The 57,338-nt window shown below is 63.0% G+C and carries 50 protein-coding genes and 1 pseudogene (1 of these 51 only partly in view); 24 read left to right on the top strand and 27 right to left on the bottom strand.

The genetic code is table 11. The features are described from left to right. The first annotated feature begins 228 nt into the window (after positions 1–228). The 3 genes from OOZ51_RS13365 to OOZ51_RS13355 all read left to right on the top strand — a co-directional run bounded on the left by OOZ51_RS13365 (position 229) and on the right by OOZ51_RS13355 (position 3,296). The gene (locus OOZ51_RS13365) at positions 229–1,368 is read left to right on the top strand and encodes a PrpF domain-containing protein (protein ID WP_265980153.1); all 1,140 of its coding nucleotides are present in this window, start codon (positions 229–231) and stop codon (positions 1,366–1,368) included. Between the two features lie 57 nt (positions 1,369–1,425). Further along, a complete protein-coding gene (dctA, locus tag OOZ51_RS13360; RefSeq protein WP_265980151.1) occupies positions 1,426–2,736 on the top strand; it encodes a C4-dicarboxylate transporter DctA in 1,311 nt (436 codons plus the stop codon). 248 nt (positions 2,737–2,984) lie between these two features. Beyond that, the gene (locus OOZ51_RS13355; protein WP_265980149.1) at positions 2,985–3,296 is read left to right on the top strand and encodes a hypothetical protein; all 312 of its coding nucleotides are present in this window, start codon (positions 2,985–2,987) and stop codon (positions 3,294–3,296) included. Between the two features lie 373 nt (positions 3,297–3,669). Here the strand turns inward: OOZ51_RS13355 and OOZ51_RS13345 are convergent, their stop codons facing one another. The 8 genes from OOZ51_RS13345 to OOZ51_RS13310 all read right to left on the bottom strand — a co-directional run bounded on the left by OOZ51_RS13345 (position 3,670) and on the right by OOZ51_RS13310 (position 13,823). Beyond that, complete coding sequence (locus OOZ51_RS13345; RefSeq protein ID WP_265980148.1) at positions 3,670–5,163, bottom strand: glycoside hydrolase family 32 protein; 1,494 nt, start codon at positions 5,161–5,163, stop codon at positions 3,670–3,672. A gap of 219 nt (positions 5,164–5,382) precedes the next feature. Then, on the bottom strand, positions 5,383–6,942 hold the full coding sequence (locus OOZ51_RS13340; protein WP_265980147.1) for a glycoside hydrolase family 32 protein: 1,560 nt from the start codon (positions 6,940–6,942) through the stop codon (positions 5,383–5,385). Next, entirely contained in the window at positions 6,939–8,009 is a 1,071-nt protein-coding gene (locus tag OOZ51_RS13335) for an ATP-binding cassette domain-containing protein (protein ID WP_265980146.1), read from the bottom strand. Before OOZ51_RS13335 ends, OOZ51_RS13340 begins: the two co-directional genes overlap by 4 nt. Next, the gene (locus OOZ51_RS13330; protein WP_265980144.1) at positions 8,006–8,959 is read right to left on the bottom strand and encodes an ABC transporter ATP-binding protein; all 954 of its coding nucleotides are present in this window, start codon (positions 8,957–8,959) and stop codon (positions 8,006–8,008) included. Before OOZ51_RS13330 ends, OOZ51_RS13335 begins: the two co-directional genes overlap by 4 nt. After that, entirely contained in the window at positions 8,956–9,882 is a 927-nt protein-coding gene (locus OOZ51_RS13325; protein WP_265980143.1) for an ABC transporter permease, read from the bottom strand. The genes OOZ51_RS13330 and OOZ51_RS13325 overlap by 4 nt, the downstream gene beginning before the upstream one ends. Positions 9,883–9,892: 10 nt before the next feature. Then, positions 9,893–10,870 (bottom strand): ABC transporter permease, encoded by a 978-nt coding sequence (locus OOZ51_RS13320; RefSeq protein ID WP_265980141.1) that lies wholly within the window; start codon positions 10,868–10,870, stop codon positions 9,893–9,895. Between the two features lie 127 nt (positions 10,871–10,997). Continuing rightward, positions 10,998–12,674 carry an ABC transporter substrate-binding protein gene (locus OOZ51_RS13315; protein ID WP_265980140.1) on the bottom strand — a complete coding sequence of 559 codons (1,677 nt, stop codon included), beginning with the start codon at positions 12,672–12,674 and terminating at the stop codon, positions 10,998–11,000. Positions 12,675–12,752: 78 nt separating this feature from the next. Beyond that, a complete protein-coding gene (locus OOZ51_RS13310) occupies positions 12,753–13,823 on the bottom strand; it encodes a LacI family DNA-binding transcriptional regulator (protein WP_265980139.1) in 1,071 nt (356 codons plus the stop codon). A gap of 377 nt (positions 13,824–14,200) precedes the next feature. Between OOZ51_RS13310 and OOZ51_RS13305 the strand changes: the two genes are divergently transcribed. Continuing rightward, complete coding sequence (locus OOZ51_RS13305) at positions 14,201–16,828, top strand: glycoside hydrolase family 32 protein (protein WP_265980138.1); 2,628 nt, start codon at positions 14,201–14,203, stop codon at positions 16,826–16,828. 382 nt (positions 16,829–17,210) lie between these two features. On the opposite strand, the gene OOZ51_RS13300 is transcribed toward OOZ51_RS13305, so the two are convergent. Next, a complete protein-coding gene (locus tag OOZ51_RS13300) occupies positions 17,211–17,504 on the bottom strand; it encodes a putative quinol monooxygenase (protein WP_265980137.1) in 294 nt (97 codons plus the stop codon). Between the two features lie 47 nt (positions 17,505–17,551). Then, positions 17,552–18,550, bottom strand: coding sequence for a LacI family DNA-binding transcriptional regulator (locus OOZ51_RS13295; RefSeq protein ID WP_265980136.1), 999 nt, complete (start codon positions 18,548–18,550; stop codon positions 17,552–17,554). Between the two features lie 166 nt (positions 18,551–18,716). Here OOZ51_RS13295 and OOZ51_RS13290 point away from each other — a divergent pair, with 166 nt between their 5' ends. The 4 genes from OOZ51_RS13290 to OOZ51_RS13275 all read left to right on the top strand — a co-directional run bounded on the left by OOZ51_RS13290 (position 18,717) and on the right by OOZ51_RS13275 (position 22,838). Continuing rightward, positions 18,717–19,832 carry a substrate-binding domain-containing protein gene (locus tag OOZ51_RS13290; protein ID WP_265980135.1) on the top strand — a complete coding sequence of 372 codons (1,116 nt, stop codon included), beginning with the start codon at positions 18,717–18,719 and terminating at the stop codon, positions 19,830–19,832. Between the two features lie 97 nt (positions 19,833–19,929). Further along, positions 19,930–20,976 (top strand): ABC transporter permease, encoded by a 1,047-nt coding sequence (locus OOZ51_RS13285; RefSeq protein WP_265980134.1) that lies wholly within the window; start codon positions 19,930–19,932, stop codon positions 20,974–20,976. Then, a complete protein-coding gene (locus tag OOZ51_RS13280) occupies positions 20,973–21,767 on the top strand; it encodes an ATP-binding cassette domain-containing protein (protein WP_265980133.1) in 795 nt (264 codons plus the stop codon). The genes OOZ51_RS13285 and OOZ51_RS13280 overlap by 4 nt, the downstream gene beginning before the upstream one ends. 114 nt (positions 21,768–21,881) lie before the next feature. Next, a complete protein-coding gene (locus OOZ51_RS13275) occupies positions 21,882–22,838 on the top strand; it encodes a carbohydrate kinase family protein (RefSeq protein ID WP_265980132.1) in 957 nt (318 codons plus the stop codon). Positions 22,839–22,998: 160 nt separating this feature from the next. Here OOZ51_RS13275 and OOZ51_RS13270 read toward each other — a convergent pair. From OOZ51_RS13270 to OOZ51_RS13240, 7 genes and pseudogenes are all read right to left on the bottom strand, one after another. Next, positions 22,999–23,172 (bottom strand): annotated as a pseudogene (locus OOZ51_RS13270) (beta-xylosidase family glycoside hydrolase); the annotation flags it as partial. Positions 23,173–23,209: 37 nt separating this feature from the next. Further along, positions 23,210–23,338, bottom strand: a complete 129-nt coding sequence (locus tag OOZ51_RS13265) for a hypothetical protein (protein ID WP_265980130.1) — start codon at positions 23,336–23,338, stop codon at positions 23,210–23,212. A 644-nt stretch (positions 23,339–23,982) separates the two neighbouring features. Further along, a complete protein-coding gene (locus tag OOZ51_RS13260; protein ID WP_265980129.1) occupies positions 23,983–24,213 on the bottom strand; it encodes a hypothetical protein in 231 nt (76 codons plus the stop codon). Positions 24,214–24,955: 742 nt separating this feature from the next. Continuing rightward, entirely contained in the window at positions 24,956–25,264 is a 309-nt protein-coding gene (locus OOZ51_RS13255) for a hypothetical protein (RefSeq protein ID WP_265980128.1), read from the bottom strand. A gap of 53 nt (positions 25,265–25,317) precedes the next feature. Continuing rightward, a complete protein-coding gene (locus tag OOZ51_RS13250; protein WP_265980126.1) occupies positions 25,318–26,238 on the bottom strand; it encodes a carbohydrate kinase family protein in 921 nt (306 codons plus the stop codon). A gap of 42 nt (positions 26,239–26,280) precedes the next feature. Further along, the gene (locus OOZ51_RS13245; protein ID WP_265980125.1) at positions 26,281–27,645 is read right to left on the bottom strand and encodes a glycoside hydrolase family 32 protein; all 1,365 of its coding nucleotides are present in this window, start codon (positions 27,643–27,645) and stop codon (positions 26,281–26,283) included. Positions 27,646–27,761: 116 nt separating this feature from the next. Then, positions 27,762–28,805 (bottom strand): LacI family DNA-binding transcriptional regulator, encoded by a 1,044-nt coding sequence (locus tag OOZ51_RS13240; RefSeq protein WP_265980124.1) that lies wholly within the window; start codon positions 28,803–28,805, stop codon positions 27,762–27,764. 163 nt (positions 28,806–28,968) lie between these two features. On the opposite strand from OOZ51_RS13240, the gene OOZ51_RS13235 reads away from it, so the two are divergent. Next, positions 28,969–29,115: a hypothetical protein gene (locus tag OOZ51_RS13235; protein WP_265980123.1), complete on the top strand. Its 147-nt coding sequence runs from the start codon at positions 28,969–28,971 to the stop codon at positions 29,113–29,115. Between the two features lie 90 nt (positions 29,116–29,205). On the opposite strand, the gene OOZ51_RS13230 is transcribed toward OOZ51_RS13235, so the two are convergent. The 4 genes from OOZ51_RS13230 to OOZ51_RS13215 form a co-directional block, all read right to left on the bottom strand. Then, complete coding sequence (locus OOZ51_RS13230; RefSeq protein ID WP_265980121.1) at positions 29,206–30,573, bottom strand: right-handed parallel beta-helix repeat-containing protein; 1,368 nt, start codon at positions 30,571–30,573, stop codon at positions 29,206–29,208. A 27-nt stretch (positions 30,574–30,600) separates the two neighbouring features. After that, complete coding sequence (locus tag OOZ51_RS13225; RefSeq protein WP_416346382.1) at positions 30,601–31,524, bottom strand: carbohydrate ABC transporter permease; 924 nt, start codon at positions 31,522–31,524, stop codon at positions 30,601–30,603. Between the two features lie 119 nt (positions 31,525–31,643). Continuing rightward, entirely contained in the window at positions 31,644–32,531 is an 888-nt protein-coding gene (locus tag OOZ51_RS13220) for a carbohydrate ABC transporter permease (protein ID WP_265980119.1), read from the bottom strand. A 66-nt stretch (positions 32,532–32,597) separates the two neighbouring features. After that, the gene (locus tag OOZ51_RS13215) at positions 32,598–33,878 is read right to left on the bottom strand and encodes an ABC transporter substrate-binding protein (protein ID WP_265980118.1); all 1,281 of its coding nucleotides are present in this window, start codon (positions 33,876–33,878) and stop codon (positions 32,598–32,600) included. Between the two features lie 498 nt (positions 33,879–34,376). Between OOZ51_RS13215 and OOZ51_RS13210 the strand changes: the two genes are divergently transcribed. The 7 genes from OOZ51_RS13210 to OOZ51_RS13180 all read left to right on the top strand — a co-directional run bounded on the left by OOZ51_RS13210 (position 34,377) and on the right by OOZ51_RS13180 (position 42,335). Then, a complete protein-coding gene (locus OOZ51_RS13210) occupies positions 34,377–34,619 on the top strand; it encodes a hypothetical protein (protein ID WP_265980117.1) in 243 nt (80 codons plus the stop codon). 299 nt (positions 34,620–34,918) lie between these two features. After that, on the top strand, positions 34,919–35,929 hold the full coding sequence (locus OOZ51_RS13205; protein ID WP_265980116.1) for a LacI family DNA-binding transcriptional regulator: 1,011 nt from the start codon (positions 34,919–34,921) through the stop codon (positions 35,927–35,929). Continuing rightward, the gene (locus OOZ51_RS13200; protein WP_265980114.1) at positions 35,926–36,900 is read left to right on the top strand and encodes an ABC transporter permease; all 975 of its coding nucleotides are present in this window, start codon (positions 35,926–35,928) and stop codon (positions 36,898–36,900) included. The genes OOZ51_RS13205 and OOZ51_RS13200 overlap by 4 nt, the downstream gene beginning before the upstream one ends. A 7-nt stretch (positions 36,901–36,907) precedes the next feature. Continuing rightward, positions 36,908–37,867: a carbohydrate ABC transporter permease gene (locus OOZ51_RS13195; RefSeq protein ID WP_265980113.1), complete on the top strand. Its 960-nt coding sequence runs from the start codon at positions 36,908–36,910 to the stop codon at positions 37,865–37,867. A 72-nt stretch (positions 37,868–37,939) separates the two neighbouring features. After that, complete coding sequence (locus OOZ51_RS13190) at positions 37,940–39,556, top strand: ABC transporter substrate-binding protein (RefSeq protein ID WP_265980112.1); 1,617 nt, start codon at positions 37,940–37,942, stop codon at positions 39,554–39,556. A gap of 113 nt (positions 39,557–39,669) precedes the next feature. Beyond that, complete coding sequence (locus tag OOZ51_RS13185; RefSeq protein ID WP_265980111.1) at positions 39,670–41,178, top strand: glycoside hydrolase family 32 protein; 1,509 nt, start codon at positions 39,670–39,672, stop codon at positions 41,176–41,178. Between the two features lie 158 nt (positions 41,179–41,336). Beyond that, entirely contained in the window at positions 41,337–42,335 is a 999-nt protein-coding gene (locus tag OOZ51_RS13180) for an aldo/keto reductase family protein (protein ID WP_265980109.1), read from the top strand. Positions 42,336–42,410: 75 nt separating this feature from the next. Here OOZ51_RS13180 and OOZ51_RS13175 read toward each other — a convergent pair whose 3' ends face one another. Then, entirely contained in the window at positions 42,411–43,433 is a 1,023-nt protein-coding gene (locus OOZ51_RS13175; RefSeq protein WP_265980107.1) for a LacI family DNA-binding transcriptional regulator, read from the bottom strand. Positions 43,434–43,595: 162 nt separating this feature from the next. On the opposite strand from OOZ51_RS13175, the gene OOZ51_RS13170 reads away from it, so the two are divergent. Both OOZ51_RS13170 and OOZ51_RS13165 read left to right on the top strand, forming a co-directional pair. Then, positions 43,596–44,531, top strand: a complete 936-nt coding sequence (locus tag OOZ51_RS13170; RefSeq protein ID WP_265980106.1) for a dihydrodipicolinate synthase family protein — start codon at positions 43,596–43,598, stop codon at positions 44,529–44,531. A gap of 120 nt (positions 44,532–44,651) precedes the next feature. Continuing rightward, positions 44,652–46,019 (top strand): MFS transporter, encoded by a 1,368-nt coding sequence (locus OOZ51_RS13165; RefSeq protein ID WP_265980105.1) that lies wholly within the window; start codon positions 44,652–44,654, stop codon positions 46,017–46,019. 123 nt (positions 46,020–46,142) lie between these two features. Here OOZ51_RS13165 and mmsB read toward each other — a convergent pair whose 3' ends face one another. The 3 genes from mmsB to chvE form a co-directional block, all read right to left on the bottom strand. Further along, the gene (gene mmsB, locus OOZ51_RS13160) at positions 46,143–47,450 is read right to left on the bottom strand and encodes a multiple monosaccharide ABC transporter permease (RefSeq protein WP_265980104.1); all 1,308 of its coding nucleotides are present in this window, start codon (positions 47,448–47,450) and stop codon (positions 46,143–46,145) included. A 5-nt stretch (positions 47,451–47,455) separates the two neighbouring features. Then, positions 47,456–48,985, bottom strand: a complete 1,530-nt coding sequence (gene mmsA / locus OOZ51_RS13155; RefSeq protein ID WP_265980102.1) for a multiple monosaccharide ABC transporter ATP-binding protein — start codon at positions 48,983–48,985, stop codon at positions 47,456–47,458. A 106-nt stretch (positions 48,986–49,091) separates the two neighbouring features. Beyond that, positions 49,092–50,210, bottom strand: a complete 1,119-nt coding sequence (gene chvE, locus OOZ51_RS13150; protein ID WP_489667152.1) for a multiple monosaccharide ABC transporter substrate-binding protein — start codon at positions 50,208–50,210, stop codon at positions 49,092–49,094. A gap of 269 nt (positions 50,211–50,479) precedes the next feature. Here chvE and OOZ51_RS13145 point away from each other — a divergent pair, with 269 nt between their 5' ends. The 6 genes from OOZ51_RS13145 to OOZ51_RS13120 all read left to right on the top strand — a co-directional run bounded on the left by OOZ51_RS13145 (position 50,480) and on the right by OOZ51_RS13120 (position 56,878). Beyond that, a complete protein-coding gene (locus tag OOZ51_RS13145; protein ID WP_265980100.1) occupies positions 50,480–51,493 on the top strand; it encodes a LacI family DNA-binding transcriptional regulator in 1,014 nt (337 codons plus the stop codon). A 109-nt stretch (positions 51,494–51,602) separates the two neighbouring features. After that, on the top strand, positions 51,603–53,339 hold the full coding sequence (araB, locus tag OOZ51_RS13140) for a ribulokinase (protein ID WP_265980099.1): 1,737 nt from the start codon (positions 51,603–51,605) through the stop codon (positions 53,337–53,339). Next, positions 53,336–54,034, top strand: coding sequence for an L-ribulose-5-phosphate 4-epimerase (locus OOZ51_RS13135; RefSeq protein ID WP_265980098.1), 699 nt, complete (start codon positions 53,336–53,338; stop codon positions 54,032–54,034). Before araB ends, OOZ51_RS13135 begins: the two co-directional genes overlap by 4 nt. Positions 54,035–54,082: 48 nt before the next feature. Then, positions 54,083–55,603 carry an L-arabinose isomerase gene (gene araA / locus OOZ51_RS13130; RefSeq protein WP_265980096.1) on the top strand — a complete coding sequence of 507 codons (1,521 nt, stop codon included), beginning with the start codon at positions 54,083–54,085 and terminating at the stop codon, positions 55,601–55,603. Next, entirely contained in the window at positions 55,600–56,502 is a 903-nt protein-coding gene (locus tag OOZ51_RS13125; protein ID WP_265980094.1) for an aldose 1-epimerase family protein, read from the top strand. The genes araA and OOZ51_RS13125 overlap by 4 nt, the downstream gene beginning before the upstream one ends. Before the next feature lie 166 nt (positions 56,503–56,668). Continuing rightward, positions 56,669–56,878 (top strand): hypothetical protein, encoded by a 210-nt coding sequence (locus OOZ51_RS13120; protein WP_265980093.1) that lies wholly within the window; start codon positions 56,669–56,671, stop codon positions 56,876–56,878. Between the two features lie 6 nt (positions 56,879–56,884). Here OOZ51_RS13120 and OOZ51_RS13115 read toward each other — a convergent pair whose 3' ends face one another. Together OOZ51_RS13115 and OOZ51_RS13110 are read right to left on the bottom strand one after the other, a co-directional pair. Then, positions 56,885–57,013, bottom strand: coding sequence for a hypothetical protein (locus OOZ51_RS13115; protein ID WP_265980092.1), 129 nt, complete (start codon positions 57,011–57,013; stop codon positions 56,885–56,887). Between the two features lie 230 nt (positions 57,014–57,243). Continuing rightward, positions 57,244–57,338, bottom strand: partial view of a GntR family transcriptional regulator gene (locus OOZ51_RS13110; protein ID WP_265980090.1) — the 3' end only. The gene runs 376 nt beyond the window's last position; only the last 95 of its 471 coding nucleotides appear in the window; its start codon lies off the right edge, out of view; it ends in the stop codon at positions 57,244–57,246.

Genomic DNA, 57,338 nt, shown 5'->3' with positions numbered 1-57,338 from the left:
GCCGACGTCGTGAAGGAGAGGGCCGCCGCGGCGGACGTCAGGGAGCCGGAACGGCTGACTTCCCGGAGCAGATGGAGGCGGTGCAGATCGAGGTTGGCCATGATCTGAGTTTAGCAAAAGTAGAGGCCAGTGGAGAATCCTGTGATTGTGCTGAACTCTCGGGGCGTGGATCGTAGAAGGAGCAGACGCCGTAAGGCGCGACACTACGACACGTGAAGGAAGAAGACGATGCAACTGCGCGGTCACTGGTACCGGGGAGGCACGAGCAAGTGCTGGCTTTTCGACGCCGAAGACATGGCGCTCCACGCTGGGAGCCGCGAACAGATCCGCAACCTCCTGGCAGATGCCTTCGGCGCCGCAGATGCCCGCCAGCTCGACGGCGTCGGCGGCGGCACCTCAACGACGTCCAAAGCAGCCGTCGTCCAGGCCACCCCCGAGGGGCCGGCGGACCTCGACTACCTCTTCGCCCAAGTCGGGATCGGTGACCCTACGGTGGAACTTGGTTCCAATTGCGGCAACTGCGCCACCGCGATCGCCCTGTACGCCGTCCAATCAGGCATCGTCCCTCCCCAGGAGGGAACGACGCGGGTCAGCATGCGCAACCTCAACACCGGAGCCGTGCTGAGCGGCACGATCGCCACCCCGGGTGGCCGCATCCCGACGTCGGGCCTGGCCAGAGTTCCGGGCAGCAGCGCACTGGGCGTTCCCGTGAGCCTCTCGTTTCACGCCCCGTGGGGGCGGAGCACGGGCGCGGTTCTGCCGACGGGAACCGTGACTGACGAAATCGATGCCGGCGGGACCACTCTTACGGCGACTCTGGTTGACGCCGGGGCTCCGGCGGTGCTGATTCCGGCGGAGGAGGCAGGCATCGACCTGTCATCGATGACCGGCAACCTCTCCGGGCACCTGCCCTTGCTCGCGGCAGCCCGGGCGTCGGCCGGGCTGATGATGGGGCTGAGGAAGCCCGAAGATCCTCCGCAGAATGCCGTGCCGAAGGTCGGCGTCGTGGCAGCGCCCGGCAACTACATCGCAGCCGACGGAACAAGGATCGCAGCGGACACCCACGATCTGCGGGTGCGCATGCTCTCGATGCTCGCGCCGCACCCCGCCATCGGCCTAACCTCCGCGGTCGCAGTCTCCCTCGCAGCCGCCCTGCCGGGATCGGTAGTGGCCAAAGTGCTGTCCCCGGCAGACAGTGCTCACCTTGGGCGCCGGCTTCTGCGCATCGGCACACCGGCAGGTGTCATCACCACCGAGGTCGTCACGGACGGCCTCGGCCACGTCAGCGAGGTGGTCCTCCACAGGGCGGCCCGCCATCTAGCCGTCGCCGACATCGACGTCGCACAACCAGTGACACAGACGGCCTAGCCCCAACATTCCGCCCCTGCCATCATTAAGTGGGGCACTCACCCAGGAAGTTGTTCAATGAAGATCAAATCCATCCTCGGACACCTCTATGTCCAGGTACTCATCGGCGTCGCGCTCGGCATCCTCGTCGGCGCGCTGTGGCCTGACCTCGGTTCCTCCCTCAAGCCGCTCGGCGACGGCTTCGTGAAGCTCGTGAAATTCATGATCGCGCCGATCGTCTTCTGCACCATCGTCAGCGGCATCACCTCCCTGACCGACACCAAGAAGGTCGGCCCGACCCTGCTACGTTCGCTCGGCCTTTTCTACGTCCTCACAGGGGTGGCCCTGGCCATCGGCTTGGGCGCGGTCATGCTCTTCCAGCCGGGTGCCGGCATGCACATCAACCCAGCCCACCTCGATACCTCGGTCGCCTCGAAGTACACAAGCCAGCTGCCCAGCAGCAACCCTGTGGACTTCTTACTGAGCATCATCCCCACAAGCTTCGTCGGCGCCTTCGCCGACGGCGAGGTCCTGCCCGTTCTCGTCATCGCGCTGCTGTGCGGCTTCGCCTTCAGCAAGCTCGGCGCACCAGGCCAGATGGCCCTCAACGTGGTCAACAGCTTCAACAAACTACTGTTCGTCGTATTCGGCTTCCTCATGAAGGTCGCACCCATCGGTGCGTTCGGCGCCATGGCGTTCACGGTCGGCAAGTACGGAGCCCACTCGATCGGCAACCTCGGGATGCTGATCCTCGCCTTCTACACAGCATGCATCGTCTTCGTGGTCCTCGCCCTCGGCATCCTGGCGAAACTCACCGGGTTCAGCCTGTGGCGGATCCTGCGCTACTTCCGCGACGAGTTCCTCATCGTCCTCGCCACATCCTCAAGCGAACCCGTCCTTCCGCGCCTGCTCACCAAGCTCGAGCGCCTCGGCTGCGACCGGGGCGTCGTCGGCCTCGTAGTCCCGACCGGCTACTCCTTCAACCTCACCGGCACCGCGGTCTACCTGACACTCGCTTCGATGTTCATAGCCCAGGCCTGCGACATCCACCTCAGCTGGGACCAGATCCTCCTCATGCTCGGAATGATGCTCCTGACCTCCAAAGGCGCGGCGGGCGTGACAGGCAGCGGCTTCGTCGCACTCGTCGCGACCCTGACGGTCATGCCCACACTGCCCGTTGCCGGCGTGGCCCTCATCGTCGGCATCGACCGCTTCATGAGCGAAGCCCGCGCCCTCACCAGCACCGTCGCCAACATCGTCTCCTGCGTCGCCATAGCAAAGTGGCAGCACGCGCTAGACACCGAGAAGCTCCAATCCGAGCTCAAGACGGGCTTCATACCGACTGAAGCCGAAAAGCTCGAGCTCACGGAACCAGCACCGGCACACTGACGGTGCCCTTCACGAGTCAGGCTCCAGCCCTCGGCAATAACCTGACCCGCCCACCCGGCGCCCTCCGCCGGGTCCACACAAGGCCGCATCGGACACCCGGACCTGCATATCCATCGCAACAGGTAACCCGACAGTCGGGCGCAGGAACGGAGTCCGGTGCCAACGGGGCGGGGAGCAGACACGCTGCTCCCCGCCACGTCCCCACCCGGACCGGATCAAACGGAACCAAAAACCATCCAGGGAACCCCATGACACCCCCCTTGCAACAGACCACTCCGGACGAACTCACACAGGCACCGAGCGGCGCTCCGACGACAGAAATGGAGCGCATGCCGGACTGGAACAAACTCACCCGCGCAGACGAAGTCGCAATCCGCCGCCACGATGGATCACTTTCCTCGGGACGGATCGACATGCTCTCCATGGACCGAAAGGTCTTCTGGATCATCCAGAATGACGGCAAAGGGCGCACGATGATCGAGAAGGACGAAGACACCACCGTATTCCGTCGCGCATCCGGCCGCCGCAACGAAGGGCACACAGGGTCTTACCGGATATGAAGATTCATCAGTTCAGCTTGGCACGATGCAGCAGCAGTATCTCGTGCGGCATAACCTAAGCTGCCCGATGCGGCAGCACCTAGTTCCTGGAGATGACTTTCACACCGTCCGGCCGCATCTTCCCCGTGGGTGAGACATGCCGATACAAGGTCTGGCGTGTGATGCCGAGTTCTATGCAGAGCTCGCTGATTTTGGTGCATGGCTTACCCATGGATGCTGCGGCAAGCCGTCCTCGGCCTTGAGCCGAACCCATCGCGCGCCAGGGGACTCTCTATTTCAGGTGAGTCCCCTGGCAGGCAAGCTGGGCCGCCGTCGTCCACCCGTCGCGTTGATTGGGTGGGTCTGAAACCATCCGGCGGTTGGGTAGCCATGGTCAGGCGAGGGTGGTGAGCCTGAGCGAAGCGACCTTTGCGGTTCCTCCGGTGGTGTACAGCGACACACCGGTGCTGGAGGGGTCCGGGAAGATCAGTTCGGTGAGGGTGACTTCTCCGTCTTGGGCGAAGATTTCCACAGAGCAGTGATCAACGAAAATGCGCAGGTTATACGCCCCGTCCACGGCACGCAGGGGCGCGGTGTCGATCGATGCAAAGGCGCTGTGGAACGCCGTGTTGCCCGAGGCCGTTCGATCCACGAGCAGTTTGCCGTCACCCGGACGGATGCCGATCCTTGTACCTTCGTTGCCGTTGCCGCGGATCTCGAGGCCAAATTCATCTGCGGAACCGGGCACAAAGGTTACCTCGATGAGTTGCACTGCGCCCCCGCCTGCCACGGAACGGATGCCATCGACGTCGAGCTCTGTGTAGGCAACTGTGCGGGTAAGCGCTGCGGGGTCAATCACTGCCTGCTGGGTGAGGTGCGGTGCCCCTTCAGAAGTGACCAGCGAGACCTCGCGTACAAGCGACATCGGGCTTCGCCACGGGGAGGTTGGAATGTCGTTGCCGTACTGCCAGTTGTTCATCCAGGCCATCATGAGCCGGCGGCCGTCCGGAACGTTGCTGAAGGAAACGGCAGCGTAGTAGTCCCGGCCCCAGTCGAGCCAGTGATACTCGGTCAGGCGCGCCGGATCCTGGTCGCCTTCAGTGACCGTGGTTTCGGACCTGAACGTCACGCCGTCGAATTCGCCAACGAAGTACTGTCCCGCAGATCCTCCGTTTGGGCCGCCGGGATTGAGGTTAACGGTCAGGACCCATCGGATCAGGTCCTCGTTCCCGTCAAGTGGAAGCGGGAACAGGTCAGGACATTCCCAGACTCCGCCGGTGGCGTTGGCGGGCCCGAAACTGCTGAGGTAGTCCCAGCTCTTGAGGTCATCGGAGCGGTACATCACGACGGTGAAATCCAGTGCCTCGACAGCGACCATGACCCAGTAGGATCCGGAAGCGCCGTCGTACCAGAAGACCTTCGGGTCCCGGAACTCGGCCGAGTCCCTGGTCAAGACGGGGTTGCTGTGGTATTTGGACCAGGTGTAGCCGCCGTCGGTGCTCCAGGCCAGTGACTGGGCCTGGATCCCGGCGTGCTGTGAGTTCTCCTTGAAGGCACTTGTGTAGATGGCGACCAGGGGTGCAGCAGTTCCGTCACCGAGTCCGCTGGTGTTGTGCTGGTCGTAGACGACGCTGCCGGAGTAGATGTCCTCGTTTTCGTCGCAGGCAATGGCGACGGGTTGTTCTGTCCACGTGATGAGGTTCGTGGAGGTGGCGTGCCCCCAGGACATGTTTCCCCAGACATTCCCGAAGGGGTTGTTCTGGTAGTAGAGGTGGTAACTACCCTCGTAGTAGATGAGGCCGTTGGGGTCATTGAGCCAGGTGTTCTTGGTGGCGTAATGCACTGTCGGCCGGGACGCTTCACGTGTGGGCGCGGTTACCGCGGTCATGAATCAAAGTCTCGTTTCATTTCGTCTTCCTGAGGAAGGGTGGGGGCGGCCATCCAGCATCCGAACGGCGCGGGGCGCTGTTCGGATGCTGGTGTTAGCTGTTGCTCTTGTGTCGGTCGTACGTCGGCTTCGCGGCGGGATGCCCCGGCCATGAGCTGGATGTCTTAGGTGATAGAGCGATTTGGAAATGACTCCAAAGGCGGGAGAGGTCGGACTGAGTTAGGGGAAGAGGTTCCGAGCTCCTCCAGAGATCTCAGCCATGGTCCAGGCATCGAAGGAGAGCAGCCTTACGGTACCCTCGGCGGTCAGGCTCACGTGCTCACCGGCCAGGGTCGGGTAAACGCGGGCGGTGAGCGGTTTACCGTTGGCGAAAATTTCGACGGCGGATCGGTCCACCAGGACGCGGAGGTGCACCCGGCCGTCGGGCATCGGGAGCGGTCCGGACTTGTCGTCGACATCAACGGTTGGATCGAGGGTGCTCTGAGTACGGTCGAGGCGGAGTGTGCCTTGGCCGCAGCCTTCCATGTTCCGGCTCAGCTCGATCACTGTTTCCTCCTTGGATTTGCCGGAGACGGCACCGCCAGCCGATCCCAGCAAGCCCAGTCGCAGCACAGCACCAGGCTCGAGCTGCACATCCAGTTCGAGGTCTAATTGGCTGCCGGACACCCCGGTAGCCACAGGTGCCCCGGTACCCACCAGCTCCTGTCCGGGCAGGCCCACATGGTTCCGGCGCAGCTTCTCGATTTCGGGCACGGGCGCGAACGCCAGGGTTCCGTCGTCAGCCACGGTTGTGACGCGCGGAAGGCTCATGACGCCCGACCACCCGGCCTCGATCATCGCGGCGTCGCTGCGGCCCTCCTGAAGCCAACCAAACATGATGCGTCGGCCGGACTCATCCTGGAATGACTGCGGCGCATAGAAGAACCGTCCACCGTAGTCGAGCCGATGCAGCCCGGTGGGCTCGAAGGAGTTTTCCGCGTAGCGGCCGGTCCAGTACAGCGGGTGGCGGGTGTCGCCGTTGTCCCATGCGGAGAAGACCAGCACGTCGGGCGCGTCGCCAGAAGTAGGAACCGTACCCAGCGAGCCTTCGCCTGCCCGGAACAGGTCCACGCATTCCCACATGGTCCCGGTCCAGTCGGAATCGGCGGGATCGCCCTGGGAGGCGTCGCCGATGAACAGGGGCCCGACGTATTCCCAGGCCCGCAGATCCTCCGACTCGTACAGGAACGCCGTGCCGCCGCGCCCACGAATGCCCGAACCTACCAACTGCCGCCAGGTGGAACCCTCGCGCCACACGCAGTGATCGCGATACGCGGTGATGTCCACCCCGGCCGGCGGGGCCGCGATGATCGGGTTCTGAGGCAATTTGCTCCAGCTCAGCAGGTCTGCGGATCCTACGGCAACGCAGGGCAACTCCTTCTCGCCCAGCCGGCCCGAGTACACCAAGGTGGGCGTGCCACCGTCGTTCACCAACACCCCCGACCAGCAGCCGTCGGCGTCCGGACCTGCGGACGGTTCCAGTGCCACCGGCTGGTCCGTCCAGTGGACGAGGTCGGAGCTGGTGGCGTGGCCCCACTGGATGCGGTGGTGGAAGGCGCCTTCGGGGTTGTACTGGTAGAAGAGGTGATAGGTGCCGTTCCATTGGCTCACGCCGTTGGGGTCGTTCAGCCAACCGGCCGGGGACACGAAATGGAAGCGCGGACGAAGGGGGTCCGCATCGGCGCGGGCAATCAGTTCGTCCTTGGGGACGGTGGCGAGCGGGTGCGTCGATTCAGTCATGCGGAGGCCTTGTTGTCGGTAGGTTCAGTTGCCAGGGCGTGGCCGCCGGCTCCAGCCTGCGGGCGGTAGAGGTGGCAACGCACCCAGTGGCGGTTTTCGGGGTCGCCCACACGGTGGCGAGCGGGTTCCTCGGCCGAGCAGGTCTGGTTTGGGTCTCCGTCGAAAGCGCAGGTGGTCGAAGCCATCACAGCCTGTCTCAGCTCGGCACGGCGGACGGGATCGTAGGAGCCCGCCCGGGCTGGATCCGGGACGGCCGAAACCAGCAGTTGCGTGTAGGGGTGGGCCGGGTTGGCCAGGAGGTCCAAGGACTCGCCCTCTTCGACGAGCTCTCCGGCGAACATGACCGCCGTCCGGTCCGCGAGGTATCGGGCCGAGGCGAGGTCGTGTGTGATGTAGAGCATGGAGATTCCCTGCTCATCGCGGAGCTTCCGCATCAGGTTCAGCACGCCGATCCGGACCGAAACATCCAGCATGGAGGTGGGTTCGTCGGCGAGGATGACCCGTGGTTCCACGGCAAGGGCCCGGGCGATCGCGACTCGCTGGCGCTGCCCGCCGGAGAGCTCGTGCGGGTAGGAGTTCAACATGTCGGCCTGCAGGCCCACGGTGGTCATAAGCTCCTCGAGTCGCTGCTGTGTCTCTGTCTCGGAGCTGCCGCCCTTCCGGTGGATCGCTAGCGACCTCCGCAGGAAGTGCTCCACTCTGTGGGCAGGATTCAGCGAGCCGAAGGGATCCTGGAAGACCATCTGCAGTTGGGAGCGGAACGCTCTCGATGCCTGGAAGCGGTCACGCTTGAGGACGTCGACGCCGTCAAGCAGGATCTCCCCGGCGCTCGGCTTCTCGAGCCGGGCAACGCAGCGGGCCAGGGTGCTCTTACCCGACCCGGACTCCCCCACGAGCGCCACGATTTCGCCACGGCCAATGGTCAGGTCCACGCCGTGCAGAGCCCGGACAGACTCCCGGGAGAACAAACCACCTATAGGGAAAGACTTTCCTAGTCCGCGGACCTCGAGGGCCGTAGCTTCGGTGTCAGCGGAGGGGCGCTGGGATGACAGCACAGCGTGGCTCATCGTGCGGCTCCTTCCAGGACGGCTGCTTCAGCATCGGCACCAAACGGAGCCACGAAATGGCCGGGTGCTGCTTCGGTGAGGTCGGGGATATTCCGGAACTTCACGCCGTCGGGCAGTCCCGTCAGCGGAACCCGCGGACCGGTCAGCGGCGGGAACGCACCCATCAGCGCCTGAGTGTAGGGGTGACGGGGGTTGGCGTAGACGTCCTGGGCTTTTGCGGTCTCCACGATCCGGCCTCCGTACATCACCGCCATACGATGCGAAAGTTCCACCATGAGGGACATGTCGTGGGTGATGAAGAGGACGGAGAAGCCCAGTTCGCGTTGGAGTTCCTTGATTTGGGCCATGATTTCCTGCTGCACCACCACGTCCAGGGCCGTGGTGGGTTCGTCCAGGATCAGCAGCGACGGCTTGAGCGCCACGGCCATCGCGATCACCGCACGCTGGCGCATGCCGCCCGAAAGCTGGTGCGGGTAGGACTTGAGTCGAGCGGGGTCGATCCTGACAAGTTCCAGCAGCTGGCCCGCGCGTCGGAGGGATTCCTTGCGGGAGTAGCCGGCGTGTGTGGTGAAGATGTCCACGATCTGCTCGCCGATGGTGAGCACCGGATTCAGCGAGTTCATGGCCGATTGGAAGACCATCGCCACGTCCTGCCAGCGGAAACGCCGCAGTTCCTCCGGGCTCATGGCCAGGACGTCCTTGCCGCCGAAGGAGATGCTGCCGGCGGCGATTTTTGCGGGGTCCTTGAGCAGCCGCATGATCGAGTTGGCGATGGTCGACTTGCCGCAGCCGGACTCGCCTGCCAGCCCGAACACCTCTCCGGTGCCGATGCTGAAGGAAACACGGTCGACGGCGGTGGTGGAGCGGGTGTCGCCGATGTACTTGACGGTGAGGTTCTTGACGTCGAGGACGGGCTCGTGGGAGCCGAAGGAAACTTGGGAGACTGTCACTTGGCAGCGCTCCTTTCGGTGTTCTTTGGGGTTTTGATCTTCCGTAGCCGCGGATTAGTGACCTCATCCACGGCGTAGTTGATGAGGGCCAGTGCGAACGCGACCAGCGCGATGCAGACACCCGAGGGAACAAAGACCCACCAGTTGCCGGTCAGTAGGGCGCCCTCGTTGCCGGCCCAGAAGAGGTTGTTGCCCCAGGAGACGGTGCTCACGTCTCCCAGGCCAAGGAACTCCAGGCCTGCCTGGGCGCCGATGCCGTAAATCACGCAGCCGAGCAGGGTTCCCATGACGATCGATGCCATGTTCGGCAGGATTTCCCGGAACATGATGCGGCCCGCCCGTTCGCCGGACACCACGGCCGCGGCCACAAAGTCCTTTGAGCGGATGGACAACGCCTGGGAGCGCAATACACGTGCCGACCCAGCCCAGCCGGTGACCACGAGCACCAGGATCACGGTTCCCAAACCCGGCGGCAGGAAAGCTGCCAGGATGACAAGGAGCGGGAGTCCGGGCAGGAGCAGGAAGACGTTGGTCACCAGGGACAGTGCTTCGTCAATGAACTTGCCGAAGTACGCCGACGCCAGGCCAACCAAAATGCCGATGAACGTGGATGCGAAGCCCACAGTCAACCCGACGAACAGGGAACTGCGGGAGCCGTGGACAGTCAGGGCAAGCACGTCCTGACCTTTGGCCGTGGTGCCGAGCCAGTGCTCGGGAGACGGTTCCAGCGAGGCCATCGCGGTGATCCGCGATGGGTCTCCGGGGAACAGCGCGGGGGCCAGCAACGCAAGCGCGATGAACACGAGCATCACGATCATGCCCACCAGGGCCTTCTTGTTGGTGATAAGTCCGTGGACGAAACTGCGGTTGGGCTTGCGGGCGGCTGTGGGCTCAGTGGGCTGCTTGAGAATTGCGGTTGTCATGATGGGTCCCTCAGTTGCTGCGTACGCGCGGGTCGAGGCGGACGTAGAGAATGTCCACCAGGAAGTTCGCCAGCAGCACGGCGGCGGTGATGGTCAGGAACAGGCCCTGCATAAGCGGGTAGTCGAGGCCTTGGACGGCGTTGAGGAGTTGGTAGCCGACGCCGGGATACGCGAACACCACCTCGGTGAGCATTGCACCACCCACCACGAAGCCCAGGCTCATGCCGAAGCTCGTGACCGACGGGAGCATCGCGTTCCTTGCCGCGTAGCGGAGCATGATGCGGCCCGGCCGGAGACCCTTGGCCTCGGCCATGGTGATGTAGTCCTCGGCGTTCGTGGCGATCATGGTGTTCCGCATGCCGAGCATCCAGCCGCCGATGGACACCAGGACGATCGTCAGCGCCGGCAGCACAAGGTGCGCGCCGACGTCGCCGATGAACTCCCATGTGAAGGCGGGCTCAAGTCCGTCCGTGAAAGCGTGGCGGATGGGAAACCAGCCCAGCACTACGCCGAACAGGTACAGGGCTCCCATGGCCAGCCAGAAGTACGGGAAGGACCCGATGAACACCAGCACCGGCGGCAGCGCCGAATCGATGGCACCGCCGCGTCGCCAGGCTGCGAGGATGCCGAGGAGATTGCCGATGATGGCGGCGAACACCAGGGCGGTTCCGCCCAGCAAAAGGGTCCAGCCGATCTGGCTGGCGATGACCTCGGTGACCGGGGTGGGGAAACGCGAGATGGAGACACCCATCTGGCCGGTCAGGACGTTGTGCATGTAATCGACGTACTGTTCCCAGAGCGGCCGCGTATCCACGCCGAGCATCTTGCGCAGGGCTTCGATCTGTTCGGGCTGCATCTTGCCCTGGGTACGGGCGAACATGCGTGAGACGGGGTCTCCCGGCATGAAACGCGGGAGCAGGAAGTTCAGGGTGATGGAGGCCCAGAATGCGATTAGGTAGAAACCCAGGCGGCGCAGGATGAAGCGCACGGTTGCTCCGTTCGGGAAAGGCGGGGTCCGGGACGACAGTGGTCCCGGGCGGGAAAGATGAAAAGGTTCTCGGCCGGTGGGAACCGGAATTTGGCAACGGCAGCCACCGGCCGAGAAGTGGCGCTGGCTACTTGCGCGGTTCCAGGGTGGTCAGGACCAGGACCGTGGTGGGGGAGCGGTCAGAGAGCGTTGCGTAGGGGTTGTCCTGAGTGGGCCATCCCGTGAAATGAACGTCCGTGTAGTCGCCCCATTCGGGGCCGGAGAACAGCGGAACCGTCGGGGCCACCGCGTTGTATTCCGCCTGAAGCTGGTTCGTGATCTGCTTCTGTGCGGCTTCGTCACCGGCAGCAGCGAACTGCTGCAGGAGATCATCGGCCTTTGGATCGCCGAAACGGTGGTAGTTCTCGGTGGCCTTGGCGCCCACGGGCTTGACGGTGGAGGTGCCCATGGTGGAGCTGAAGTACTTGAACGGGCTGGGGTCGTTCGCGCTCCAGACGATGCCGGTGTCGAACGTTCCCTGCTCGTAGCCGGAGACGACGGAGGCCCAGTCAGGGGAGTCCACCTTGGCGGTCACGCCGATGGCCTGGAGGTTCTGGGAGATCACGTTGGCTACGGAGAGCCAATCGGAGGAGCTGGCGCCCACGGAGATCTTGAACTCGAAGGGCTTGCCGTCCTTGAGGGTGCGCTTGCCGTCCGCGCCCTTGGGGTAGCCGGCGGCGTCAAGCATCTTGTTCGCTTCGTCGACGTTCAGCTTGGTCCAAGTGCAGTTGTTCGCCACATCGGCGTTCTTCCAGCTCGCGTAGTTGCCGGAGAGGCCTGTGCAGTCGGCCGGAGTGGCGTATCCGCTCATGCCGATTTTCGTAACCTGGTCACGGTCAACCGCCATGCTCAGGGCCTTGCGCACGGTCGCGTCATTGAACGGCGCCTTGCTGGTGTTCAACTGCCAGTTGATCATGGCGCCCGTCGGCGGGAACCAGAAGTGGCGGTGGTCCTTGTCCTTGGCGATGAAGGTCTTCTCGATGTTGGGGATGAACTGGGTGGACCAGTCCACATCGCCGTTGACGCTGGCCAGGTTGGCCGCGTCGTTTCCGGACATCGCCAGCATCTTGATGCCGGCGATCTTCTGCTTTTCAGGCTGCCAGTAGTTCGGGTTCTTCTTCAGCACGAAGGACTGGGACTGGAAGCTGTCCACCTGGGTGTAGGGGCCGGTTCCCACGGGGTTGGCGTTGGTGTCCTTCGCCGGATCGGCGATGGATGACCAGATGTGCTTGGGGAGGATGGGGAGCTGCCCGATCTCATAGAGCGCGGGGGACCAGGGCTTGTTGAAGGTGAATGTCACCTTGTTGGTGCCCACCGGAGTGACGGAATCCAGGTACTCGAAGCCGCCCTTGAGCTTCTTCTGCAGCTGGAAGGTGTAGGCCACGTCATCGGCGACGAAAGGCTGCCCGTCGGACCATTTCACGCCGTCACGCAAGGTGAAGGTGACGGACTTGCCGTCCTTGGCAGCGTCCCAGGAGGCGCCCAACCAGGGGACGGTGTTGCCTTTGGCCGGGTTGAAGACCATCAGGGGTTCGTAGATGGCCTGCTGGACCATGGGGTTCACAGTGGGGGCGAAGGGGTTGAAGTTACGGTCGAAGGTGCTCATGTCCTCACGCGGGATGGTCAGGAAGGCGTTCGCGTTGGCTCCGGCGTCGGTGCCTGCGGACTTGTTGACGGTGGCAGCGCAGCCGGTCAGCAGCATTGCACCCACAGCCAGTCCGGCCGCCGCAATGCGGGCAGACCTCAAGAATCGGGGTTGTGTCATGATGGGTATCTCTTTCCTATCTTCATCAGCAAGGTGAAGGGGTGGGTAAGGGTTTGCTCTTCGACATTGATTTCACGGTCAGACCGAAGAGCGTTCTAGCAGCGGACAGTCGACCAATTGCTGGTCGGCAGTGATCGGCTGTCCTGCTGTGAGAGCTGCGAGCGTCTGGACTCCCAGTGCGCCCATTTTTTCGAAGGGCAACGCAACCGTGGTCAACTTGGGCCTGAGGTAGGACGCAATCAGTTCCTGGTTATCGAAGCCGATCACGGCGATGTCGCCGGGGATGGTCAGTCCCCGTTCCTTGATGGCGTCATAAGCGCCCATCGCCATCCGGTCATTGAGGCAGAACAGTGCGGTCGGCCTGTCCTGCTGGGGGTAACGATCCAGGATTTCGCAGGCCGCCGCATAGCCCCCATCCGCCGTCGCATGCCCTGAAACGACGAGTTCCGGGTCCAGTTCCAGTCCGGCTCCGGCGAGTGCTTCGCGGGCACCCTCCAAACGCCCGACGGCCGCGGGAATGTGCGGGTCCAGGTTGATGACTCCAATCCTGCTGTGGCCGGCCCGGAGCAAACGATCGACAGCAACCCTGCCGCCCCCGCGCTCGTCCGGGACGATCGAGGGCAGCTTCCCGTCCGCGTCGAAACAATTGATCAGGACAGTGGGAACCTCGTGGGCGCTTTCCGGAACATGTACGCCGCGGTGGTACGTTGCCGCGTACAAAAGTCCTTCCACTCGTTGTTCCAGCAGCTTCTCAGTTGCTGCATCTTCCAGGCCTTGGTTGGGTCCTACGGCATCGGCCTGGTCCGAAGGCGCGATGAGCAGGAACCGGTGGTCAAGCCAGGCCTGGTCCTGGGCGCCCTTGATGATGTCCACCGCAAACGGGGCCGTCACGATCTCGGTGACGAGTCCGTACCAATCACTGCGCTGGGAAGCCAGTGCGCGCGCTCCGGCGTTCGGGCGGTAACCCAAAGCCTTCACGGCGTCGTTGATGCGGGTGCGCGTTTCCTCAGAAATGCTGGCGTTTTCGCGGTTGCTCAGCACGAACGAGACCGCCGTACGGGAGACACCGGCGTGCTGGGCGACATCAGTCATGGTGACACCCCGCTGCCGCACAGCCGCGGCTTTCCGGGTGGTGGTGGTTTTCGCCATTGAATGCTCCAGTGGTCTTCGTTGATCCTGCGCGCAGTACCAAGGGTTCGGTCTGAGGTCGTATCGCAATCGTTGGCAAGTAACGCGGGTTACCTTAAGCGATGTGATTGAGGTTACACGCGTTACCTCGTAGCTGTCAACGGCTTCCACCGGCATGCGGGCAGTTGGTTCACGACCACTTAAGCCAGGCCGGGCATCGGAGGATTTGACTGTTGACTTGTCCGGTGGACACGCCGTAGGTTCCCTTCTTGACAACGTTGTCTTCGTTCGGTGATCTGACGCAAGTGCAGCATTTGAGTCGATCAAGGCCCCCACACACCCAGCCGAGCGACAACCGGCATTACCTGCCTGTCACCGTCGACACGAAAGGTGAATACGTGCGCCGCACACATTCCGGTCCCGGTCTGACACCCGGACCAAAATCAAAAAAGCGTCTTAACGCCCTGGTCCTCGCCGCCGCTATGACCGCTGGCAGCGCCCTTCCGCTGTCCGCCCCGGCTTTGGCCGCGGACACCTCCGGGGCGGCCGCGACGGCTTCCGGCGCGGTCGGAACTTCCGCGCCCTACTCCGAGACATACCGACCCCAGTTCCACTTCAGCCCGGCAACGAACTGGATGAACGACCCGAACGGCCTGGTCTACTACCAAGGCGAATACCACATGTTCTTCCAGTACAACCCCTCCGGGGACACCTGGGGCAACATGTCCTGGGGCCACGCCGTCAGCACGGACCTGGTGCACTGGACGCAGCTCCCGCTCGCCATTCCGCAGGACGACAAAAACATGATCTTCTCGGGCAGTGCTGTCATCGATAAAGACAACACGACGGGCTTCGGCCAGCCGGGCAACCCCGCCATGGTGGCAATCTATACCGCCGCCGACAAGGCTACCGGGAAGCAGTCCCAAGCACTCGCCTACAGCACGGACAAAGGCCGGACGTTCACCAAATACAATTCCGGGAACCCGGTGCTGGACATCGGGTCAAACAATTTCAGGGACCCGAAAGTTTTCTGGTACGAGGCCGGACACGAGTGGCTGATGTCAGCCGTGTTGTCCGACCAGCACAAGGTGACTTTTTACAGTTCTCCAGACCTGAAAACCTGGAAGCATCTGAGCGATTTCGGGCCTGCAGGCGCCACGGGCGGCGCCTGGGAATGTCCTGACCTGTTCCCCCTGCCGGATCCCGCCAACCCCGGCAAGCAGAAGTGGGTACTGACGGTCAACCTCAACCCGGGCGGGATCGCAGGAGGTTCGGGCGTCCAATATTTCACCGGAAGCTTCGACGGCACCAAGTTCACCTCGGATGACAAACCCTATGTCCCCCCGGCCGGGACATCTTTGGGGAACTTCGATAACGGTACTTACGATGGCTGGCAAACCACCGGGACAGCCTTCGGCACTGCGCCGGCCACAGGAAGCCTGCCGGGCCAGTCCAGCGTTACAGGCTTTGAAGGAACCGGCTTCGTCAACAGCTTCAACGGCGGTGACGGCCCCACCGGAACACTCAGTTCCCAGACCTTCACCGTCAACAAATCCCACCTGAACTTCCTCGTCGGCGGCGGCAACCACCCTTACCTCGCCGACACCGTCCCGTTCGGCACCCTGCCCGCCGGTACCGTGTTCAACGACTTCTCCGGGGCCACCTACGGGCCCGGCTGGACCGCCACCGGTTCCTTCGCCAGCTCCGGGCCCTCGACCGAGAGCCTGCCCAACCAGCTCGGCCCGAAGGTGCTGGACACCTATGCGCCCGCTGGAGATCCCGGCACGGGCACCATCAACTCGCCGACGTTCACGGTCAACAGCCCGTACATCGACCTGCAAGTCGCTGGCGGGAACCACCCCTGGGGGCAGGTGAACCCGACCGCGGTCAACCTGATCATCGGCGGACAGGTCGTCGCGACCACCACCGGCCCCAACAGCCCTGACCTGACGTGGACGAACTGGGACGTGAGCAAGTACCAGGGCCAGCAGGCCCAGATCCAGGTCGTGGACCAGAACGACGGATCCACCGGCGGATGGGGCCACCTCATGGTGGGCGACATAGTCTTCGCCAACGCCCCGGCCAAGCCCTGGGACACGCAGACCTCCGTTAATCTCGTCGTCGACGGCAAGGTGGTGCGCTCCGCCACGGGCGCAAACAGCGAGAACCTGGACTGGGCGTCGTGGGACCTGAGCGACCAGATCGGCAAGCAGGCGCAGATCCAGGTCGTCGACCACAACACCGGCGGCTGGGGACACATCCTGGCCGACGACTTCACCGTCTCAGACACTGCTGCACAACCGGCAATCCAGCGCGCTCACTGGGTCGATTACGGCAAGGACAACTACGCCGGAGTGACTTTCAACGACGCCCCCGGCGGCAAACGGATCATGATCGGATGGATGAACAACTGGGACTACGGAGGATCCATCCCCACCTCGCCGTGGCGCAGCGCGATGACGGTCCCGCGTGAGCTGTCACTTCAAACCGTTGACGGGGTGACCCGTCTGGCGCAGACACCGGTCAATCAGCTCAACGAACTCATCACGGGGCCGTCCGTCCACGAGGAGAAAATGTCCGTGCCCGCCGGAAGCACCGTCCTACCGGCCAAAGGAAAGGCTGTTGACATCACCGCGTCCTTCGCTGCCGGTACCGCGAGCTCCTATGGGCTGAAGGTCCGCACCGGGTCGGGCCAGGAAACTCTCATCGGTTATGACAACAAGTCCGGACAGGTTTACATCGACCGGACCAAGTCCGGCGCCGTAGGATTCAGTTCCAGCTTCCCCGGAGTCCAGACCGCGCCGCTTACCACAACCGCGGGAAAGGTCAAGCTTCACATCCTCGTTGACTGGTCCTCGGTCGAAGTCTTCGCTGACGACGGAAAGATCGTCCTGACAGACCAGATTTTCCCCGACCCGTCCAGCCAAGGTATCGAAGCTTTCTCCAACGGAGGAAACGCCATTCTCACCTCCCTGGACGTCAAGCAGATGAAGTCGGCCTGGCCATCAGCTAGCCCCCGGCAATAACAGCGAATCCCGGCAACACGTCGATTAGACTGCGGCGCCCGCAACGTACCTGTTGCGGGCGCCGCACCCATCCTCGGGGGCGCTCTTCGCCGACAGCCTGGAGGCCCGCAACCGGCGAAGCGCTGATTTCGATTTCCCGGCGCCCATCACCCACTCGTTTGAGGATGCTCCTGAGCAGCCAGTTCGTGTCCGCGTTGGATCCGCCGTCCGGCGCGGCGAAGAACGCATATCCAGCTACATGGACTTCCTGACTCCAGTTCGTCTCGATGTTAAATGCTCAACGGCCGTTGCCACCCCCAGGAAATCCGGGTGCTGCAACGACCGCTAGGAGTCAGGCACTGTTCTTTTCGGCCCGTGTGTGGCCTCCGGCCTTGGCCGGGACCTAGTCCAGTGGATTGAGCCAGGTCAGGACTGAGCCGTCTCCTTCGATGTGCTCGGTGAGTTCGGCGTTGAATTTCCGGCCATATTCGGCGCCGATGTGTTCCTCGAATGCCGCTTCATCGCGGTAGACCTCGAACACGAAGTACTCTCTCGGGTTGGTTTCGCGGGTGTAGGGCAGGAACATGACGTTCCCGGGTTCCTGGCGGACATGGCCGGTGAGCTCGGCCATCATTTCAGCCACCCTGGCTTCGCTGCCCTGCCTGATGGTGAATTCCGCGTACAGTGTTTTGGTCATGTCCTGTCCTTTGCTTGGTGGGTTCGGCTGTCTTGCAGAGTTGGTTGTTAGTTCCGTGGCGGGATCTCGCCGGATCCCCTGGGGATCAGTTCTGACGGGACGATGTAGGTTTTCGGGTCGCCGTCATCACCATCGATTCTGGCGAGGATCCGCTCGGCGGCGAGCTTGCCGATGCGCTCGGGGTGCTGGGCAATCACGGTGATCCCGGGCTCCATCATGTCGGCCAGGGTGAAGTCGTCAAAACCGATCAAGGCAACGCTGTGGTGCAACCCGAGGGACTTCAGGGCGCGCATGGCACCGAACGTGACGAGGTTCTGGCTGGAGAAGATCGCGGTGGGCGGGTTCTCAGAAGTGAGCAACTCGAGCGCTGCCCGAAGCGCAGTGTCCTCGTCGTGAAGTCCGTTGCGCACCGGGATGGTGGATGTCGCAATGCCGGCCCTGCCGATTTCCTCGAGGAAACCCGTGCGGCGTTTCGTTGCTGTCTGGATGTCCGTGCGGTCGCCGAGGTAAGCCAGCCTGGTGTGGCCTTGCCGGATGAGGTGCGCGGCCGCTTTTGAGGCGCCCATCTCATTGTCCGTCACCACCGCGTCGGCGTCGATGCCCACCGGCTCACGGTCGATGAACACCATGGGCAGGGACCGTGAGTGCTCCGGGATAACGTACGCCTGGCTTCGGGCGATCGGGGTCAAAACAAGCCCGTCAACCCGGCGGCCCAGGAAAGCGGAAATCAGCTTCTTTTCACGGTCAGGATCATCATCCAGACTCGAGGCGAAAACGGCGATTCCCCGTTCAGCCAACGCGTCTTCTAGCGCCCTGTGGATCTCTCCGCTGAACGGGTTGGACACACTGGGCAGCAACAACCCGATGGACTGGGTCTTGCGTCCGGACCGTTTCAGGCTGCCCGCGGTCATATCCAGGTGGTACTGCAGCTGTTCCGTTGCCCTTAGGACCCGCTGGCGCGTCTCCTCCGAAACCCCCGATTCGTTGTTCACGACTCTCGAGACCGTCTTGATGCCTACTCCAGCGAGATCCGCGACGTTTTTCATCGTCGGAGGCCGGCGCCCGGAATCAGCTTGGTAACGATTAGACACCGTTGTCAAAGAACTGCTCCTCATCTTCGATTAACACTTGACTCCCCAGTGTGAGCTTGGTTACATATTACATGACATCGTTGTCTGGCGCCGAAAGCTCGCCACAAACACAGGAGTTTCAATGTTGAGTTCCAAAGCCCCGAGGCCCGCCGCTACCCGTCTTCTCGCCGCCGGTGCAGTCCTGACCCTGGGCGCCCTTAGCTTGACCGCTTGCGGAGGCAGTTCCTCCAGCTCTTCCTCCAGCGGAGGCAGCACTGCAAAGATCGGCGTTTCGCTGATCGTGAAGACTACCTCCAACCCGTACTTCGTAGCGATGGAAGACGGCGCCAAGAAAGCAGCCCAGGGGGGCAATATTGACCTCAAGCTCGCCGCAGGCAAGTCCGACGGCGACGAAGACACCCAGATCCAGGCCATCGAGAACGCCATCTCCAGTGGTGACAAGGGTATCCTCATCACCCCCAACGGGCCGGCCGTCGTCGATGCCATCAAGAAGGCCCGCGACGCGGGGTTGTACGTGATCGCCCTGGATACCCCGCCGGACCCGGCCAGTGCCGTGGACATCACGTTCGCGACCGACAACTTCGCCGCAGGCAAGCAGATCGGGCAGTGGACCGCGGCGCAGCTGGACGGCAAGAAGGCCACCATTGCCTTGGTCGACCTGTTCAGCGACAAGGTCGTCTCGGTTGACTACAACCGTGACCAGGGATTCCTGACCGGATTGGGCATCGACACCGCCGACAAGACGAAGAACGGCGACGAAGCCAAGACAGGCAAGTACACCGGCGGCAAGGGCGGGGACTACGAGATCGTCGGCAACCAGGCCTCCCAGGGCGCCGAGGACGGCGGCCGGACGGCAATGGAAACCCTGCTGTCAAAGAACCCCAACATCAACGTCGTCTACACAATCAACGAACCCGCCGCGGCAGGCGCCTATGAGGCACTGAAGGCAGCGGGCAAAGACAAGGGCGTGCTCGTGGTCTCGATCGACGGCGGCTGCACCGGCGTGAACAACGTCAAGTCCGGCATCATCGGCGCCACCGCGCAGCAGTACCCCGTCAAGATGGCCCAGCTGGGCGTCCAGGCCATCCAGGACCTGGCCACCTCAGGAAAGAAGCCCACGGTCTCTGCGGGTCTGGACTTCTTCAACACCGGCTCCGCCCTGGTCACGGACAAGGCAGTTGCCGGGCTGCAGAGCATCGACACCACCGCCGCTTCCCAGATCTGCTGGGGCAAGTAACCCTTCCCCTCTGCGGGGAGACCCGCCAAAGGCGTCTCCCCGCAGCACACCCGGCACGACAACAGTTACAGAACATGGAAGTTCAGGAGCAATTCAAGTGACCCAACAACAGACCGCCGGCCCGCCGAGCGCCGGGCACGCTGACCTGGCCGAGGAATTCCTCGACCGCCAGACCCCTCTCAGCAGAATCCGCAACCTTCTCCACCGCTACCCGGCCCTCAGCCCCGCCATTGTCCTGCTGATCGCGGTGGTGGTCTTCGGGATCCTCAATGAGCGCTTCCTGCGGGTGGAGAATCTGTCCCTCATCACCCAGCAAGTCGCAGTGGTGGGCACACTGGCGATCGCCCAGACCCTGATCATCCTGACCGCCGGCATCGACCTCTCGGTCGGGGCGGTCATGATCCTGTCCTCGATGGTGATCGCCCAGCTCGCGGTCAGCAACGGCGTCCCCGGGCCGCTGGCGCTCGTTGCAGGTCTCGCCGTCGGTCTTGCTGCCGGGGCTCTCAACGGCTTCCTGGTGACCCGATTCCGGCTCCCGCCGTTCATCGTCACCCTCGGAACGCTGAACATTTTCGTCGCACTGACGCTGCTCTACTCCGGCGGCAGCACGGTCCGCGGGTCCGCGATGCCAGGCGTCCTCACCTGGCTCGGAAGCACGTTCCCGATCGGACCCGTCCGCATCTCCACCGGCGTCGTCATGATGCTCCTGCTCTACGTCGTTGTCGCATTCATCCTGGGCAAGACCGCGTGGGGACGGCACGTTTACGCCGTGGGCGACGACAAGGAAGCGGCGCGTCTTGCCGGTATTCCCGTTAGCCGCGTCCTCATGAGCGTCTACCTTGCCGCAGGCGCGGTCCTTGCCGTCGGCGCCTGGATCCAGATCGGCCGCACCAACGCCGCCAGCCCGAACGCCGGCGTCGATCTGAACCTGGACTCCATCACCGCCGTCGTGATCGGCGGAACAAGTCTCTTCGGCGGCCGCGGTTCCATTTGGGGGTCACTGCTCGGAGCGCTGATCGTCGGCGTCTTCCGCAACGGCCTCTCGCTCGCCGGCCTGGACGTTCTGTACCAGACCCTCGCCGTGGGGGTCCTGATCATTGTTGCAGTGTCTATCGACCAGTGGATCCGAAAGGTCAAGTCATGACCATGACAGAATTTGCAGCCTCCCACACCCCCACCCGCGAGCCCATCCTTAAGGCCAGGAACCTCGTCAAGACCTTCGGCCGGGTCGTCGGCCTGGACGGCGTGAGTCTGGACCTGTACCCGGGCGAAGTCCTGGCCGTCATCGGCGACAACGGCGCCGGCAAGTCCACGCTCATCAAATGCTTGACCGGCGCCGAAATCCCCGACACCGGGGAACTCTTCGTATCGGGACAGCAGGTGCACTTCAAACGCCCGCAGGACGCCCGGGTCCACGGCATCGAAACCGTCTACCAGAATCTGGCTGTCTCACCGGCCCTCGATGTAGCCTCGAACCTGTTCCTCGGCCGTGAAGAGCGCCTCCCAGGCCTACTGGGAAGCGTGTTCCGGATGCTCGACACCAAAGGCATGCGCAGGAAGGCCAAGGAAGAGCTGACCCGTCTGGGCATCTCCACCCTGCAGGACGTCACAGTTCCGGTCGAGAACCTTTCCGGCGGCCAGCGCCAGGCCGTCGCCGTTGCTCGCGCAGCGGCGTTCGGGTCAAAGGTGGTGGTTCTTGACGAGCCGACGGCGGCCTTGGGCGTGCGCGAATCGAACCAGGTCCTCCAGCTGGTCCGCGACCTGCGCGACCGCGGCCTGCCGGTCATCCTGATCAGCCACAACATGCCGCACGTGTTCGATGTGGCCGACCGGATCCACATCCAGCGCCTGGGCAAGTGCGCGGCCACCATCACCCCGCAGTCCCACAGCATGACCGACGCCGTCGCAATCATGACAGGCGCCGCCAAGGCCTGATGGGCCGGCACCTCCCGCTCCACCGGAGCCCCTTCTCCGTCCGCGGACCTGCTAACAGGTCCGCGGACGGATCCATACCGGGCTCTCACCAGTCAACCCGAAGAAAGAACCCCGATGCGCAAGCCCCAACCGGACGGCTCCAACCACGAGCTGATAGACGTTGTCGTCATCGGCGAAGCCCTGATCGACATCGTCAACGGACCCGAAGGATCCATCAGCTATCCAGGCGGGTCCCCGGCCAACGTCGCCTATGGCCTTGGCCGGCTCGGCGTCCGGACCCGGCTGCTCACGGCAATCGGTGAGGACGAACACGGCACCGCCATCACCAACCACCTCCACAGCGCAGGCGTCGAGCTTCTTCCCGGATCCACTTCCCTTGAACGGACGGCAACCGCCACCGCGACATTGGCTGCCGACGGCTCAGCCAGCTACGAGTTCGACATCGCCTGGCAGCTGGCACCTGTGGCGCCGGCCATGATCCCGAAAATTCTGCACACGGGCTCGATCGCCACGTTCCTGGCCCCGGGAGCCGGCACCGTCCGCACTCTTCTCGAGCAGTGCCACCAGTCCTGCCTGGTCACCTACGACCCCAATATCCGACCGGCTCTCCTTGGCAGCCACACCGAGGCAACGACGATCTTCGAGGATCTGCTCCCGCTCACGGACGTCGTCAAACTCAGCGACGAAGATGCACACTGGCTCTACCCCGGATGGTCCCCGGACGACGTGGTCGCCCACTTGCTGCAACATGGGGCGCGCCTGGCCGTCATCACCAAGGGCGCCGACGGTGCCCTGCTCGCCACGCCCGGCGCCCGGTTCAGCATCCCGTCCGTGAAAACCGAAGTTGCCGACACCATCGGGGCAGGCGACTCCTACATGGCCGCACTCATCTTCGGACTGCTGACCCGGGGCGACAAGGCGTTCACACCGCCCGGGCTCGAAGGCATCGGGCAGACCGCGTCGATGGCCGCCGCAATCACAGTGAGCCGCCACGGCGCCAACCCGCCAAACTCCGAAGAGTTGCAGACACGTCTGCAGGACCTTCGAAGACGCCGGCACGCCGTCGCCTAGTCTGGCCGTCCACGGCCCCGCCGGGCGCTCAAATCCACGTCGCCGTCCACTCGCTTGCGGGCTCATTCAGGCCAAGAGCCGAGATCTTCAAACGACGCTGATGCTCTTCCTGCACTGCCGACGGAAGCCACGGCTACGAGTCCCCGGCATCGGCCACGGTTCAGCTCGTAAAGGTGACGTGCTCGAAGTCGGCGCTCCAGCGGTGCTCGGCGAGATCGCTTGCGACGATGCCGGCGAAGGCTCCTGTGAAGCGAAGCAGTCCGGCATGGTCGTCGGCGAGGAAGCTGATATCCAGGGTTTCTCCGAGTGGGTCCATTGCATCCCGTCGGGTGAGGCGGCAGCTCGGACTCGCCGTGTTTGTCTCGGCGTTATCATCCCGTCACGCCGATGTGGTTGGTGTCCAGGGTGATGCACACGAGGCTTTCCCGCGGCGAGAAACCCGGGGTGTGGCCGATGAAACTGAGGACATCGGCAGCGGTTTTGATCATGAGCGTTCCCATGGTCCTTCTCTTTCCGAGGCGGCGTCGGTAGTGGGCGAGTGGACGTTAGGTTCCGGCGTCGTTCTGATAGAGGCGCCCCCGCTGGGCATGAGGGGCCGGAGTGCAACTTGGGGAACCGGGAACGATCCAAAAGTTCGCGAGGAAATAAGCGGAGCGCCGAACGAAGTTTTGGATTGGGACCGGCGCAAAGCGCCCTGGTTGCGCGGAGGTCCCGCCCAGCGATAATCGACGATCAGAATGACGAACAGCGATGACTACGGCTGCCCGTGATCAGCGGTAGGGGCCTAACACGACGCGACAGCGGAGCTGCTGGGCTTTTACTGTGCTCCTGTGAGCGAGCATGGGAGTGTCCAAGTCGGGGACGAGCTCCACAGGCGGCGACTTGGCCGAGCGAAGGCCCTGGATATTGCAACCGACTCACCTTTAACTCACCTTAATCAGCGTCAACCAATGACAATTCATCAGCCATCCTTGCCTGCAAAAACCCCTAGATTCCGGGGGAGAGCGACCATATTCAAGGTGCACAGAGGGCCTTGGTCCTAAAGCGGGGGTCGTCGGTTCGAATCCGACAGGGGGCTCCGATTGTGACTTTTGGTGCCGCGATCGCCTTTAACTAACCCTAATCAGATTTCGACGCGGCCTTCCTAGAGGTAGTGCTTCGGGTCACTGACACCTTGGAGTGACCGGCCTGGGTATGCGGCCGTTTCGGCGCCCATGGTCCGCCCAATGAGCGTTGCGTTGGCCTTGCGGAACGCTTTGAACGTCACCCACGAGTATCCGATGGCATCTGCCGCTTTGCGCCACGTTTTGCCGACATTGTTCGGATCGCACACCGTCCCTGTGGATGACGGAAAGACCAGGTCCAAGAGATTCACGGCCACGCGTTGTTTTGCCTGGCCTGGCGCCTTCGAAGTGACGCAACGAGATTTGGCGGTATCGCCACGTAGGGAATCCGTGCTCGGATTTTGGGTGGTCTTGAATGGTTACACCACCGCTGGAAGTACGGATGACTGTGGCGTGGAGTTGGACAGTCGGCGGGTCTGTGTCGAGGTCGATGTCAGCCCAAGACGGTGCGAATAGTTCGCCAGGCCGTAGGACCGTGGTGATGAGAACGTCCGCGATTTGGTGGAGTTCCTGGGACCTGGTGCGGCCAAGAACGGGCGCGGGACGGCCGCCGTCCAGTGATGATCGTGCCTCAGAATGAGGCACAGCGATGATTCTTCTGGCTGTTCATGGGGTTGGTTGTGGCGGTTGCCAATCCGGCAAGGACGGTGGCTGTGTCACCAAGCGCCGGTTGAATCGCGAGCAGCACGGAACCTAACGCGTACGCACAAGCCGGCGGTCGGAACGGCAGCCAGCACCTTGAAACGGCGTCCCGCACATGTAGACGTTCGTTGTCCGGATAAGCTCGGAAACGTGCGATTGTCCCTCGAAGCGCAGCCGCTCGCCGACCCGTCACACGCCAAATATCGCTGCGAATATTGAGCCGATCGGCGTTCCATTTCACAGGTCTGGCTTCTCATGACATTTGAATGCGTCGCGGTGGAGGAGCGTCGGGCCGTCGTGGCGCGTTCGGTCCCTGTTATCGAATCTTCTCAGCAGACAGTGGTCATCTTGCTAATCGGCGTTGTCCCTGTGGCTGGCTGTGACGATGCGCAGCATGGAGCGGCGGGCGACGGCGATGGTTCCTCTAGCATCCCCGGGATCCGTGATCCCTTCCGCTTTGGCAGCCTGTTTCCAATCTTCGACGATTCCCCGGGCCTGTGCGCACTCAGCCTGCAATGCCGCAATAAGTGACGGCGGAACTATTCGATCGTTGGCTCCGGGCTGGGAGTTCTTTCTCGTCGTGAAGGTTCTGCTGAGGATGATCGCTTCCTGCTCGACGATACGGGCTTCAAGAAAGTCGATGAATTTAGCGCCGTCCATCGTTCCATCGTTGTCCATCTAACGCGCTCGGTTGTGCGGTTGGGGGTCCGGTGTCAGTTTGGCTGGTCGCTTTGGAGAATCTCGGTCAGCGTCGGAGGGTTGGCTCCAGCACGGCTGACGGTGATTGCGGCCGCGCGGGCTGCTGCCTGGCCGATCCTTTCCATGGCTTTGCGGTCGAGCGAGTACATGGGCGTGCTCAGGAGGCCCAGAATTAGGGCTGACATGTAGGAGTCGCCGGCACCAATGGTGTCAATCACGGTCGTCGGGATCGGTGGAATGGTTACGGAACGGGAGCCGGTGTAAAGACTAGAGCCGGCGTCGCCGGCTGTGATCGCGACCAATGCGGTTCCGAGTCCGAGAATCCGGTCAGCGACGGCGTCGGGTCCGTGGCCTGGGTACAGCCACTCGGTGTCTTCGGCGCTGAGTTTGACTGCGTCCGTAATTTTGCACCAGGTTTCAAACCTGTCTACGGCGTCGACTCGGTCCCCCAGGAGAGCTGGCCTGATGTTCGGATCGTAGGTAATCAGGCTCTCGTCGGATTTTGATTCGATGTAGTCAAAGAGCTCCTTCCAGCCTCGGAGATCGAAGCTGGCGGCGGAGCCTGTGTGTATCAGGTGGTGTCGTGTTGGCGATGACGGTGTGCTGAAGGACCAGTGCAGATCGAAGTCGTAGTGGGCTGATCCGTCGGCGCCGATCGTGGCTGTGGCCAAGGAGGTGGGGGCGGGGCCGGTCGAGGCGGGGTCAACGGAAACGCCGGCCCTTTTGAGATGATTGGTGATGGCTTTGCCGCGGGCGTCATTGCCGATTTTGGTGAGTAGTGAGGTTGGGACACCAAGCCGGATGAGTCCCAGGGCGACGTTTGCCGGGGAGCCGCCCGGGTGTTCCTTCGTGTGGCCGTTGGTGTTGACTGCGTCGATGAGGGCCTCGCCGATGACAAGAACGGTCGCCTGTTCGGTGTGCGTCTCTGAGGTCATGGTTGTGGTTTCTTTCTGGTTCCTAGAAAAGACGGTGCGGTGTCAGGGGGCGGGCAGATGTTCCGGCGTGGTTGCGGGAGGGGGACCGGAAGAGCGCATGGTCGGGGGCGTCCGCCTGAGAGCCTGGAGCTGGGGAGGTTCCAGGAGCCCGGTTGCGAACAGCGAGAGAGGATCTTCGAGCAGCGGTAGCGGCACTGCGGCTACTCCTGCCCGGGAGGAGATTTCAAGTGTGCCGTTGTCAATGATTGCCCTTACACGCGTCCCGGCTGGGGCGGGAAGGCGCACATCGGTGAAGTCATTGTTGTCCGGGATGTTGATGATGAGTTCGTTGTTGGCTTGTTTCAAGGTTGCGAGTGTTGTTTCGCCGGCCTTCAGATCGATGGCGGTCTCATCACTCGGAATCCAGCGGAAATCTGCCCCTGCGGGCAGGACCGCGTTGAAGGAATCTGAATCATCAGCGGCAAGGTGCGCCTGGACCGCGTAGGCTCCGAGGTCCTCATGCGGGGTCGCGATGAGAGTGTCATTTTCGAGGGTGAGGGTGTGGGGGATGCTCAGCGCGCTGGCCCATTTCCTGTCCGGGCTGATGACGCCGCGGATCCAGAAGATAAGGGAAGGTTTTCCGTCCTTGTCCCGGAAGAACGAGGGTGCGTAGTATCCGGCGCCGTAGCTGAGCTGTTTCCAGGTGCGTGCCGTGAACATGCCGTCTTTGTAGCTTCCGATGCCGTAGGCAACATAGTGGAGGACGTCGTCTTCCCAGATTGATGTGACCAGGACGTGGGATCCGTCAATTTCGAAGAGCTGGGGGCATTCCCACATGGTCCCGGTCCAGGCTTGGTCTCTGTCTGATCCGGGGCGTTGGGCGGCGATGCCGTCCAGTTCCCACCCGGCCAGGTCCGGTGAGCTGTAGGAGATCGCCGCTCCGATACCGCCGTTGAGCCCGGCACCGACCAACATCCGCCATTTGTCGCCGTCCCGGAAGACGAACGGGTCACGGTAGGCCACGACGCCCAATCCCGGGGCACGGACGATTTCGGGACCCTTGGTCCAGCGGTTCCAGGTGTCATCGTCGGGGGTTGCTGTGCGGATGCTGCCGATGCCGATTTCCGGCTCCTGGACGGAGGTGTAGAACAACGTTGATTGGCCTGTGGCATCGGTGGCGATGGATCCTGACCAGATTCCGTCGTCCCCGTCGCCGGGGGCCAGCGCGATCTCTTGTTCTGACCAGCTGACCATGTCGGGGGAGGTGGCGTGTCCCCAGTGGCAGTTGGATGCCCAGGTGCTGCGGCCTGGGACGTACTGGTAGAAGAGGTGGTATTTTCCGTCTTTCCAGGTCAGGCCCAGCGGATCATTGATCCAGCCTTCGGTGGCGGTGAAGTGGAATTCGGGTCTGGGATCTTGCACGGTCATGGTTGTTCTTTCGTGTCTGGTCTGCGGGGGTCTCGCAGGCCCGGGTCGTAGACGCGGAGGCAGTGGCGAGCGTCCCGGAGGGCCGTCCGCAGTGTTTGTGTTGTGGTTCGTCCCTACTAGGATCCTGGGGGTGCCACTGAATTCCGGACAACAAGCGGGCATGGCAGGACGGTTGGGTGGGCTGCGAACAGGCTCAGGTCCGTCTTGCCCTCGATGGCGTCGATGAGGTTTTCGGTTGCCCATGCGCCCATTTCGTAGTGGGGGAGTGAGACCGTGGTGAGGGCGGGGTGGAGGTTTTCGGCGATGAGTTCCTGGTTGTCGAAGCCGACCACTGAGAGGTTCTGGGGAATTTTCAGACCTAGTTCCGTGGCTGCCCGGTAGGCGCCCATGGCCATGCGGTCGTTGTAGCAGAAGACGGCCGTGGGCCGGTCCTTCCGTGCCAGGAGCCGCAACGCGGCCTGATAGCCGCCGGGCACTTCTGAAGGTTCAGCCTCGACGAGATCGGCATGGAACGTCAGTCCTGCGTCCGAGAGCGTGTTCTTGAAAGCCCAGAGGCGGGAGTGGGTGGCCGGTACGTCGTCGGTGTTGTTGATCATGCCGATCCGCTGGTGTCCTGCTTCGATCAGGGTCCTGACGGCTGCGGTTGCTCCTCCGGTCTCGTCGGGGATCACTGAGGAGATTGAGTGGTTGGTGTCTTCTGAGTCCACGAGGATTGCAGGGATGCCGGTCAGGTTGTCCGGGACGGCCAGTTCGCGGTGGTACATCGTGGCGTACAGGACTCCGTCCACCTGGCGCTCCAGCAGAGCCGCGACGTCAGCCGTCCGGGATTCATGCGTGGCGGTGCTCGAAGTGTTGATGATCATCAGGTTGTAGCCGCGGCGGCGCGCTGTTTCCTCTGCACCCAAAATGATCCGGCCGGCGTGCGGGGTCGTGGCGATTTCTTCACTGATAAATCCGAGCATGCCCGAGCGTTGCGTGCGCAAGGCTTGTGCCATGCGGTTCGGGCCGTAACCCAGGCGCTGCGCGGCCTCACGGACTCGCTCCCTCGTCTCTGCGCCTACTCGGGCGTAGACAACATTGTTAAGGACATGGGAGACCGTCGTGACGGAGACGCCGGCTGCGGCCGCCACGTCCCTGATTCCCACTGACTTGTTGCTCATGTGTCTTCCACGTCCTTGTTATCGGTTGTTGCTGGCTGCGGTTTTCTTCGTCCCAGAGCCCGTGTTCGGACCAGAGGCGCGGCAACAGCTCTTCAACCGGCGGCAGTTCGGAGCTCGACGTGTTTGCCGGTCTGGTACCAATACGCTACCGAGGAATAGTCGTTTGGGGCTGCACGACGACGCCGGACTCGGTCGGGTGATCGGTAACGGTTCGGCCCGGCTCGACGCGATTGCCCAGACGCGCCGCAAGGCAACGTTGGCGGGGTGGGCTGAACACAGGGCCTCGCTGCCGGCCTTGGTCCAGTTGTAGAGGTCCGGTGTTTTCGCGACGCCGACGCGCTGGACGATCGCGTTTTCAGCGCGGGTAGTTCCGGTGTAGAACTTGCGCCACATGAGCGGGTTACTGGGCCACAAGTGCATGTGCCGCCTCGAAACCGACCGTGGGTGTGGGCCTAAAGGCGTTAACAGCCCTGTCTGCGATAACTTGGGCGTCACTTCCGGAATCAAGGATCGTATTCCGAGCTGATTCGGAATCGACCATGACGGCCGTAACGGTGAGGCCGTCCGAAGCCTCGGTCGTCAACAGAGCGTCCACCTGAGCTTCGAAAGCGGAGCCGCTGGACGTGGCTCGGACGTCCATCGCCACCACGTGGTTGTTGGAAACGAAGTTGCCAACCCCCGCCATCAGCCGGATGATGACGGGCGTCGCACCTGTCGGACGGATGCTCTGTGAGTCGATGATCTTGGAGAAGTGGTTGCCGATGACAGAGTTGTTGCTGCCGCTGACACAGAGAAGTCCGTAGAGATCGTCCAGTCCGTTGTCGACTCCCAGGAAGGGCGTCCAGGGCTCATGGTCACGCAAGAAGTGATTCGTGGCCACGAGGTTTTCCGAACTATTCGCTGCGAGAATCAGCATCCCAGGGTAGAACGAATGCAAACGGTTGTTGGTGATGCTTGAACGCGTGACGCCGTCGAGATGGACGCTGCTCGCGCCACGGGGGAAGACGTTGTTCGCGGTTATCAGGAGCCCGCCATGGTTCTCGGCGTAGATCGAGTGACCCTTGGGCCCTGCTCCGACCAAGTTGTCGGTGATCTTCGATGCCTGTCCCCACCCGCGCAGCTCGATGCAGCTTCCGCATTCAGCGATGAAGTTGTCATGAACGGAAAGCGCGTCCGCGTTGTAGATGGTGAGAGCGTTCTCAAGGTAGACGAACCCCATGCCGGTTACGCGGAAGGAGTCATTGGCGTTCGCGACATAGATGCCGGTCTTGCCGTTGACGTAGGTGTTCTCGGGATGCATCCCGGAGCCATCCGAGGTGAAGTGCAACCCGTCGATGCAGAAGTTGGAGAACTCGACTGAGCTGATCCGTGGGCTCCCGCTCCGCTCAACGTAGAAGGCGGCTCCCTTGGATTCGTCGCCGTCTCCGCCGAGGGGAAGGTCGACGATAATGCGACTGCCTCCGGGCCACAGCTCATGCAAGTCGGGCCATTCGTCTTCGGGGACGTTGAACCGGATGCTCGAGGACGTAAAGCCGTGGCCCGAGCCATGGATCCGGAGGAAGCTGACATCGATCACCACCTGCGTACGAAGGTGGTAGTCCCCGGGCGGAATGTAGATCACCGCACCTGGCTTTCCTCCGTTGTTCGCATCGGTAGCCGTCTGCCGGTCCTTGATGTCAGCGATGATGCTGTTAATTACTTCACCGACGTCCTCGGACGGATTGCCGACGGGCCACGTAGTCACGTCGTAGTAGTTGTTGCTTGACATAGGTTCTTCCCTTTGTACTTTGGTTTCTCAGCCCTTGACGGCGCCGAGGGTCATGCCTGCGACGATCTTGCGCTGCAAGAGAAGAGTGAGAAGGATGACCGGGATCGAGTAGACAGCGGCCAGTGCCGTCATGGATCCCCAGTCCAGCCCGAACTGGGTCTGGAAATTTGCGATGACCACGGGGGTGGTCTGGGACCGGACGGCGGTCATGAGCAACGCGAACAGGAATTCATTCCAGGACGCGAGGAAGGCGAAGATCGCTGTGACCGCGATGCCTCCGGAGACCACCGGGATGACCACCCGCCATAGGGCTCCGAGCCGGCTGCAGCCATCCACTGTCGCGGCTTCCTCCAGGTCCTGTGGCACGGCTTCGAAGAAGCTGGACATGAGCCAGATGGAGAGCGGCAGCGAGATGGTGGTGTGCGCGATGGAGAGGGCGATCGGGGTGTCGGCCAGACCGACCGAGGCCATCATCGACGCCAGCGGGATGCCGATTGCCACCGGCGGCACCATGCGGGTGACCAGCGCGGCCATGATGAACACGCGGCCACTGGCTGTTTTGTAGCGCGTGATGCCGTAGGCCGCCGGGACGGCCAGGACGAGCGACAGCAGCGTGCTGATGACGGCGGTCTGGATGCTGTTGATGAACGACGCCGGCACTCCATTCCGGCCCAGGGCGTTGATGTAGTTATCCAGCGTCCATTCCTTGGGCAGGATGGTGGGCGGAACGGCAATGGTGTCGATCGGCGTCTTGAAGGACGTGAACAGCAGGTACAGGAACGGGAAGCCGTAGAGGACGAGCGCCGCGGCGAGGAGGACCCACAGGATGGTCCTGGTGCTGCGCTTGCCGGCTTCGAGTCCTTCACGATTGACGCCGCGGCGCCTGCGGCCTCCGCCGGCCGACGCCGGTTCCGTGGTGGTCTGGGGCGCAGGCGCTGTTCGGCTTGGCATGGTGCTCTCCGTTTGGTGCGGTGCCGGCGCATTGCTGTATGCGATGCCGGCTTGGCGTGGCCGGTTGGGTACGGCGGCCGCCAGCATGCCGCCGTCGTCGGGGGTCTGGGCCGTGCTCATCAGGTGTCCTTTCCTGGCCGCCAGATTGTGGTTACGGCGACGAAGGCGATGGTGAGCATGGCCAGCAGGTAGATGGTGCCCATGGCACTTGCGAGGCCTGGGTCGCCGAAGCGGATCATCGTCCGGTAGATGAGCAGGCTCATGGTTTCGGAGGCGGATTGTGGTCCGCCGTTGGTCTGGATGAGGATGGTGTCAAAAGCCCGTGCTGCGTCGATGCCGCGGACCACCAGCGCCACGGCGATGACCGGCCGGAGAAGCGGAAGAATAATGCGGAAAAGCAGCGACGGTGCGCGGGCGCCGTCGAGCCTGGCCGCCTCGATGAGGTCTCCCGGGATGTTCTGCAGGCCCGCGAACAGCACGAGGCACATGAACGATGTCGTGAGCCAGATGTCCGGGACGGCGACGGAGAACAGGACGATGTCCGGGTTCGACAGCCAGCCGATCTGGTTTGGATCCTGCAGGATGCCGGCCTGGCTCAGCAGGGTGCCGAGCAAGCCGAAGTTGTCGATCATGAGGAACTTCCACAGCAGGCCGGCCACGATCGGGGCAATCATCAGCGGGTACAGGAACACGGTCCGCCAGACCTGCGATTTCCGGCCCAGGGTGGTGAACAGGAGGGCCATGCCAAGGCCCAGGGTGAACTCGAGGGTCACCACCATCAGGGTGTAAGCGAGGGTCCGCCATCCTGCACCCATGAAGGCCTCTGAGGTGAAGGCCCGGACGTAGTTGTCCAGGCCCACGAAGTCACGGGGGCCCCCGACGATCGGGGAAATTTTGAAGAAGCTGTCCGTGACCAACCGGAACAACGGGTAGGCAACAAAGACTGCGAGGAACAACGCCGCCGGGGTCATCAGGTAAAGGGCGAAGCGGCGATCAGGGATGCGCACGGGATTCTCTTCCGCTGGTTGGGGCCGCGGCCGGCAACGCCATGGGCTGCTGCCGGCCGCGGAGTCTTACTTAAGTAGGGCCTGGATCTTGGACTTGGCGTCCGCCAGCAAGGTCGCGCTGTCTCCGCCAGCAACGGCCTTCTGAAGCATCGGAACCAGTACGGTGTCGACAATCTGCTGCCACTTTGCTGTTGCCGGACGGGTTGCCGTCGCGGGAGCGTTAAGTGTTTCGATCAGCGGTTTGAAGCTCTCGTACCCGGGCTGGTCCTGGTACTTCTGGAAGGCGGAGACTCGTGCCGCCAGGCCAAGGCTTGACTGGATGGCCAGATCATTGTGGTCGAAGGCGCACTTGACGAACTTCTTGGCAGCGTCCGTGTTCTTGGTTGCCTTGGGTACCGAGAGGTACCAGGGGCCGGGAACACCGGCAACGCCGGCGGATCCGCCGATCATCGGGGCCGTTCCGACCTTGCCGTAGACCGGGGAGTCCTTGGGGATCTGCCGGTACGCGTGGGCCCAGAACTGGGTCATGGCTGTCTTGCCTTGGTTGAAGAGGTTCTGGGCGGCGGCCCAGTCGACCTGGGCTGCCCCGGCCGGGGCGTCCTTGACGAGGCTGGTGTAGAAGTCAAGCGCTTGTTTGTGCGCCGCGTTGTCAACGACCACGTTGTTTTTGCTGTCCAGGACCATGGGCGATCCGGCCTGGAGCACGTGGGCGAGGTACTCGGTTTCAACGCCGCCCTTAACGTCCGTGCCATACATGCCGTCTTTGGTGAAGAAGGCGGAGATGTCCTGGTATTGCTGCCAGGTCTTCGGCGCGGCGAGGTCGTAGCCATACTTGGCCTTGAAGTCGGCCTTGTTCTTGGCGTCCTCAAAGAGGTCCTTGCGGTAGAGGACTATCTCGGCGTTGGTCCACGCCGGCATTCCAATGAAGTGGCCATCGACGTTGGCTTCCTTGACAAGAGAAGGGAAGATGTCCTTCTTTGCCTCGTCAGTGAAGAGCTCATCGATGGGCTGCAGGGCGTCCTTGAAACTGGGCAGCCACACGGAGTCAAGAGCAGCGACATCGAAGGAGACAGTGCCGGAGGAGAATTCGCTGGAGAGACGGTTGAAGAGGCCGTCGTAAGGGAGTTCGACGAAGTTGACGTTGACCCCGGTGTCCTTCTTGCACTGGTCGGCGATGGGCTGCAGTTCTGCATGTCCGCCTGCCTCCACCAGGACGTTGATGGAACTGCTGGCGGCGCCCCCGGACGTAGCCGGACCCCCTGCGCCGCATGCGGTCGCGGCCAGGATCACCGCGGTTGAAAGGCTGCCGAGAGCGGCAAGCCTGGAGATTGTTTTTCGAGAGGACATCGCTGTCGACTCCCTTTCTCGGGAACGGAATACGAAGACGGAGTAGGATGAAAAACCGTTTTGCCAAAACGACTTGGCATTAGATTACGCGGAGAGCGCGGAGAGTGTCAAGGGTCACAAATCGCGTGAGGCGAATGGACACTCCTGCAGACCGCGATGGTCGACGCCGACATTCTCGTGCACCTGCCGGCCTGCACGGCATCCACGTCCTCGATCACACTGAAACGGAATTTTGGGAACTCAACGTAAATGGCACATTCCGCACCCTGCAGGCGGCCGTCGCCGCCGGTGTGGGGAAAGTGGTGTGGCTTTCCTCGCACGCATGGCATGGCATGACTCGAACGACGTCTACGGATTCACGAAAGTCATCGGCGAGCAGCTTCTGGACTATCACCGGGCGCGTCACGGCATCTCATATGTTGCGGTCCGCCCCGCCTTACCGGTGCCCTGGACGGACTGGGCCCGTGGCTGGTGTTGGATGCCCTCCATCCGGAGGCAGTGTCAGCTGACGATCTGCGCGATTGGGAACGTGATCCAACCGGCACCGCAGACCGCCTTTTCCCAGGGGCGCGGGCCGTCGTCGAGCGGTTCAGTCTCGACTTTTCAGCCCTTCCCGTCCGGCCAAGCAGGCTCGGCTGGACCGAGATAGGCTACACGCCCAGCCGCGACTTCGGTACGTGGATCGATGAGGTCACCGGACTCAGCGACGGTCAGGTGAAAGCTCGAACCAGCGACTACTGAACGTCATCGAGTCGAGGTGGCAACGAGCGTCATTACCGTTCGGGAGTAGACCTCGCACCGGGGACTGAACCGGGACGGCGTTTGGGCCGGGCGTGAATCCAGCGGCGGATATAGGGCCGGTGGCCCATAACCTGGGACTGGACCCGCCCAGTGATGCGGGTTCGGGAGAACAACTTGACGGAGATGTGTGAGCTGTATTACTCTCGATCAGCAGGCGGTTAGTTATACGAATGACTAACGCAACACGCAGCGAAGGAGGTGTCAGGTTGCGCAGGCCAAATTTGAACTCAGGACCGACCATGCACGACGTGGCGGCTCTGGCCGGAGTATCCCAGGCCACCGTGTCGCTCGTCCTAAACGACGTCAGCGGGTCCCGGTTTTCACGGAAGACCAAGGACAAGGTGGAAGCGGCCGTCGAGCAGCTCGGATACCGTACCAACGCCCACGCCAAGGTCCTCCGCGACGGCGTCGCCGGTATGATCGGATTCATCGGCGACTACGTCGCAACTTCCCCTTTTGCCGGGACCATCATCGAGGGGGCCCAGGAGCGGGCGTGGGAAGACGGGCTCCTCCTGCTGACAGTAAACACCGGCGGAGACAAGGAGCTTGAAGCCGCCTCCCTGGACACAATGCTCTCTTACAAGGTCGCAGGAGTCGTCTACGGTGCCATGTACCACCGCCGGCTGGATGTTCCCGAGGCCCTGGCAGGTGTTCCATCCGTGGTGCTCAACTCCCAGGACCGGGCCGGCCGGCTCCCGAGCGTCGCCCCGGATGAGGTGCGAGGCGGCTACACGGCCACCCGCCGCCTACTTGAGGCCGGGCATTCCCGTGTAGGGCTGATCAACATCGAGAGCCTGGAAAGCGGCCTTCCCGCCGCCGTGGGACGACACGAGGGCTACGGCCGAGCGCTGGAGGAAGCCGGACTCGCGCCGGACCCGTCCCTGGTCCGCTTCGGCAAGGGCGGTGAAGAAGACGGCTACAAATACGCGATGGAGCTACTGACCTCCAGCAAGCCACCGACGGCGATCTTCTGCGCGAACGACCGCGGCGCCTGGGGCGCCTACCAGGCCGTAGCGGAGCTCGGGCTTTCGATCCCCAGGGATGTGTCGATTGTGGGCTTCGATAACCAGGCGACCCTGGCGCCGTACCTTCGTCCGGGACTGACCACCCTCGAACTGCCGTTCGTCGCCATGGGCCGGCGCGCGGTTGAAATTATCCTCCAAGGTGCCGGACCGGATGGCCGGGTCGAGCTGATGGACTGCCCTCTCGTTGAACGGAATTCAGTGACACATCCAAAGGAGATGCCATGAGCCGCACTATCCCGGCCCGACGCGGGCGTCCGTCAGCGGCGCCGATGCCGCAACGAAAAGTTTCTCTTTCGCTTCGCCTGAAAAGAATTTCCCGAGCCTGGCAGTTATACGTATTACTAGCTCCGGCCCTCATCTACATCGCGGTTTTCAAGTACTGGCCGATGTACGGCGTGCAGATCGCTTTCAAGAACTACAACCCCGTGGACGGTTTTACGGACAGCCCATGGGTGGGTCTGCAGCACTTCATCCGGTTTGTGAACTCATACCAGTTCGGACAGGTCGTCGGGAACACCTTGTGGATTGCTGTCCTGGGTTTGCTGGTGGCGTTTCCGATCCCGATCATTCTTGCGTTGCTGGTGAACCAGCTTCAGAGCGAGCGGTTCAAGAAGTTCACGCAAACCGTACTGTATTCCCCGGCGTTCATCTCCACCGTCGTGGTGGTGGGCATCATGTTCGTGGTACTTTCGCCGCGGTCAGGCCTGGTGAACAATGCGATCCAGTTGGCCGGCGGCGAGCCGATCTTCTTCATGGGTTCCGCGGAATGGTTCCGACCCATCTATGTCATCTCGGATGTGTGGCAGAACGCCGGATTCTCCATGATCGTGTATCTCGCGGCCCTGGCCGGTATTGACCCGGCGCTCCACGACGCGGCCAAGGTCGACGGCGCCTCGAAGTTCCAGCGTATCCGGCACATCGATCTTCCTGGCATCATGCCGGTGGTTACCGTGCTGTTCATTCTGGCGATCGGCAACCTGCTCAATGTCGGTTTCGAGAAGGCACTCCTGATGCAGACGCCGCTGAACCTCTCGACGTCGGAGATCATCCAGACCTACGTCTACCATGCGGGCCTGCAGCAGGCGCAGTTCAGCTACTCGGCCGCCATCGGCCTGTTCAACTCCCTCCTCAACCTGGCGCTGTTGCTCTTCTTCAACACCGTGGCGCGCCGGGCCAACCAAGCGACCCTGTGGTGATGCCAAAATGTCTTTGAAAACCAGCCCCCGCACGACCGAGTATTCGCACCGGACCGTCAAAAGCAGGCGCACCAAACCCACTCTGAGGGACAGGTACGGGGACCGCGTCTTCAACATCGCAGCCACGGTGGTGCTGCTGCTGTCCATCCTGGCAGTGGTTTACCCGCTGTACTTCATCGTCATCGCTTCCGTCAGCGACCCGAATGCGGTCTATGAAGGCAAGGTCTGGCTGTTCCCCTCCGGCGTGACGGTTGAGGGGTACCAGCGGATCTTCGCCGACAGCCGGATCTGGAACGGGTTAGGCAACACTCTCGTTTACACCGTGCTGGGGACCGCTATCAGTGTCACCACGATTCTCTGCGGCGCCTACGCGTTGTCCCGTAAGGACATGCCCGGGCGGAAGGTCTTGATGCTCCTGTTTGTGATCACGATGTTCTTCGACGGCGGGATCATCACCAAGTACCTGGTCGTCCGCGACCTGGGCATGCTGAACACCGTGTGGGCGGTCGTTCTCCCCAGCGCTGTCGGGGTGTGGAACCTGATCATCGCAAGGTCATTCTTCGAACACACTATCCCGAACGAACTCCGCGAAGCCGCCCAGATGGACGGCGCAAACGACTTCAAGTTCTTCTTCAAGATGGTGCTGCCGCTGTCCAAACCACTGATCATGCTCATGATCATGGTCCACGTCGTAGCCCAGTGGAACTCGTTCTTCGATGCCCTGATCTTCCTGAATGACGACTCCAAGTACCCGCTGCAACTGGTGCTCCGCAACATCCTCATTCAGTCCGACGTCTCATCGACCGGCACCACCGGCGGAGACATCCAGTCCTATGCCGCAGCGCAAAGGATCGCAGAGCTCACCAAGTACGCCATGATCGTCGTCTCGAGCCTGCCACTCATGATTGCCCTGCCATTCATGCAGAAGCATTTCACCAAGGGCGCCATGATCGGCGCCGTCAAATAGACATAATCCGCTAACACACCCGGCCCCGGAGCATTAGCCCCGGAGTCACCACAACCACACCTAAGAACAGGAATGACCATGGCAATCAGCCGCAAATACGCTGTCCTTGGCGCCCTCATGGCAGGAACGTTGACGTTCACCGCCTGCTCAGGCGGCAAGCCCGGCGCCACGGAGATCAAAGACGCCTCCGCCGACTACGGGTTTCAGGCGACAGGCTTCCCGATCGTCAGCAAGCAGCTGACCCTGAAGTTCTCCGGAACCAAGGCGGCCCTGGCACCTGACTACAACACCATGACCGTGGTGAAAAACTGGGAAAAGGACACCAATATCCATATTGACTGGCAGAACCTGCCCGATACGGTCTTCCAGGAAAAGAAGAACCTCATTCTGGCCAGCGGAGACCTGCCCGACGCGTTCTTCAACACCGGACTCACTGACGCCGAAATCGCCACCTACTCCGCAAGCGGCACCCTGATCCCGCTGGAAGACCTGATCGCGAAGAACGCACCCAACCTCTCCAAGCTTCTCTCTGCACGCCCCGACATCAAGGCCGCCATCACCTCCTCGGACGGGCACATCTACTCCCTGCCAACCGTGGAAGAGCTTGGCCTCGTCCAGTTCCCCAACGAAATTGCCATCAACACCACTTGGCTGAAAAAGCTCAACATCCCTATGCCCAAGACCATCAGCGAATTCCACGACGCACTCCTGGCCTTCAAGACCAAGGACGCGTCCGGGACGGGCAAGACCATTCCGCTGAGCTTCATGCCCGATTCCTGGTGCGGGGACATTGTTGACCTGATCGCCGCCCTGGGCGGGGTGCCGGACAACCAGGACCACCGCATCGTCCAGAACGGCAAGGTCATCTTCACCCCGACACACGACGGCTACAAGAAAGCAATCCAAACGCTGCACCAGTGGTACCAGGAAGGCCTGATCGACCCGGAATCCTTCTCCCAGGACGACAAGGCGTACCTCGCCAAGGGAAAGGCCGCCACGGAGAACCTCGGCTCGTTCGCCTGGTGGGAGATCCCCGAGATGGTCGGCGCTGACCGTGCCACCGACTACGCCCTCACCCCGGTACTTCAAGGCACGGGCGGCAAACGCATTGCCAGCCAGTCCAACAACCAGGAAATCGCCCGCGGCGCCTTCGCGATCACCCGAGCCGACAAATACCCTGCAGCCACCATGCGCTGGGCCGACAACCTCTACGATCCCATCCAGTCCGCCCAGGCCAACTGGGGACCGATCGGTGAAACCCTCCAAAAGGACGGTGCTACCGGACTGCTGACCCAGATCCCCGCCACAGCCGGCACCAGCGAAGGTGAACGCCGCCAGAAAGTCGCCCCGGGCGGACCGAAGGCCAACACGGCCGAGAACTTCAAAACCGTCGTCGCACCCGAGCCGCGTGCTGCGGAACGCCAGAAGACCGTCAACGAAAACTACAAGCCCTTCGCCGGCAACGACGGCTATCCTCCGGTCGCCCTGTCCAACGACGAACTCCAGCAGATCACCACCATCCAGACCGACAGCGCGTCCCTGGTCAAGCAGAACATCGCGAAATGGATCGTCTCTGGCGGCATCGAGCAGGAATGGGACGGCTACGTCGCCCAACTCAAGAACATCGGCGTCGACAAAATGATCGAGGTCTACCAGCAGGCCTACGACCGCTACAAGAAGAACTCCTAGCCGCCGACACCGCAGGGCAGGCCGGCGCGGCAACGCACCGGCCTGCCCCGGCGTCGGGCACCCCATAACGCGGCTTCCCCGCCCGCCTCAGAACAGAAACGAGACCCGTCTCCATGACTGCCGTGACCACCACGACGGCCGATACCTTCCGTCCCGCCCTGCACTACGCAGCCCGGAACACCTGGCTCAACGACCCCAACGGCCTGATCCATCACGCGGGCGTCTACCACCTGTATTACCAGAACAACCCCTTCGGCAACGTCCACGGGAACCTGTCCTGGGGGCACGCCACCTCCACGGACCTCCTCACCTGGACTGAACACCCGGTCGCCATCGCCTGCGATGACGACGAGGAAATCTTCTCCGGCAGCGTCGTCTTCGACAAGCTGAACACCAGCGGTTTCGGAACTGGAACGACGCCCCCGCTCGTCGCGATCTACACCAGCGCTTACAGGCAGGGATCCGCACATCCGGGTATCCAGGCCCAATCACTGGCCTACAGCCTGGACGGTGGCTACACCTGGATCAAATACTCCGGAAACCCCGTGGTGGACCGCGGATCAGCCAACTTCCGCGACCCGAAGGTGTTCCGCTACGACGGCGACGGCGGCAGCTACTGGGTCATGGTTGCCGTGGAAGCCCAGGACTTCAAAGTCGTCTTCTATAAGTCCCATGACCTCAAGAGTTGGGAGCTGCTGAGCAGCTTCGGCCCGGCAAACGCGACTGGAGGCGAGTGGGAATGCCCGGATCTCTTCCCCCTGCCAATCGACGGCGACCCGGACAACCTCAAATGGGTCCTCATCGTCAACCTCAATCCCGGCGGCCCTAACAACGGCTCGGCCGGTCAGTACTTCGTGGGAAATTTCGACGGAACCAAGTTCACCTCCGCTTCCACGGTCACCGAAGGACTCCAGGATCCGGCACGGTTGGCTGAGTACCAGTGGCTCGACTGGGGCCGGGACTACTACGCCGCCGTTTCCTTCAGCGACGCCCCGGACAACCGTCGGCTCATGATCGGATGGATGAACAACTGGGAGTACGCCAATAAGATTCCGACTTCGCCTTGGCGGAGCCCCATGTCCCTGGTCCGCGAAGTATCCCTGCGCACCATTGAAGGAAACCTGCGCATGGTGCAGCAGGTCGCAGGGGATCTGACATCACTGAGAGAGAAAGGTCCTTCGTTCAGCCTCGAGGCAGTCGAAATCTCTGACGGCCAGCATGTCCTCGACGGCGCGGCCGGCAGCGTCCAACGCATAGACCTCAGCTTCGCTCCGGGAAATGCAGAGGAATTCGGGATTGTTGTCCGCGGCAACGGAGTGGAGGGAACCCGCATCGGCATCCGGCCCACCGAAGGCTCCATCATCGTCGACCGCAGGGAATCCGGGCAAACAGATTTCCACGGCTCTTTCGCCTCCATCGACACCGCACCCATCCAGACGAGGAACGGCTCCTACGAGCTGACAATATTTGTGGATCGGTGCTCCGTTGAAGTCTTCGGCCAGGAAGGCCAGGTCACCCTGACCGAGCTGATCTTCCCGTCCAGCAGCAGTAGCGGCGTCTCCCTCTACGCCGTCGGGGGAACCGCAATAGCTAACAAACTAAGTGTTACCCAATACGCATGAAGACTGAAAAGGAACTCCGGCCCCATCTGAAACGGTAACCAACGACTTAGCCCGGCAGCAAAGACCCAATCCCTCTGATTTCCAAAAGTCCTCCCTCGATGGTTCCGCCCGCGGGGATCGCCGACCGGACTAGACACCTGACAAAGGAAAAGTGCGACATGGAATACCGCAAACTCGGCTCATCCGGCATGTACATCAGTGAACTGGCCTACGGGAACTGGGTCACCCACGGGGAGCAAATCGACCAGGACGCCGCCAACGCATGCGTCCGCCAGGCCCTGGACCTGGGCATCACCACCTTTGACACCGCCGATGCCTATGCAGGAACCCGCGCCGAGACAGCCCTCGGCCAAGCACTCAAAGGCGTGCGCCGCGAAGGCTTGGAGATCTTCACCAAGGTCTATTTCCCCACCGGTGAAGGCAAGAACGACCGCGGCCTGTCCCGCAAACACGTCGTGGAGTCCATCAACCGTTCCCTGCGGCGCCTCGGCACGGACTACGTCGACCTTTACCAGGCCCACCGCTACGACTACGAAACCCCGCTCGAAGAAACAATGCAGGCTTTCGCGGACATCGTCCGGGCAGGCAAGGCCATTTACATCGGGGTCTCCGAATGGACGGTTGATGAAATCCGGGCTGGCGCCAAATTCGCCAAGGAACTGGGGATACAGCTCATTTCGAACCAGCCGCAGTACTCCATGCTGTGGCGGGTCATCGAGGAAGAAATCGTCCCCGCCAGTGAGGAATTGGGTCTGGGCCAGATCTGCTGGTCACCCCTTGCCCAAGGGGTCCTGACCGGCAAGTACATGCCCGGCCAGGACGCGCCGTCGGGCTCCCGGTTCGCGACGGAGGAAGGCGAGCTGAAGACCGAGCTCAAGTTCATGCGCCCTGAGGTGCTCGAACGGGTCCAGGCGTTGAAGCCGGTGGCGGAGGAAACAGGTTTGTCCATGGCCGCCCTCGCCCTGGCCTGGGTCCTGCAAAACAGCAACGTGTCCGCCGCCATCGTGGGAGCCTCACGGCCAGAACAGCTCGTGGACAACGCGACCGCCGTCGGAATCAAACTGGATCCGGAGCTGCTGGCTCGGATCGACACGGTCCTCGACCCTGTCATTGAACGCGACCCCGGCAAGGTCGAATCCTTTCTGACCCGCCCCTAACTCAAGTCCAACGGGCCCGGTCTGCAGAGGCTCCGGCCGAGGCCAGGAGCAGCCAATGGAAACCCAGTGTTCAGCTCATGTGCGACGTGGGCGTCCGCTGGATTCCCTAGGGATGAGAGTGGGCATGGATTTCCGGATGTGTGGTTCCTTGCCTGGGTTGACGATGAGATCGATGGCCGTGCTGGCGATCTGGGCGAGGGGAACCCGGACTGACGACAAGGGGGTGGCGAGCCTGGCTGAAAGGGGAGTGTCGTTGTACCCGACGAGTGCCAGGTCCTTCCCGACGGTGATCCCGAAGCGGTGTGCCGCGGCGATGATGCCGAGCGCTATGTTGTCGTTGGCCGCGAACACGGCCGTCGGGCGCTTTCCGGATCCTCCACGCAGCAACGATTCTCCGGCCGTGACCCCGTTTTCTATGCCGTAGCCGGCGGCGAGCAGCCATTCCTGGGGAGGGGTGATTCCGGCCTCGTCAAATGCCCGGCGGGCACCTGCGAGGCGGCCGACGCCGCTGGACGTGAAAGACGGTCCGGTCACCACCGCGATGTCGCGGTGCCCCAGGTCAATGAGGTGCCGGACTGCCAAGTAGCCGCCTACTTCGTCGTCTCCGACTGCTGAGGGGCTCACGCCGTCGGTGCGCAGCACCAGGGCGTGCGCAACCCCGCGTTTGCGCAGCAGGCGGGGCAAATCGTCATCGAGCCGGGCCGTTGCCAGGATCAATCCGTCAACGTTGCGGTCCAGCAGGGTTTCGGCGGCGCGGCGTTCGTCTTCGGGATCATCGCCGCTGGTGGCGACCATGGCAAAGTAGCCGCGGCCAGACGCCGCGCGTTCCAGTTCCTCGAACATCAGCGCCATCACGGTGTCGCTCAGGCGCGGCACGAGCACCCCTAGCGTTCGGGTTTCTCCCCGGCGCAGGCTTGATGCGAAGGAGTTTCGACGGTAGCCAAGTTCCTCGGCAACCTTCCGGACGTGCTCGGCCGCCGCCGAGCGCGATACCGGCCCTCGCTCGTCAAGGGCGCGGCTGGCCGTGGAAAGACTCACGCCACTGGCCGCGGCAACATCCCGCAACGTGACGCTCGCGCCTGGTGCAGCCGGTTCCATGTGAATACTCCTGTTCGAGATGGTCTTAGAAGACACTCTATTTCCTCCTTGTAAGTGGCAGGGCCTTGACAGTGAGCCGGACCACACCGCAGAATGAAAACGTTCCCGCAAACGTTCTCATATCCTAGCGGGACTACGATCAAGAAAACAGAGGAAGCTCTCATGACCATCGATCTTCGCGGGCTCGTTCCCGCACCTGTAACGCCGTTCAACCGGGACGGCAGCGTCGACGTCGACGCGATCCACCGCCTGGGTGGCTGGCTCGCCAGCGTCGAGGGCGTCAAGGGCCTGGTGGTCCTCGGCCACGCAGGCGAAGGTACCTTCCTCACCCAGGAGGAGCAGGCGCTTGTCATCCGGGAATTCAAGAACGCGGTTAATGGCGAGATCCCGATCATCGCCGGCATCACGGGGGAGGGCAACATGGTTGCCGCCCTGGAAGCCAGGCGCGCGGTCGAAGCCGGCGCATCTGCCGGTCTCGTCTACCCATCCCACGGCTGGCTGCGCTTCGGGTACCAGAAGGGCGCACCGCAGACCCGCTACAAGGAAATCTACGAAACGTCCGGGCTGCCGCTCATTCTCTTCCAGTACCCGGATGCCACGAAGGCCACCTACGATCTCGAAACCCAGCTGGAGATCGCCGGCCAGGAAGGGGTGTTCGCCACCAAGAACGGCGTGCGGAACATGAAGCGCTGGGACACCGAAATCCCCGTTCTGCGCGCTGCCTACCCGGAGCTGCAGATCCTGACCTGCCATGACGAGTACCTGCTGCACACGATGTTCGACGTCGACGGCGCTTTGGTCGGCTACGGCGGACTCGCCCCCGAGCCGCTCGTGGAGCTGATCGCGGCGGGCAAGGCTCAGGATTACGCCGCCGCCCGCGCCATCCACGACCGCCTCCTGCCGGTGACCAAGAACGTCTACCACCGCGGCTCCCACATGGAAGGGACAGTCGCCCTCAAGGAAGGCCTCGTGGCCCGCGGCATCCTGGAGCACGCCACGGTCCGGCCGCCGCTGCTTCCTTTGGCTGAAGGTGCCGGCAACGAAATTGCGCTGGCACTCAAGTCCGCCAACCTGGGCAGCGTCACCGTTCCCGCCTGATCTTGCCGATCCCAAGGATGGCGGGCCAACCGCCCGCCATCCTTTCCCCCAAGTTTCACTCTCTCCAACCTTGGTCAACGACGACCCCCAGCACCGCAGCTGGAGAAGGAGGACTCGCAAATGCGCGAGCTGAACAAGACCGCCCCCGCCCTCAAGGACCACCCGGCGCAGTCTGTCACCGCAGGAGGCGCCGCACCTTCTGGCGGGCCGTCCACGTTCTACACCCGCAGGGAGATCCGGTTCATCCTGGCCTTCGCCCTGCTGGGAACCCTGTTCGACGGCGCCGAGCTGAACCTGATCGGCTTTCCGCTCGCGTACATTTCCGACAGCCTGCACGTCTCCACCATCGCTCTCATCACGGTCGCGACGGTGCAGGGTTTCGCCTCGATCCTGGGCGGGTTCGTGTTCGGCACGCTGGGGGATACCCTCGGACGGCGCCGCACCTTCGCCATCTCCGTCCTCGCCTTCGGTGTCGCGGCCACCCTCGGCGGGCTGGCCACGAACTACGAAATCTTCCTTCTGACCCGGGTTCTGGCCGGCATCGGGATGGGCGGCCTCTTCGGGCTTTCGTTCTCGATGTTCACCGAATGCTGGCAGACCAAAAAACGCGGCACCATGGGCGGCATCATCCAGTCCATGTACTTCGTTGGCGAGATCCTCACCGCCGGACTCATCTACATGTTCCTGTCCACCCTGGGCCATGACCTTGGCTGGCGGGCGGGCTACATCGCGATCGGCCTGATCAGCCTCGTGATCGGGGCGGCGTCACTGAAGTTGCTGCCCGAGTCCAAGCAGTGGCTGGCTTATCAGGAGCACCGCAGGAACGGCACGCTCCCGCCGGAACTTCGCCGCTCCAAAGTTCCCGTGATCGACATCTTCCGCCCCCGCTTCGTCTACGGGACCGTCCTGTTCATGATCCTTTCAACCGCGATGTTCCTGACCACCAACTCGGTAGGCGCCTACCTCTCCACCTACCTGCTCAAGACCCAGCAACTGCCCCTCGACACCGTGAGCCTGATAGTCCTTCTCGGCTACGTCTCCACGATCATCACCTACTCAACCACCGGCTTCATCTCCGACCGCATCCGCCGCAAGTACGCATTCACGGCAGCGTGTGTCTTCGGCACCGCAGGCTTCGTCTGGTTCCTGTCCCTGCTCACCTCGGGACACGCACAAATCACCGGCGCGTTCTGGACAGCACCCGCGTTCTGGGCACTCATGATGTGCGCCGGAGGGGCCGGGGGATTCGGCGTACTCGGTGTCTGGATGTCCGAATTCTTCCCCACTCGCATCCGCTCCACCGGCTCCAGCGCCAGCTACTACGTAGGACGCGGCCTCGGCGCCGGAGTCTTCCCCCTCTTCGCACTCACCCTCGCCGGCACCGTCCCGTTCGCCCTCGCACTCGGCATCATCGGCCCCGTGGCAGGCGTCCTCTTCTCCGTCCTCACCCCCGACCGCACCGGACGGACCATCGCCGACCTCGAATAGCACTTTCGAAGCCGAATTCCGGGTCACCGGCGGCCTCGAGACGCTCGTCAAGCGCCTGCCTGCTGATGACCCGGACGTTCGGTACGTTTGGTGGATGTCATGAGGCCTTCGCTCTCTGCAGGATCAGGAGTTGCGCTCGGGACGGCCCTGGCCGGAGCCGGCGGCTACGGTTAGCGGGCGCTCGTTGGCCGGGGCTGCCGGTTCGGTGGCGGGCGGTGTGGTCTTCAGCTTGAACCGCTTTCCCAGGCTGCTTCCGCCGCCGCTGCGGTTCTTGTTGAAGATGTCGAAACCGACGGCGAGGAGGAGTACCAAGCCTTTGATGAGCTGCTGGTAGTCCGTGCCCAGTCCGAGGATGGACATGCCGTTGTTGAGGACGCCCATGATGAGGCCGCCGATCATTGCGCCCGCCACGGTTCCGATGCCACCCGTGACGGCGGCGCCGCCGATAAAGGCCGCCGCGATGGAGTCCAGTTCGAAGCCGGTGCCGCCCGCGGGCTGCGCCGAGTTTAGCCTGGCGGTGAATACGAGGCCTGCTAGGGCGGCGAGGACGCCCATGTTCACGAACAGCCGGAACGTGACGGCCTTTGTCTTGACGCCGGAGAGTTCCGCGGCGTGAAGGTTGCCGCCGATGGCGTAAGTGTGGCGGCCAAAGACACTGTTGTTCATGAGGGCCGTGTAGACGATCACCAGGCCGGCGAGCACGATCAGAACAATCGGGGTGCCGCGGTAGGAAGCGAGTAGGAAGGTGATGATCAGCATGAGGAAAGCGGTGAAGGCGGTTTTGATGACAAACCACATCAGGGGCTCGCTTTCAAGGTCGAACTTCTTGCGGATCCGGCGTTCCTTGAGCGCCTGGATCAGCAGGGCGACGGTGGCACCGACACCCAGGATGACCGTGAGCCATTCCAGCGCCGAGGTGCCGCCGGAGATGTCGGGTAGGAAGCCTCCGCCCAGCGCGCGAAGTTCGGCGGGGAACGGGGTGATCTGCTGGTTCTTGAGGGTGATCAGTGTCAGGCCGCGGAAGATGAGCATGCCGGCCAGGGTGACGATAAAGGCGGGGATGCCGACGTAGGCGATCCAGTACCCCTGCCACGCGCCGACGAGGGCGCCGACCAGGAGGCAGGCGGGGATCGCTGCCCACCAGGGCCAGCCCCAGTGGACGATCATGACCCCGGCCACGGCGCCGATGAAGCCTGCGACGGAACCGACGGACAGGTCGATGTGGCCGGCGATGATGACCATTACCATGCCGATCGCGAGGATCAGGATGTAGCTGTTCTGGACGACGAGGTTGGTGACGTTCTGGGGTTCCAGCAGGATTCCGCCGGTGAGCCCCTGGAAGAGCAGGACGATCAGGATCAGGGCGACGAAGATGCCAACCTGGCGGAGGCGGCTTGTCAGGAAGCCGAGGGATTCTCGTAGGGCGGACATGTTCGCTATTCCTTCTCTTTGGTCATTAAGTGCATGAGGTTTTCCTGGGAAGCCTGGGCGATGGGCACTTCCCCGGTGACGAGGCCGGCGGACAGGGTATAGATCCTGTCGCAGATGCCCAGCAGCTCGGGAAGCTCCGAGGAGATCACGATGACCGCCTTTCCTTCAGCCGCGAGTTTCGCAATGATCGTGTAGATCTCATACTTGGCGCCGACGTCGATCCCGCGGGTGGGTTCATCGAGGATCAGTACGTCCGGATCGGAGAACATCCACTTGCTCAGCACCACTTTCTGCTGGTTGCCGCCGGAGAGCTTGCCGGTGATGGCGGCCACTGATGGTGCCTTGATATTCATGCTCTTCCGGTAGCCGTTGGCCACCACCGTCTCTTCGTTCTTGTCCACCCAGCCGTTCTTGACCAGCTTGCGCAGTGCAGCCAGGGAGACGTTCCGTTTGATGTCCTCGATGAGGTTCAGCCCGTAGAGCTTGCGGTCCTCTGTGGCGTAGGCGATCCCGTGCCCGATGGCGTCCGACACCGTGGAGGTGTTGATTTCCTTGCCGTGCTTGAGCACTTTCCCTGAAGTGGCGGTGCCATAGGTGCGCCCGAAGACGCTCATGGCGAGCTCTGTGCGTCCGGCGCCCATCAGGCCAGCCAGTCCCACGACTTCGCCTTTGCGGACGTTAAGGCTCGCGTTGCTCACTACCATCCGGGTGTGGTCCTGCGGGTGCCGTACCGACCAGTCCTGGATCCGGAGGACTTCTTCGCCGATCTTGGGGTCGCGGTCCGGATACAAGCTCTCCAGGTCCCGGCCCACCATGCCGCGTATGATGCGTTCCTGGGTGATCTGGCCTTCGTCCAGGCGGAGGGTCTCGATGGTTTTGCCATCGCGGATGATGGTCACGGCGTCTGCGACCTTGCGGATTTCGTTGAGTTTGTGGCTAATGATGATGCTGGTGACGCCTTGACCCTTCAGATGGAGGATCAGGTCCAGCAAATGGCCGGAATCCTCGTCATTGAGCGCGGCCGTTGGTTCGTCCAGAATCAGCAGTTTGACCTCTTTGGAGAGGGCCTTGGCGATTTCCACCAGTTGCTGCTTGCCCACGCTGATGTGCTGGACGGGGGTGACTGGGTTTTCGCTCAGGCCCACCCGGGCCAGGAGCTTGGCGGCCTCCAGGTTGGTCTTGCGCCAGTCCACCCAGCCGTTTTTGGCCTGCTCGTTTCCGAGATAGATGTTTTCCGCGATGGACAGGTACGGGCTCAGTGCCAGTTCCTGATGGATGATGACTATGCCGCGCTTCTCGCTGTCGGTGATGCTGGAGAAGTTGCCGGGCTCGTTTTCGAAGAGGATCTCTCCGTCGAAGGAGCTGTGCGGGTAGACACCGGACAGCACCTTCATGAGCGTGGACTTTCCTGCCCCGTTTTCACCGCAGATGGCATGTACCTCGCCGCGGTTCACATCGAGGGTGACGTCCTGGAGGGCCTTCACGCCGGGGAAGGTCTTGGTAATTCCTCGCATTTGAAGAATGGGTGTATTCATCGTCAATTCCCACTGAGTTGTCGAAACTGGGCCGTCCTGCGGCTGCAGGTGCCTGCGCGAAGGGTTGTGGCCGGGCGGGATGCCAGGCCACAACCCTGCGAGGTGGCTACTTGACGTCGGCCGCGGTGTAATACCCGGAGTCGATGAGTTCCTTCTTGTAGTTGTCCTTGGTGATGATCACGGACTTGAGCAGGTAGGCCGGAACAACCTTGACCTTGTTGTTGTACGTCTTGGTGTCGTTGACCTCGGGCTGCTGGCCTTTCAGGACCGCGTCGACCATCTTCACGGCCTGGGCACCCAACTGGCGGGTGTCCTTGAAGATCGTGGAGTACTGCTCGCCCGCAGTGATGGACTTCACCGAGCCCTTCTCGGCATCCTGTCCTGTGACGATGGGCAGGCTTCCCTTGGCGTAGCCACCTGTGCTCGTCAGGGCCGAAATGATGCCGATGGACAGGCCGTCATACGGGGACAGGACGCCGTTCAGCTTGGTGCCTGAGCTGTAGGCCGCAGTGAGGATATCTTCCATCCGCTTCTGGGCGACGGGGGCCTGCCAGCGCAGGATGGCTGCCTGCTCGAATTTGGTCTGGCCGCTGGGGACCTTAAGGGTTCCCGCATCCAGGAACGGCTTGAGGGTGTCCATGGCGCCGGTCCAGAAGAAGTTGGCGTTGTTGTCATCCGGACTGCCGGCGAACAGCTCCACGTTGAACGGACCCTTGCCGTCCACCTTCTTGCCGTTCGCATCCAGAAGGCCCAGACCGGTCAGCAGCGAGGTGGCCTGCTGGACACCCACCGTGTAGTTGTCGAAGGTCGTGTAGTAGTCGACGTTCGGTGATCCATTGATGAGGCGGTCGTAGGCAATGACCTTGACGTTCTGCTCTTTCGCCTTAGCGAGGACATCAGTCAGCGTGGTGCCGTCGATGGCTGCGATGATGAGAGCCTTGGCGCCCTTGGTGAGCATGTTTTCAATCTGAGAGACCTGCGTGGGGATGTCGTCGTTGGCGTATTGAAGGTCGGTCTTGTACCCCAGCTTCGTCAGAGACTCGGAGACGTTCTTGCCGTCAGCGATCCACCGTTCCGAGGTCTGCGTGGGCATTGAGATGCCTACCAGCGCGCCGGTATTGTCAGCGCTGGCGGGGGAGCCAGCGGCGCGGCTGCCGCAACCGGTGGCTCCCGCCGTGATTGCCAGGACGACGGCGAACGCGCCCAGGAGTTTCTTGATTCTCACTTGTTCTCCTTTCGCGGACAGCATGGTCCGCGAATTGATACTGGCCTGAGTAGCATCGGCGCCATTCGGGGCTCAGTATTATTTAGGTCCGGTTAGCCAGTTCAGGACGAGCCTAAACGTCGTTCATTCTTGTTAGCGCTAACAAGAATGCCAGCATGACGCTAGCACCGGAGCGGCTTGTGAGTCAAGTCACACGGTTTGACCTGGGCATGACGCCGTCCGGCTGGCCATAGGATGTTGGACAATACACTGCCTTTGAAAGGTGCCTCATGGGGAACGATAGCGAAAGACGTCCGCCGCGCCTGGAGGACGTTGCCGCGCACGCCGGAGTCTCGCACCAGACCGTCTCGCGGGTGGTCAACAATCACCCCAACGTCAGCAAATCAACTCGCGAACGCGTCGAAGCCGCAATTGCCGAACTCGGCTACCGGCGCAATACCGCCGCCCGGTCTCTGGTGACCCGGAGGTCCCAGATCATCGGTGTCCTGGGAACCGAGCTCGCCCAGTACGGCCCGGCCAATACGCTGCTCGGCGTGCAACAGGCTGCCCGCGAAGCCGGTTACTTTGTGAGCATCGCGGCCCTGAAGGAATCGGGAGCGAACTCCATCGCAGATGCCGTCCGCTACTTCACGGACCAGGGTGCCGACGGGATCATCGTGATCGTCCCTCATGACGGAACGGTCCAGACGCTGGAGGGCCTGAATCTGGATGTGCCCGTGGTTGTGGTGGGGGCCGGTAGTCATGGCCGCTTCAGCGGGGCCATGGTGGATCAGAAGCGGGGGGCGCGGGTGGCGGTGGCCCATCTGGTCGGGCAGGGCCACAGGCGGATCGGCCATATTTCGGGCCCACGGGACTGGATTGACGCGGCGGCGAGGGCTGAAGGCTGGCGTGAGGAATTGGCGGCGGCTGGCCTGGCCGACGACCTTCTACTCGAAGGCGACTGGAGCGCCGCCAGCGGCTACCGGATGGGCCAGGAACTTGCCGCAACGCGTATAGCCACGGCGGTGTTTGTGGGAAACGACCAAATGGCGCTTGGCTTGCTGCGCGCCTTCAGCGAGGCCGGTGTCCGGGTACCCCAGGACGTGTCGCTGGTTGGCTTCGACGACCAGCCGGAAGCCGCCTACTTCACCCCCCCGCTCACCACTGTGCGGCAGGACTTTGAGGAGCTCGGGAGGCGCTGCATGGACATGATGCGGACGCAGATCGAGGACGGCGCGGCAAGCAGCACCATCGTGGTTGATCCCGAGCTTGTGGTCCGGGCCAGTACCTCGCCCCTTCCCTAGCCCCCCGCGCTCTTACGGATGGCTGTACGCGGGTTCCTTGACAGACCTCTTGTTAGCGCTCACAATTAACGAGCCCGCTAAGAAGCCGGCACGCTATTGGAGGACTTTCATGGACGTCACAGCAGACGGCAACGAACACTGCGTCATTGGCGTGGACTACGGCACCCTTTCCGGCAGGGCCGTGGTGGTGCGGGTCAGGGACGGCAAAGAGCTGGGAAGCGGCGTGTTCGACTACCCGCACGCAGTCATCACGGAGGCATTGCCGGCGGATCTGGCGGATGTACCCGACGGAACAGCCACGCGGCTTCCGGGGGAATGGGCACTTCAGGTGCCCGAGGACTATCGGGACGTGTTGCGTCACGCGGTTCCCGCCGCGGTGCGCGACGCCGGGATCGATCCGGCCGCCGTCGTCGGGATTGCGACCGACTTCACGGCGTGCACCATGGTGCCGGTGAAGGCCGACGGCACGCCGCTGAGCGAACTCCCCGGCTTCGCCAACCGGCCGCACGCCTATGTGAAGTTGTGGCGCCACCACGCAGCCCAGGAACAGGCGGACCGCATCAATGCACTCGCCACCGAGCGGGGCGAAACCTGGCTTCCGCGCTACGGCGGGCTCATTTCTTCTGAATGGGAGTTCGCGAAAGGCCTCCAGCTCCTTGAGGAGGACCCGGAAGCTTACGCGGAGTTGGACCATTGGGTGGAAGCCGCGGACTGGATCGTCTGGCAGCTGTGCGGAAACTACGTGCGGAACGCCTGCACCGCAGGGTACAAGGGCATCTATCAGGATGGTAAGTATCCGTCCGAGGAGTTCCTGGGCGCGCTGAACCCGGACTTCAAGGACTTCGTGGGCACCAAGCTGGCCCATCCGATCGGCCGGCTGGGCGACGCCGCGGGTTACCTGACGGCCGAAGCCGCCGCCTGGACAGGCCTGCGCGAGGGCATCGCCGTCGCGGTCGGGAACGTGGACGCCCACGTCACCGCGCCGGCGGCCCGCGCCGTGGAACCGGGACAGCTCGTCGCCATCATGGGCACCTCCACGTGCCATGTCATGAACGGCTCCGAGCTTCGCGAAGTGCCGGGCATGTGCGGAGTGGTCGACGGCGGGATCGTGGACGGGCTCTGGGGTTACGAGGCCGGCCAATCCGGAGTGGGCGACATCTTCGGCTGGTTCACCAAGTACGGCGTGCCGCCCGAATACCATGCAGCCGCCGAAGTGGCAGGGCTGGGAATCCACGAATACCTCACCGAACTCGCTTCCCGCCAGGCGATCGGTGAGCACGGGCTCATCGCCCTGGACTGGCACTCAGGCAACCGCTCCGTGCTGGTGGACCATGAGCTGTCTGCAGTGATCGTGGGCCAGACGTTGGCGACCCGTCCGGAGGACACTTACCGGGCGCTGCTGGAGGCCACGGCCTTCGGCACCCGCACCATCGTGGACGCTTTCCGCGACTCCGGAGTCCCGGTGAAGGAATTCATCGTGGCCGGAGGGCTCCTGAAGAACAAGCTGCTGATGCAGATCTACGCCGACATCACCGGGCTGCCGCTCTCCACCATCGGCTCCACCCAGGGTCCCGCGCTGGGTTCGGCCATCCATGCCGCCGTCGCCGCCGGGGAGTATCCGGACATCCGGGAAGCCGCGGCCGCCATGGGATCCGAACCCGGCGCCGTCTACACGCCGATCCCGGAAAACGTCGCCGCCTACGAGGAACTGTTCGCCGAGTACCGGACACTGCACGATTACTTCGGCAGGGGAGCGAACGAGGTCATGCACCGGATCAAGAAGATCCAGCGCTCGGCACACCGGGCCGCGCAGATGGATGCCGTCCTGGAAGGGGCCAACGCATGAGCGCCCTGCTGGACACGATTGCCCGGATCCGGGCCGAAGTCTGCGCGCTGCATGCCGAACTGACCCGCTACGAACTCGTGGTCTGGACCGCGGGCAACGTTTCCGCCCGCGTCCCGGGGCATGACTTGATGGTCATCAAACCGTCCGGGGTTTCCTACGATGCGTTGACGCCGGAACTCATGGTGGTCACGGACCTCTACGGCACCCCGGTCACGAGCCTGTCTTCCGAAGCCGCTGTCTGGGGCAATCCGGACCTTTCGCCGTCGTCGGACACCGCCGCTCACGCCTACGTCTACCGGAACATGCCCGACGTCGGCGGAGTGGTCCACACGCACTCCACCTACGCCACGGCCTGGGCCGCGCGCGGGGAGCCGATCCCGTGCGTTCTGACCATGATGGGCGACGAATTCGGCGGCACCATCCCGGTAGGCCCGTTCGCGCTGATAGGCGACGATTCGATCGGCCGCGGCATTGTTGAAACGCTCCGGGCCTCCCATTCACCGGCGGTCCTGATGCAGAACCATGGCCCGTTCACCATCGGCAAGGATGCCCGCTCCGCCGTCAAGGCCGCCGTGATGTGCGAGGAAGTGGCCCGCACGGTCCACATCTCCCGGCAGCTCGGTGAACCGCTCCCCATCGACGCGGGCCAGATCGAGTCCCTCTACGACCGGTACCAGAACGTCTACGGCCGGTAATACGGCCTGCCGCACCTTCAAACCGACGAGCTTCTCAAGGAGATACCCATGCCCAACGCGCACAACACTTCCCTCGAGCACTACGAAGTCTGGTTCCTCACCGGCAGCCAGCACCTCTACGGCGAGGACGTCCTCAAGCAAGTGGCCGCCCAGTCCCAGGAGATCGCCGCCGCCCTGAACGCGTCCTCCGATGTTCCCGTCAAGCTGGTCTGGAAGCCCGTGCTGACGGACGCGGACGCGATCCGCCGCACCGCGCTCGAAGCGAACTCGGACGACGCCGTGATCGGCGTGACCGCCTGGATGCACACCTTCAGCCCCGCCAAGATGTGGATCCAGGGACTGGACCTGCTCCGCAAACCCCTCCTGCACCTGCACACCCAGGCCAACGTCGAGTTGCCGTGGGCGGACATCGACTTCGACTTCATGAACCTGAACCAGGCAGCCCACGGCGACCGCGAATTCGGCTACATCCAGTCCCGCCTCGGCGTTCCCCGCAAGACGGTGGTGGGGCACGTCTCCACCCCCGAGGTCACGCGCCAGGTGGGTGCCTGGCAGCGCGCCGCCGCGGGCTGGGCGGCCGTGCGCACCCTGAAGCTGACCCGTTTCGGTGACAACATGCGCAACGTCGCCGTCACCGAAGGGGACAAGACCGAAGCCGAGCTGCGCTTCGGCGTCTCGGTGAACACCTGGTCCGTCAACGAACTCGCCGACGCCGTGCACGGCGCGCCGGAGTCCGACGTCGACGCCCTCGTCGCCGAATACGAGCGCCTCTACGAGGTGGCACCGGAACTGAAAGCTGGCGGTGCCCGGCACGAGTCGCTGCGCTACAGCGCCCGGATCGAACTTGGCCTCCGGGCCTTCCTGGAAGGGAACGGCTCGGCCGCGTTCACGACCTCGTTCGAGGACCTTGGCGCGCTGCGCCAGCTTCCCGGCATGGCCGTGCAGCGGCTCATGGCCGACGGCTACGGCTTCGGCGCCGAGGGCGACTGGAAGACCGCGATCCTGGTCCGGGCCGCCAAGGTCATGGGCGCCGGACTGCCCGGCGGCGCTTCGCTCATGGAGGACTACACCTACCACCTGACCCCGGGGCAGGAGAAGATCCTCGGCGCGCACATGCTCGAGGTCTGCCCCTCCCTGACCGCCGCCAAGCCGCGCGTGGAGATCCACCCGCTGGGCATTGGCGGCAAGGAAGACCCCGTCCGCATGGTCTTCGATACGGACGCCGGCCCCGGCGTGGTCGTCGCGCTCTCGGATATGCGCGACCGTTTCCGCCTTGTGGCGAACGCCGTCGACGTCGTCGACCTCGACGAGCCGCTGCCCAACCTGCCGGTCGCCCGGGCGCTCTGGTCACCCAAGCCCGACTTCGCCACCTCCGCCGCGGCGTGGCTCACCGCCGGCGCCGCGCACCACACCGTGCTCTCCACACAGGTGGGCATGGACGTGTTCGAAGACTTCGCCGAAATCGCCCGGACCGAACTGCTCACCATCGACGAAGGCACCACCATCCGCCAGTTCAAGAAGGAACTCGCCTGGAACGCCGCCTACTACAAACTCGCCGGCGGACTGTGAACGGCGAAGCATTCCGGCTGGTCTCCGGGGACTACACCGCCTCAATCGTCCAACGGGGCGGTGCCCTGCGGCAGCTCACCTTCCAGGGCCGGGACCTGGTGGTCCCGTTCGACGCCAAGGCGCCCATCCCCGACTACCGGGGCATCATCGCAGCGCCCTGGCCCAACCGGATCGCGGACGGAAGCTACCGTCACGACGGCGCGGTCCTGCATCTTCCGCTCAACGAGCCAGCGCGGCGGACGGCATTGCACGGACTCGTGTTCGACCAGCTCTGGACATTCCAGGCGGGCAGTACCGATAGCCTCAGACTGTCCTGCGAACTGGGCGACAGCGCAGGGTATCCGTTCCGGCTCGCGCTGCAGCTGGACTACCGGCTGGATGCGGAAGGACTGCACACCACGGTGACGGCCCGAAACCTGGGAGAACGGACCGCGCCCTACGGCGTGTGCCCGCACCCCTACCTGTTGGCAGGCCCGGCGCCGCTGGACGAATGGCTCCTTGAACTGCACGCCGGATCCTTCCTGAAGGTCACCGCCGATCGGCTGCTGCCCCTCGGCATGCTCCCCGTGGCGGACCGCGAGTTCGACTTCCGGGCACCGCGCACCATTGGCGCCACGGAAATCGACCATGCGTTCACGGACATCGCGCACGACGACGACGGCCGCGCCCAGCTGATCGTCCGCGACCCCTCGGGAACGGGTGCCGGCATGTCATGGGACCGGAGCTGTCCCTGGGTGCAGATCCACACCGCGGACAAGCCCGCACCCCTGCCCAACCGGCTCGGACTCGCCGTGGAACCGATGACCTGCCCACCCGATGCCTTCAACAGCGGCCAGGACCTGATCCAACTTGAACCAGGCTCCGTCCACGAAGCACAGTGGAGCATCTTCGCCGACTGACAGCACGAGTGCCCGTAACCCCGTTCAGGTCTGATGCACCGAAACCAAGCGCTTGCCCAGCCGCCGGGCGAGTTGACACGCCTATCAAGCCAAATCCCGGCGGACGCTGGCTCAGCAAACGCAAAGCCGCGGAAAAACTGAACCCAACACCAAGAAAGACGTCTCCATGTTCAACCTCACCGATCGCATCGATATCCAAGTGAAAAGCCGGCACGCCCTCGACGATCAACTCGCCGCCGCCGTCCAGCACCTGCAGGAGACTGCCCTGCGAGAAAGGACGCGCGGGATCCTTATCACCCGTCACCGGCCAGGCCACTACACGGCGGAACTTTCCGAACAGGTTCCCTTCGGAATCACCCGCGAACTCTGTCGCTGACTCCAATCAGTCCGCGTCCACATCGGACAGCAAGGAAGGAAAGCTCCGCATGCCCGAGGAGATCAACGACTGCGGGTTTCTGGACAGATCGCCGTAGACGAACTCAATGATGGCCGACAGGATCCGGGGAGGCACGATCCTCTCCCGGCTGCTGGCCCCGCTCCGCGTGTGCGTCGCCCACCGGTGCGAGGCCTACAAAAAATGATCCTGATCCAAGCCTTGCGGCGTCTCTGAGTAGCGGCGGGAGGCCCGTCGTCGTGCGTGCCAGTCCTGCTCGAGGCCAGACGGACGGTGTCGTGCACCAAGTGGATCACGGAGACGCCGGCGGTCAACCTGGTGCTGGATTCGTCGGGCGTTGGACCTGCCTAGTTGGCGATGTGCGTCTCCTCACTTGATGCGGTGAGGTCCTCAACGGCCTTTTGCATATGCCGTTTGATGGCTTTATGAAGTTCCTCTCGGT

Source organism: Arthrobacter rhizophilus, from assembly GCF_026241105.1.
Taxonomy (GTDB): domain Bacteria; phylum Actinomycetota; class Actinomycetes; order Actinomycetales; family Micrococcaceae; genus Arthrobacter.
This window is presented reverse-complemented; position numbering and strand designations above follow the sequence as displayed.

Bases quoted from the DNA above. Each gene is read 5' to 3' on its own strand.
- OOZ51_RS13365 (WP_265980153.1), top strand. From the start codon at position 229: ATGCAACTGCGCGGTCACTGGTACCGGGGAGGCACGAGCAAGTGCTGG.
- dctA (WP_265980151.1), top strand. From the start codon at position 1,426: ATGAAGATCAAATCCATCCTCGGACACCTCTATGTCCAGGTACTCATC.
- OOZ51_RS13355 (WP_265980149.1), top strand. From the start codon at position 2,985: ATGACACCCCCCTTGCAACAGACCACTCCGGACGAACTCACACAGGCA.
- OOZ51_RS13345 (WP_265980148.1), bottom strand. From the start codon at position 5,163: ATGACCGCGGTAACCGCGCCCACACGTGAAGCGTCCCGGCCGACAGTG.
- OOZ51_RS13340 (WP_265980147.1), bottom strand. From the start codon at position 6,942: ATGACTGAATCGACGCACCCGCTCGCCACCGTCCCCAAGGACGAACTG.
- OOZ51_RS13335 (WP_265980146.1), bottom strand. From the start codon at position 8,009: ATGAGCCACGCTGTGCTGTCATCCCAGCGCCCCTCCGCTGACACCGAA.
- OOZ51_RS13325 (WP_265980143.1), bottom strand. From the start codon at position 9,882: ATGACAACCGCAATTCTCAAGCAGCCCACTGAGCCCACAGCCGCCCGC.
- OOZ51_RS13315 (WP_265980140.1), bottom strand. From the start codon at position 12,674: ATGACACAACCCCGATTCTTGAGGTCTGCCCGCATTGCGGCGGCCGGA.
- OOZ51_RS13310 (WP_265980139.1), bottom strand. From the start codon at position 13,823: ATGGCGAAAACCACCACCACCCGGAAAGCCGCGGCTGTGCGGCAGCGG.
- OOZ51_RS13300 (WP_265980137.1), bottom strand. From the start codon at position 17,504: ATGACCAAAACACTGTACGCGGAATTCACCATCAGGCAGGGCAGCGAA.
- OOZ51_RS13295 (WP_265980136.1), bottom strand. From the start codon at position 18,550: ATGAAAAACGTCGCGGATCTCGCTGGAGTAGGCATCAAGACGGTCTCG.
- OOZ51_RS13290 (WP_265980135.1), top strand. From the start codon at position 18,717: ATGTTGAGTTCCAAAGCCCCGAGGCCCGCCGCTACCCGTCTTCTCGCC.
- OOZ51_RS13280 (WP_265980133.1), top strand. From the start codon at position 20,973: ATGACCATGACAGAATTTGCAGCCTCCCACACCCCCACCCGCGAGCCC.
- OOZ51_RS13275 (WP_265980132.1), top strand. From the start codon at position 21,882: ATGCGCAAGCCCCAACCGGACGGCTCCAACCACGAGCTGATAGACGTT.
- OOZ51_RS13265 (WP_265980130.1), bottom strand. From the start codon at position 23,338: ATGGGAACGCTCATGATCAAAACCGCTGCCGATGTCCTCAGTTTCATC.
- OOZ51_RS13255 (WP_265980128.1), bottom strand. From the start codon at position 25,264: ATGGACGGCGCTAAATTCATCGACTTTCTTGAAGCCCGTATCGTCGAG.
- OOZ51_RS13250 (WP_265980126.1), bottom strand. From the start codon at position 26,238: ATGACCTCAGAGACGCACACCGAACAGGCGACCGTTCTTGTCATCGGC.
- OOZ51_RS13245 (WP_265980125.1), bottom strand. From the start codon at position 27,645: ATGACCGTGCAAGATCCCAGACCCGAATTCCACTTCACCGCCACCGAA.
- OOZ51_RS13240 (WP_265980124.1), bottom strand. From the start codon at position 28,805: ATGAGCAACAAGTCAGTGGGAATCAGGGACGTGGCGGCCGCAGCCGGC.
- OOZ51_RS13230 (WP_265980121.1), bottom strand. From the start codon at position 30,573: ATGTCAAGCAACAACTACTACGACGTGACTACGTGGCCCGTCGGCAAT.
- OOZ51_RS13225 (WP_416346382.1), bottom strand. From the start codon at position 31,524: ATGCCAAGCCGAACAGCGCCTGCGCCCCAGACCACCACGGAACCGGCG.
- OOZ51_RS13215 (WP_265980118.1), bottom strand. From the start codon at position 33,878: ATGTCCTCTCGAAAAACAATCTCCAGGCTTGCCGCTCTCGGCAGCCTT.
- OOZ51_RS13205 (WP_265980116.1), top strand. From the start codon at position 34,919: ATGCACGACGTGGCGGCTCTGGCCGGAGTATCCCAGGCCACCGTGTCG.
- OOZ51_RS13200 (WP_265980114.1), top strand. From the start codon at position 35,926: ATGAGCCGCACTATCCCGGCCCGACGCGGGCGTCCGTCAGCGGCGCCG.
- OOZ51_RS13195 (WP_265980113.1), top strand. From the start codon at position 36,908: ATGTCTTTGAAAACCAGCCCCCGCACGACCGAGTATTCGCACCGGACC.
- OOZ51_RS13190 (WP_265980112.1), top strand. From the start codon at position 37,940: ATGACCATGGCAATCAGCCGCAAATACGCTGTCCTTGGCGCCCTCATG.
- OOZ51_RS13185 (WP_265980111.1), top strand. From the start codon at position 39,670: ATGACTGCCGTGACCACCACGACGGCCGATACCTTCCGTCCCGCCCTG.
- OOZ51_RS13180 (WP_265980109.1), top strand. From the start codon at position 41,337: ATGGAATACCGCAAACTCGGCTCATCCGGCATGTACATCAGTGAACTG.
- OOZ51_RS13175 (WP_265980107.1), bottom strand. From the start codon at position 43,433: ATGGAACCGGCTGCACCAGGCGCGAGCGTCACGTTGCGGGATGTTGCC.
- OOZ51_RS13170 (WP_265980106.1), top strand. From the start codon at position 43,596: ATGACCATCGATCTTCGCGGGCTCGTTCCCGCACCTGTAACGCCGTTC.
- OOZ51_RS13165 (WP_265980105.1), top strand. From the start codon at position 44,652: ATGCGCGAGCTGAACAAGACCGCCCCCGCCCTCAAGGACCACCCGGCG.
- mmsB (WP_265980104.1), bottom strand. From the start codon at position 47,450: ATGTCCGCCCTACGAGAATCCCTCGGCTTCCTGACAAGCCGCCTCCGC.
- mmsA (WP_265980102.1), bottom strand. From the start codon at position 48,985: ATGAATACACCCATTCTTCAAATGCGAGGAATTACCAAGACCTTCCCC.
- OOZ51_RS13145 (WP_265980100.1), top strand. From the start codon at position 50,480: ATGGGGAACGATAGCGAAAGACGTCCGCCGCGCCTGGAGGACGTTGCC.
- araB (WP_265980099.1), top strand. From the start codon at position 51,603: ATGGACGTCACAGCAGACGGCAACGAACACTGCGTCATTGGCGTGGAC.
- OOZ51_RS13135 (WP_265980098.1), top strand. From the start codon at position 53,336: ATGAGCGCCCTGCTGGACACGATTGCCCGGATCCGGGCCGAAGTCTGC.
- araA (WP_265980096.1), top strand. From the start codon at position 54,083: ATGCCCAACGCGCACAACACTTCCCTCGAGCACTACGAAGTCTGGTTC.
- OOZ51_RS13120 (WP_265980093.1), top strand. From the start codon at position 56,669: ATGTTCAACCTCACCGATCGCATCGATATCCAAGTGAAAAGCCGGCAC.